The organism is Sulfuricurvum sp. (genome assembly GCF_028681615.1).
Classification (GTDB): Bacteria; Campylobacterota; Campylobacteria; order Campylobacterales; family Sulfurimonadaceae; genus Sulfuricurvum.
Genome location: NZ_JAQUHV010000006.1, coordinates 1 through 57,671 on the forward strand (window position 1 = coordinate 1; position 57,671 = coordinate 57,671).

58 protein-coding genes (1 of these 58 running past the window's edge) are annotated in these 57,671 nt (G+C 41.8%); 31 read left to right on the forward strand and 27 right to left on the reverse strand.

Annotation, left to right across the window (positions count from 1 at the left end; all coding sequences use genetic code 11):
- Nucleotides 1-71: 71 nt before the first annotated feature.
- From nifH to PHE37_RS07745, 5 genes are all read left to right on the forward strand, one after another.
- A complete protein-coding gene (gene nifH / locus PHE37_RS07725; protein ID WP_299996931.1) occupies nt 72-989 on the forward strand; it encodes a nitrogenase iron protein in 918 nt (305 codons plus the stop codon).
- A 111-nt stretch (nt 990-1,100) separates the two neighbouring features.
- On the forward strand, nt 1,101-1,460 hold the full coding sequence (locus PHE37_RS07730; protein WP_300008377.1) for a hypothetical protein: 360 nt from the start codon (nt 1,101-1,103) through the stop codon (nt 1,458-1,460).
- Between the two features lie 14 nt (nt 1,461-1,474).
- Nucleotides 1,475-2,941 carry a nitrogenase molybdenum-iron protein alpha chain gene (nifD, locus tag PHE37_RS07735; protein ID WP_300008379.1) on the forward strand — a complete coding sequence of 489 codons (1,467 nt, stop codon included), beginning with the start codon at nt 1,475-1,477 and terminating at the stop codon, nt 2,939-2,941.
- A gap of 155 nt (nt 2,942-3,096) precedes the next feature.
- Complete coding sequence (gene nifK / locus PHE37_RS07740; protein WP_299997644.1) at nt 3,097-4,641, forward strand: nitrogenase molybdenum-iron protein subunit beta; 1,545 nt, start codon at nt 3,097-3,099, stop codon at nt 4,639-4,641.
- Between the two features lie 113 nt (nt 4,642-4,754).
- The gene (locus PHE37_RS07745; protein ID WP_299926288.1) at nt 4,755-4,943 is read left to right on the forward strand and encodes a hypothetical protein; all 189 of its coding nucleotides are present in this window, start codon (nt 4,755-4,757) and stop codon (nt 4,941-4,943) included.
- 42 nt (nt 4,944-4,985) lie between these two features.
- Here PHE37_RS07745 and PHE37_RS07750 read toward each other — a convergent pair whose 3' ends face one another.
- From PHE37_RS07750 to PHE37_RS07770, 5 genes are all read right to left on the reverse strand, one after another.
- Entirely contained in the window at nt 4,986-5,795 is an 810-nt protein-coding gene (locus PHE37_RS07750; protein WP_299997641.1) for a DUF3187 family protein, read from the reverse strand.
- Entirely contained in the window at nt 5,795-6,115 is a 321-nt protein-coding gene (locus tag PHE37_RS07755) for a hypothetical protein (RefSeq protein ID WP_299997638.1), read from the reverse strand. The genes PHE37_RS07750 and PHE37_RS07755 overlap by 1 nt, the downstream gene beginning before the upstream one ends.
- Nucleotides 6,116-6,152: 37 nt before the next feature.
- On the reverse strand, nt 6,153-7,208 hold the full coding sequence (locus tag PHE37_RS07760) for a HAMP domain-containing sensor histidine kinase (RefSeq protein WP_299997636.1): 1,056 nt from the start codon (nt 7,206-7,208) through the stop codon (nt 6,153-6,155).
- The gene (locus PHE37_RS07765) at nt 7,195-7,827 is read right to left on the reverse strand and encodes a response regulator transcription factor (RefSeq protein ID WP_299997633.1); all 633 of its coding nucleotides are present in this window, start codon (nt 7,825-7,827) and stop codon (nt 7,195-7,197) included. The genes PHE37_RS07760 and PHE37_RS07765 overlap by 14 nt, the downstream gene beginning before the upstream one ends.
- A gap of 79 nt (nt 7,828-7,906) precedes the next feature.
- A complete protein-coding gene (locus PHE37_RS07770; protein WP_299997630.1) occupies nt 7,907-8,185 on the reverse strand; it encodes a DUF1104 domain-containing protein in 279 nt (92 codons plus the stop codon).
- 209 nt (nt 8,186-8,394) lie between these two features.
- On the opposite strand from PHE37_RS07770, the gene PHE37_RS07775 reads away from it, so the two are divergent.
- Complete coding sequence (locus PHE37_RS07775; RefSeq protein ID WP_300008381.1) at nt 8,395-9,747, forward strand: diguanylate cyclase; 1,353 nt, start codon at nt 8,395-8,397, stop codon at nt 9,745-9,747.
- Between the two features lie 11 nt (nt 9,748-9,758).
- On the opposite strand, the gene PHE37_RS07780 is transcribed toward PHE37_RS07775, so the two are convergent.
- From PHE37_RS07780 to PHE37_RS07800, 5 genes are all read right to left on the reverse strand, one after another.
- Nucleotides 9,759-12,401: a PAS domain S-box protein gene (locus tag PHE37_RS07780; protein ID WP_300008383.1), complete on the reverse strand. Its 2,643-nt coding sequence runs from the start codon at nt 12,399-12,401 to the stop codon at nt 9,759-9,761.
- A gap of 213 nt (nt 12,402-12,614) precedes the next feature.
- Nucleotides 12,615-14,981 (reverse strand): PAS domain S-box protein, encoded by a 2,367-nt coding sequence (locus PHE37_RS07785; protein ID WP_299995858.1) that lies wholly within the window; start codon nt 14,979-14,981, stop codon nt 12,615-12,617.
- 33 nt (nt 14,982-15,014) lie between these two features.
- Nucleotides 15,015-15,785: a GGDEF domain-containing protein gene (locus PHE37_RS07790; RefSeq protein WP_299995856.1), complete on the reverse strand. Its 771-nt coding sequence runs from the start codon at nt 15,783-15,785 to the stop codon at nt 15,015-15,017.
- Between the two features lie 125 nt (nt 15,786-15,910).
- Complete coding sequence (locus PHE37_RS07795; protein ID WP_300008385.1) at nt 15,911-18,256, reverse strand: bifunctional diguanylate cyclase/phosphodiesterase; 2,346 nt, start codon at nt 18,254-18,256, stop codon at nt 15,911-15,913.
- Between the two features lie 66 nt (nt 18,257-18,322).
- Nucleotides 18,323-21,382, reverse strand: coding sequence for an EAL domain-containing protein (locus PHE37_RS07800; RefSeq protein ID WP_299995852.1), 3,060 nt, complete (start codon nt 21,380-21,382; stop codon nt 18,323-18,325).
- A gap of 150 nt (nt 21,383-21,532) precedes the next feature.
- On the opposite strand from PHE37_RS07800, the gene PHE37_RS07805 reads away from it, so the two are divergent.
- From PHE37_RS07805 to PHE37_RS07890, 18 genes are all read left to right on the forward strand, one after another.
- Entirely contained in the window at nt 21,533-21,757 is a 225-nt protein-coding gene (locus PHE37_RS07805) for a hypothetical protein (RefSeq protein ID WP_299995851.1), read from the forward strand.
- A gap of 58 nt (nt 21,758-21,815) precedes the next feature.
- Complete coding sequence (locus tag PHE37_RS07810; RefSeq protein WP_299995850.1) at nt 21,816-22,028, forward strand: hypothetical protein; 213 nt, start codon at nt 21,816-21,818, stop codon at nt 22,026-22,028.
- 173 nt (nt 22,029-22,201) lie between these two features.
- Nucleotides 22,202-24,490, forward strand: a complete 2,289-nt coding sequence (locus PHE37_RS07815; protein ID WP_299995848.1) for an alkaline phosphatase PhoX — start codon at nt 22,202-22,204, stop codon at nt 24,488-24,490.
- Nucleotides 24,491-24,569: 79 nt separating this feature from the next.
- Entirely contained in the window at nt 24,570-25,739 is a 1,170-nt protein-coding gene (locus PHE37_RS07820; RefSeq protein ID WP_299995846.1) for a cytochrome c peroxidase, read from the forward strand.
- Between the two features lie 96 nt (nt 25,740-25,835).
- Nucleotides 25,836-26,747: a hypothetical protein gene (locus tag PHE37_RS07825; protein WP_299995844.1), complete on the forward strand. Its 912-nt coding sequence runs from the start codon at nt 25,836-25,838 to the stop codon at nt 26,745-26,747.
- On the forward strand, nt 26,744-27,868 hold the full coding sequence (locus PHE37_RS07830; protein ID WP_300008387.1) for a hypothetical protein: 1,125 nt from the start codon (nt 26,744-26,746) through the stop codon (nt 27,866-27,868). The genes PHE37_RS07825 and PHE37_RS07830 overlap by 4 nt, the downstream gene beginning before the upstream one ends.
- Nucleotides 27,865-28,263, forward strand: coding sequence for a hypothetical protein (locus PHE37_RS07835; protein ID WP_300008389.1), 399 nt, complete (start codon nt 27,865-27,867; stop codon nt 28,261-28,263). Before PHE37_RS07830 ends, PHE37_RS07835 begins: the two co-directional genes overlap by 4 nt.
- Entirely contained in the window at nt 28,260-28,775 is a 516-nt protein-coding gene (locus PHE37_RS07840) for a hypothetical protein (protein WP_299995096.1), read from the forward strand. The genes PHE37_RS07835 and PHE37_RS07840 overlap by 4 nt, the downstream gene beginning before the upstream one ends.
- The gene (locus PHE37_RS07845; protein ID WP_299995098.1) at nt 28,759-29,571 is read left to right on the forward strand and encodes a PDZ domain-containing protein; all 813 of its coding nucleotides are present in this window, start codon (nt 28,759-28,761) and stop codon (nt 29,569-29,571) included. Before PHE37_RS07840 ends, PHE37_RS07845 begins: the two co-directional genes overlap by 17 nt.
- Entirely contained in the window at nt 29,555-31,153 is a 1,599-nt protein-coding gene (locus tag PHE37_RS07850; RefSeq protein WP_299995099.1) for a secretin N-terminal domain-containing protein, read from the forward strand. Before PHE37_RS07845 ends, PHE37_RS07850 begins: the two co-directional genes overlap by 17 nt.
- 1 nt (nt 31,154) lies before the next feature.
- Nucleotides 31,155-32,663, forward strand: a complete 1,509-nt coding sequence (locus PHE37_RS07855; protein WP_299995101.1) for a GspE/PulE family protein — start codon at nt 31,155-31,157, stop codon at nt 32,661-32,663.
- Nucleotides 32,663-33,880 carry a type II secretion system F family protein gene (locus PHE37_RS07860; RefSeq protein WP_299995103.1) on the forward strand — a complete coding sequence of 406 codons (1,218 nt, stop codon included), beginning with the start codon at nt 32,663-32,665 and terminating at the stop codon, nt 33,878-33,880. Before PHE37_RS07855 ends, PHE37_RS07860 begins: the two co-directional genes overlap by 1 nt.
- Before the next feature lie 55 nt (nt 33,881-33,935).
- Nucleotides 33,936-34,706: a hypothetical protein gene (locus tag PHE37_RS07865; RefSeq protein ID WP_299995104.1), complete on the forward strand. Its 771-nt coding sequence runs from the start codon at nt 33,936-33,938 to the stop codon at nt 34,704-34,706.
- A 47-nt stretch (nt 34,707-34,753) separates the two neighbouring features.
- Nucleotides 34,754-35,185, forward strand: a complete 432-nt coding sequence (gene gspG / locus PHE37_RS07870; RefSeq protein WP_299995106.1) for a type II secretion system major pseudopilin GspG — start codon at nt 34,754-34,756, stop codon at nt 35,183-35,185.
- Nucleotides 35,176-35,721, forward strand: coding sequence for a prepilin-type N-terminal cleavage/methylation domain-containing protein (locus tag PHE37_RS07875; protein WP_299995108.1), 546 nt, complete (start codon nt 35,176-35,178; stop codon nt 35,719-35,721). The genes gspG and PHE37_RS07875 overlap by 10 nt, the downstream gene beginning before the upstream one ends.
- Nucleotides 35,708-36,148 (forward strand): prepilin-type N-terminal cleavage/methylation domain-containing protein, encoded by a 441-nt coding sequence (locus PHE37_RS07880; RefSeq protein ID WP_299995110.1) that lies wholly within the window; start codon nt 35,708-35,710, stop codon nt 36,146-36,148. The genes PHE37_RS07875 and PHE37_RS07880 overlap by 14 nt, the downstream gene beginning before the upstream one ends.
- A complete protein-coding gene (locus tag PHE37_RS07885; protein WP_299995112.1) occupies nt 36,142-36,642 on the forward strand; it encodes a type II secretion system protein J in 501 nt (166 codons plus the stop codon). The genes PHE37_RS07880 and PHE37_RS07885 overlap by 7 nt, the downstream gene beginning before the upstream one ends.
- A gap of 52 nt (nt 36,643-36,694) precedes the next feature.
- On the forward strand, nt 36,695-37,357 hold the full coding sequence (locus tag PHE37_RS07890; protein ID WP_299995114.1) for a response regulator transcription factor: 663 nt from the start codon (nt 36,695-36,697) through the stop codon (nt 37,355-37,357).
- 2 nt (nt 37,358-37,359) lie between these two features.
- Here the strand turns inward: PHE37_RS07890 and PHE37_RS07895 are convergent, their stop codons facing one another.
- The 12 genes from PHE37_RS07895 to pgaB form a co-directional block, all read right to left on the reverse strand.
- Nucleotides 37,360-39,051: a HAMP domain-containing sensor histidine kinase gene (locus tag PHE37_RS07895; protein ID WP_299995116.1), complete on the reverse strand. Its 1,692-nt coding sequence runs from the start codon at nt 39,049-39,051 to the stop codon at nt 37,360-37,362.
- Nucleotides 39,052-39,054: 3 nt separating this feature from the next.
- Nucleotides 39,055-39,429 (reverse strand): hypothetical protein, encoded by a 375-nt coding sequence (locus PHE37_RS07900; protein ID WP_299995118.1) that lies wholly within the window; start codon nt 39,427-39,429, stop codon nt 39,055-39,057.
- A gap of 48 nt (nt 39,430-39,477) precedes the next feature.
- The gene (locus PHE37_RS07905) at nt 39,478-40,482 is read right to left on the reverse strand and encodes a hypothetical protein (RefSeq protein WP_299995120.1); all 1,005 of its coding nucleotides are present in this window, start codon (nt 40,480-40,482) and stop codon (nt 39,478-39,480) included.
- Complete coding sequence (locus PHE37_RS07910) at nt 40,482-40,910, reverse strand: lytic transglycosylase domain-containing protein (RefSeq protein ID WP_299995121.1); 429 nt, start codon at nt 40,908-40,910, stop codon at nt 40,482-40,484. Before PHE37_RS07910 ends, PHE37_RS07905 begins: the two co-directional genes overlap by 1 nt.
- Before the next feature lie 75 nt (nt 40,911-40,985).
- Complete coding sequence (locus tag PHE37_RS07915; RefSeq protein ID WP_299995122.1) at nt 40,986-41,171, reverse strand: hypothetical protein; 186 nt, start codon at nt 41,169-41,171, stop codon at nt 40,986-40,988.
- 64 nt (nt 41,172-41,235) lie between these two features.
- Nucleotides 41,236-42,501 (reverse strand): DNA polymerase IV, encoded by a 1,266-nt coding sequence (locus PHE37_RS07920; protein ID WP_299995123.1) that lies wholly within the window; start codon nt 42,499-42,501, stop codon nt 41,236-41,238.
- Nucleotides 42,502-42,633: 132 nt separating this feature from the next.
- Nucleotides 42,634-43,125, reverse strand: a complete 492-nt coding sequence (locus tag PHE37_RS07925; RefSeq protein WP_299995125.1) for a histidine phosphatase family protein — start codon at nt 43,123-43,125, stop codon at nt 42,634-42,636.
- Nucleotides 43,126-43,141: 16 nt separating this feature from the next.
- Entirely contained in the window at nt 43,142-43,510 is a 369-nt protein-coding gene (locus PHE37_RS07930; protein ID WP_299995126.1) for a hypothetical protein, read from the reverse strand.
- A 112-nt stretch (nt 43,511-43,622) separates the two neighbouring features.
- A complete protein-coding gene (locus PHE37_RS07935) occupies nt 43,623-43,865 on the reverse strand; it encodes a GIY-YIG nuclease family protein (RefSeq protein WP_299995128.1) in 243 nt (80 codons plus the stop codon).
- The gene (gene pgaD, locus PHE37_RS07940) at nt 43,837-44,301 is read right to left on the reverse strand and encodes a poly-beta-1,6-N-acetyl-D-glucosamine biosynthesis protein PgaD (protein ID WP_299995130.1); all 465 of its coding nucleotides are present in this window, start codon (nt 44,299-44,301) and stop codon (nt 43,837-43,839) included. Before pgaD ends, PHE37_RS07935 begins: the two co-directional genes overlap by 29 nt.
- A 4-nt stretch (nt 44,302-44,305) precedes the next feature.
- A complete protein-coding gene (gene pgaC, locus PHE37_RS07945; protein ID WP_299995132.1) occupies nt 44,306-45,595 on the reverse strand; it encodes a poly-beta-1,6-N-acetyl-D-glucosamine synthase in 1,290 nt (429 codons plus the stop codon).
- Nucleotides 45,596-45,611: 16 nt separating this feature from the next.
- Nucleotides 45,612-47,636, reverse strand: coding sequence for a poly-beta-1,6-N-acetyl-D-glucosamine N-deacetylase PgaB (pgaB, locus tag PHE37_RS07950; RefSeq protein WP_299995134.1), 2,025 nt, complete (start codon nt 47,634-47,636; stop codon nt 45,612-45,614).
- Nucleotides 47,637-47,914: 278 nt separating this feature from the next.
- Here pgaB and PHE37_RS07955 point away from each other — a divergent pair, with 278 nt between their 5' ends.
- Together PHE37_RS07955 and PHE37_RS07960 are read left to right on the forward strand one after the other, a co-directional pair.
- Nucleotides 47,915-49,189, forward strand: coding sequence for a porin (locus PHE37_RS07955; RefSeq protein ID WP_299995135.1), 1,275 nt, complete (start codon nt 47,915-47,917; stop codon nt 49,187-49,189).
- A gap of 268 nt (nt 49,190-49,457) precedes the next feature.
- Nucleotides 49,458-50,645, forward strand: coding sequence for a porin (locus PHE37_RS07960; RefSeq protein ID WP_299995136.1), 1,188 nt, complete (start codon nt 49,458-49,460; stop codon nt 50,643-50,645).
- Nucleotides 50,646-50,690: 45 nt separating this feature from the next.
- Here PHE37_RS07960 and PHE37_RS07965 read toward each other — a convergent pair whose 3' ends face one another.
- The 3 genes from PHE37_RS07965 to pedF are packed head-to-tail and all read right to left on the reverse strand — an operon-like array spanning nt 50,691 to nt 52,739.
- Complete coding sequence (locus tag PHE37_RS07965) at nt 50,691-51,443, reverse strand: thiosulfate oxidation carrier protein SoxY (protein WP_300008391.1); 753 nt, start codon at nt 51,441-51,443, stop codon at nt 50,691-50,693.
- A 10-nt stretch (nt 51,444-51,453) separates the two neighbouring features.
- Complete coding sequence (locus PHE37_RS07970; RefSeq protein WP_299996341.1) at nt 51,454-52,323, reverse strand: transporter substrate-binding domain-containing protein; 870 nt, start codon at nt 52,321-52,323, stop codon at nt 51,454-51,456.
- A gap of 2 nt (nt 52,324-52,325) precedes the next feature.
- Entirely contained in the window at nt 52,326-52,739 is a 414-nt protein-coding gene (gene pedF / locus PHE37_RS07975; RefSeq protein WP_299996343.1) for a cytochrome c-550 PedF, read from the reverse strand.
- A 154-nt stretch (nt 52,740-52,893) separates the two neighbouring features.
- On the opposite strand from pedF, the gene PHE37_RS07980 reads away from it, so the two are divergent.
- Genes PHE37_RS07980 through PHE37_RS07995 form a run of 4 tightly spaced genes read left to right on the forward strand, consistent with a single transcriptional unit; the run spans nt 52,894 to nt 55,709 of the window.
- Complete coding sequence (locus PHE37_RS07980) at nt 52,894-53,865, forward strand: ABC transporter substrate-binding protein (RefSeq protein WP_299996346.1); 972 nt, start codon at nt 52,894-52,896, stop codon at nt 53,863-53,865.
- A gap of 2 nt (nt 53,866-53,867) precedes the next feature.
- Nucleotides 53,868-54,608, forward strand: coding sequence for an ABC transporter permease subunit (locus tag PHE37_RS07985; RefSeq protein WP_299996348.1), 741 nt, complete (start codon nt 53,868-53,870; stop codon nt 54,606-54,608).
- Between the two features lies 1 nt (nt 54,609).
- On the forward strand, nt 54,610-55,314 hold the full coding sequence (locus PHE37_RS07990) for an ABC transporter ATP-binding protein (protein WP_299996352.1): 705 nt from the start codon (nt 54,610-54,612) through the stop codon (nt 55,312-55,314).
- Nucleotides 55,311-55,709 (forward strand): DUF411 domain-containing protein, encoded by a 399-nt coding sequence (locus tag PHE37_RS07995; protein ID WP_299996355.1) that lies wholly within the window; start codon nt 55,311-55,313, stop codon nt 55,707-55,709. Before PHE37_RS07990 ends, PHE37_RS07995 begins: the two co-directional genes overlap by 4 nt.
- On the opposite strand, the gene PHE37_RS08000 is transcribed toward PHE37_RS07995, so the two are convergent.
- A complete protein-coding gene (locus tag PHE37_RS08000; protein WP_299996358.1) occupies nt 55,706-56,173 on the reverse strand; it encodes a DUF302 domain-containing protein in 468 nt (155 codons plus the stop codon). The two genes, PHE37_RS07995 and PHE37_RS08000, sit on opposite strands and share 4 nt — an antisense overlap.
- Entirely contained in the window at nt 56,158-57,321 is a 1,164-nt protein-coding gene (locus tag PHE37_RS08005; protein ID WP_299996361.1) for an ABC transporter substrate-binding protein, read from the reverse strand. Before PHE37_RS08005 ends, PHE37_RS08000 begins: the two co-directional genes overlap by 16 nt.
- A 120-nt stretch (nt 57,322-57,441) precedes the next feature.
- On the opposite strand from PHE37_RS08005, the gene PHE37_RS08010 reads away from it, so the two are divergent.
- On the forward strand, nt 57,442-57,671 hold the 5' end (the start) of the coding sequence (locus PHE37_RS08010; protein ID WP_299996363.1) for a PQQ-dependent catabolism-associated beta-propeller protein. Its footprint extends 733 nt past the window's final position; only the first 230 of its 963 coding nucleotides appear in the window; the start codon lies at nt 57,442-57,444; its stop codon lies beyond the right edge, outside the window.

Sequence of the window (57,671 nt, forward strand, 5' to 3'; positions counted from 1 at the left end):
GAAAATGTCGCAAAAAACCATAGAACGACGGATGCATCAACCTAAGTGAAGTTCAAAAATAAGGGGATAACATGGCTGGAGCAGCTAGCTTGCGACAAATCGCGTTCTACGGAAAAGGTGGGATCGGTAAATCTACCACATCTCAAAATACATTGGCAGCAATGGCACACTATTTCGATAAAAATATTATGATTGTTGGATGTGATCCAAAAGCGGATTCAACTCGTTTGATTCTTCACGAGAAAGCACAAGATACTATTCTTTCTCTTGCAGCAGAATACGGCACCATCGAAGATGTTGAGATGGAACAAGCTCGTCTTTGGGGTAAAGGTCTTTTTGATAAAGAAACTCCGGGCGGTTGGATCAACTGTACTGAGTCTGGCGGACCAGAACCAGGAGTAGGTTGTGCAGGTCGTGGTGTTATTACTGCGATTAACTTCCTCGAAGAAGAGGGTGCTTACGATGAAGAAGGTCTTGACTTCGTTTCTTATGACGTTCTTGGTGACGTTGTTTGCGGCGGATTTGCAATGCCTATTCGTGAAGGTAAAGCACAAGAAATTTATATCGTTATGTCTGGTGAAATGATGGCGATGTATGCAGCTAACAACATCTCTAAAGGGATTTTGAAATATGCAAACACTGGTGGAGTTCGTCTTGCCGGTCTAGTATGTAACGCTCGTATGACAGATAAAGAGTACGATTTGGCACTAGAGCTTGCTCAACGCCTTGGAACTCAATTGATCCACTTCGTACCACGTAACAACATCGTTCAGCATGCTGAACTTCGTCGTATGACTGTTGTTGAGTACAGCCCATATTCTGACCAAGCTCGCGAATACAAAGAGCTTGCTCGTAAAATCGTTTATAACGATATGAAAATCATCCCTACTCCAATCAGTATGGATGAGCTTGAAGACTTGCTTCTTGCATTCGGTCTCGAAGACGAAGTAGATGAGTCTCAAGTTGGTAAAGCTGCGCACGAAGCGTAAGTAACTGAACGGTTCCTCTTTTGAGGAATCTTCAATGGCTGTCATAGAAGTTTCTATGACGTTTAACATCTTGTTAATAATGAAAAGAAAACAACAGAAAAAGGAGATTAGATGTTTGTATTAGGTTTTCACTTCCCAGCTGATATGGGGAATATTATTCCGGACGAAAAAGTTATCGAAAAATTGGCTGATGTTGATATCAGTGACGTTAAAGAGATCAAACTTTTGATGGGTACAAAAGATAAAGATAAAGAATGGATCAGCTACACAAACAAAGATACATTCTTGTTCAAAGCTATGGTTCACTATTTCAAAGAAGAGAACCCAGATAAAACTCAAAAATACATGATCTACATGAACCGTTACCAAATGTCTGCAATCTCTAAACGTGTAGATGCAGCTGATGATGAAACAATGAAATTGTGTCATAACTTAGATTCGATGGAACAATTCCGTATCGAAGTCGCGTAAGGAAGGGGTGTATTATGGGTCCAGAAACACTAGAAGCTAAACAAAAAGCGGCCATTGAAGAGATCTTAAAAGCGTATCCTGAGAAAGCGGCAAAAAACCGTGAAAAACACTTAGGCGTTGGTTCTCCAAATGACGAAAATCAAAAAACGTGCGGAGATGTCCGTTCAAACAAAAAAACCGTTCCGGGTGTAATGAGCCAACGTGGTTGTGCTTATGCAGGTTCTAAAGGGGTTGTATGGGGTCCTGTTAAAGACATGATTCACATCTCTCACGGTCCTATCGGATGCGGTCAATACAGCCGTGCAGGTCGTCGTAACTATTATATCGGTGTAACCGGTGTAGATACATTCGTTACTATGAACTTTAGTACGGATTTCCAAGAAAACAACATCGTTTTCGGTGGAGATAAAAAATTGGGTATCGCTATTGATGAAATCAATAACCTTTTCCCATTGAATAACGGTATCACTGTTCAATCAGAATGTCCGATCGGTTTGATCGGGGATGATATCGGTGCTGTTGCGAAAGTAAAAGCAAAAGAGCTTGACAAAACAATCGTTCCTGTTAACTGTGAAGGTTTCCGTGGGGTTTCTCAATCATTGGGTCACCACATTGCAAATGACACGGTTCGTGACTATGTTTTCGATGCAAAAGTAAATGTTAATACAAGCGATGTTGAAGCTACTGATTATGACGTAGCAATCATCGGTGACTATAATATCGGTGGTGACGCATGGTCAAGCCGTATCCTTTTGGAAGAAATGGGCCTTCGTGTTGTTGCACAATGGTCAGGAGATGCGACTCTTAAAGAGATGGCATTGACTCCAAAAGTTAAATTGAACTTGCTTCACTGCTACCGTTCAATGAACTATATCAGCCGACATATGGAAAAAGAGTACGGGATACCTTGGATTGAATATAACTTCTTCGGACCGTCACAAACCATCAAATCTCTCCGCAAAATCGCGGCGTTCTTTGACGAAAGTGTACAAGCTAAATGTGAAGAAGTTATCGCTAAATATCAACCGATGATCGATGCGGTTATCGCAAAATATAAACCACGTCTTGAAGGCAAACAAGTAATGTTGTTCGTAGGTGGTCTCCGCCCTCGTCACGTTATCGGTGCTTACGAAGATTTGGGTATGGAAGTAATCGGAACCGGTTATGAGTTCGCTCATGATGACGACTACAAACGTACAAAAGAAGAAATTTTCCGCTCAACCGTTATCTATGATGACGTCAACGAGTATGAACTTGAAGCATTTGTTAAAAAACTTCAACCTGACCTAGTAGCTTCTGGGATCAAAGAGAAGTATGTATTCCAAAAAATGGGTCTTCCATACCGTCAAATGCACTCATGGGATTACAGCGGACCTTACCACGGGTACGATGGATTCGCTATTTTCGCCCAGGATATGGATCTTGCGATCAACTCTCCTGTATGGGCACATTCAAAAGCACCATGGGAGAAAGAAGGCTGAAGCCTTCTTCCCTGCACTGAGCGAGCTTAGTCCGGCTCAGCTGCTTTATTAATACACACTGAGTTGGCTCTCGCAGCAGGCCCTTGCGCTTTTGGCGCTTTGAAAATTCCTTGCCTCGTATGAGGCAGAAAATTGTCTATACCAAGGAAAACACAATGCAAGAAGTAGAAAAAATCGTAAACGGGAAAGACCTGTTTAAACGACCTGAGTACCAAGATGTACTTAAAAACAAAAAACAATTTGAGTCGTCCATGCTCGCAATCAACCCTGCGAAAGTTGAAGAGGTTGCTGAGTGGACTAAATCATGGGATTACCGTGAGAAAAACCTTGCTCGTGAAGCAATTACCGTTAACCCTGCGAAAGCATGTCAACCACTTGGTGCGGTTATGGTTGCTCTCGGGTTTGAAGGTACTATGCCTTATGTTCATGGTTCACATGGATGTGTAGCATATTTCCGTTCATACTTTACACGTCACTTCAAAGAGCCAACACCATGTGTTTCTGACTCTATGACAGAAGATGCAGCGGTATTCGGTGGATTGGTGAACATGAAAGAGGGTCTTAAAAACTGTGCTGCAGTTTATAAACCTAAAATGATCGCAGTTTCTACTACTTGTATGGCTGAAGTTATCGGTGACGACTTGATGGCGTTCATCATTGCTGCTAAAGAAGAAGATAAAGGTGAATATTTACCGGCAGAATATCCGATTCCATATGCACACACTCCTTCATTCGTAGGAAGCCACATCACTGGTTACGATAACATGATGCACGGTATCATGTCTCAACTTACTGAAGGTCAAAAAGGCGAAACAAAACAACGTATCAATATCATCCCTGGTTTTGAAACGTATATCGGAAGCCTTCGTTCAGTAAAAAGCATCGTAGAAGCATTCGGTACAGACTATATCATGTTGGGTGACCACTCTGATCAATGGGATATGCCGGCTGGTCAATACGAAATGTTCCAAGGCGGAACAAAAATCGAAGACGCAAAAGATTGTATCAATTCAAGTGCAACCATTTCTCTTCAAAAATATGCAACGTCTAAAACTATGAAAATGGTAGAAAAACGTTGGAAACATGCTGGTGGAACAAGCAACCCAATCGGTCTTAAAGGGACTGATGAGTTTGTTATGAAACTTGCAGAATTGACAGGTACAGAAGTTCCTGCAAAACTTAAAGTAGAGCGCGGCCGTTTGGTTGATGCTATGCAAGACAGCTATCCGTATATGCACGGTAAAAAATTCGCTATCTGGGGTGATCCTGACTTCCTTCTCGGTGTTGTTTCATTCTTGTTAGAGATGGGTGCTGAGCCGACTCATGTTCTTTGCCACAATGCACCGAACGGTTGGGAAGATGAAATGAGAGCATTGCTCGATACATCTCCGGCTAAAGACAGCCTCCATGTATGGGCTGGTAAAGACTTGTGGGCAATGCGTTCACTTCTCTTCACTGAACCTGTTGATTTCATGATCGGTAACAGCTATGGTAAAGAGTTGATGCGTGATACTGGTACTCCGTTGATCTACATCGGATTCCCAATCTTTGACCGTCATCACCTACACCGTTACTCTATCAGCGGATACGACGGAGCGTTGAACCTTCTTACTTGGATCACGAACAAAGTTCTTGACCAATTGGATGAAGATACTAAAGGTATCGCAACAACCGACTACTTCTTCGACCTCATTCGCTAAACCTTTGTCCCCTTGCGGGACAAACTTCATTGTTTCTCGTCATTTTCCCCTTATCGGGGATTTTTTTGGTTGAGTTTTTTACGAAAGACTTAGTCAAACAAATAGGATGATTTATGGCCGGTGTACAGGATAAACTAAAAGCAGAACTTATGGTCGAAATCTATGCCAGTATCGACCGTATCTACGATTCAATCGAACAGCATTTCGATCTCGATGAGACACGACGAAGTAATGTTATAAAAAGCCTCAATACTCTTAAAGACGAACTGTATTTCGTTGTTCAAACGACACCGCTCTCATAGAAAAATGAAACACACTTTCTATCTAGTGTGATTCATTACTTCTCAATAATGGTATTTTAGCCCGATTATAAATGAATGGTCGCTTGCTGAATCGCTCAGACCGTAGCCGTAATCGCCTCCGATTGACCAATGTGTAGTGATGTTTTGCATGTATCCTGCATGAATGCTCTGAATACTTTCAATATCTTGATAGATCGTATCATATTGGTTATATGAGAGGCTAATCGTTGATTTAGGGGTTAACTGATATCCTAATCCTGCCTGAAACATTTGCGTATTTTGATAGGTTGCTTGTATCACATTCGTATCATTGACCCATGTATAGCTGTATCCACCGAACAGATATTTTGTAGAATCGATTGCGTACTGCAAATTTAATAATACGCTATAGTCAACAGCCTCATTACCGTAACCGCTTTTATAGGTTGGTATAACAACGCCGATACCGGGATAGAGTGTGAGTTTTTCAGTCGGTGTGACTCGATAAAAAACATTTATCAGTGTGTCATTCCATCCGTTTGCCGTTGTGTCGGTTGAATTGGAACTGTAGTAGGATGTCAATCCTTGAAGAATCCAGTTTTTTAGATAGATATCCGCCTCAAATGACGTTGTCCATGTATCGCTATTTTGCAGTGAAGCGTAGTTTATTTTTGAATATTCTTCAGCAAGAATGAGATCATAATGGATTGTGTTTTGCGTACTTTGTATCGCACATCCGTCACGATCGACCAAATCACTAAATAATGTTTGCGGACATTTGTCATAAATGTCTTCTACACCGTCCATATCACTGTCTGTGTACCCTAATAGCGAAGTACTCATTAATAGAAAAACAAGATAACTCCGTTTCATTAATGTCCTTGCTGTTTTGGAACGGAATTGATATTTTTATTGTGCAACGGAATCACACCAGTTCCGGCTACACCGTTTCCTTGAGAGAAGCCGTTTTGAAACTTCCCGCTTCCACCCATAGAGTTCTTAAGCGTTTCTAACGCATTAGAACGCTCTTCTTCATTCATTGAAGCAATCTTAATTTTAAGAGCATTCATTAATTCTACTCTCTCCTGCGGATTGGCATGTTTGATCGCTTCGATTTGATCGTTGAGCGATTGCGCGGCGTCGAGTGTTATTACCGCTATGAACACGGATAAAAAAGAGAGTTTTGTGATCATAAGAATCCTTTTTTTATGTAAGTATGGTGTAAAAACATTAGCGAACCGTTAGCGCTGCAAGGTGCAGGGTAAAGAGGCTTCCTGTACCGGGATGGCTTTCTACCTCTATGGAAATTTTGAGCATATCGCAGAACTTTTTTACAATATGCAGACCAATGCCCATACCACGATCATTTTCTTTGTAAAAACGTTCAAAAATCTTTTCAGGATGGTCAATCCCTTTTCCTGTATCTTGTATCAAAAGTGACGCATTACTCCTATTCACGCCAATAGTAACTGTGCCGTAATGAATGTTGTATTTAGCGGCATTGCTAAACAGATTATCGATTATCCGCATAAAAGCGTCTCGATTCGTATCGAGTAGGAGCGTTTCTTGATTCAGCGAGAACGTGATATCGGGATAAAGCTTTTGAAAGGTCATTAGTCTCTCTTCCAACAGAGTATGAAGGTCGAAATGTTCACGCTTCTCATCATGTTCTTCAAGATATCCGCGTAAATTATCCCCTAATGATACGATTGTATCGATGCTCTGTGTGATTCGCGCTATCTTTTTTTCATCCTTTTGTGCGATGCTTAACCGGCTGACATTTAAACGAAGCGCCGCTAGAGGGGTATTTAGATCATGCAAAATATCACGACTGAACTCTTCGGTCAAACGCAGTGCCCGGCGCAGGGGATGAAGAGCAAAAAGGGAGAAGAAGGCTGAAATAAGTGAGATGATGGCAAGAGCCCATAGATAATGACCTATTACAAGGTTTTGTGATTGTCGCAGCAGTTTTTGATAATGACTCTGTGACAAACTGAGTTTTAGGGCGTAGGTATCGTTTTTTGGTAAGGAGAAGAGGGCATACAGCTCTTGGTTTGATTCACTGAGTTGGTAGAGTTTCTTTGACTCCAGTGGGACAAAATCAAATTCGTATTGGGTACATTTGAGATCGTAACTGCACAAACGCATTTCGTTGTAGACTTTTTCATGAATGTCGTGTTTCAGTTTGAAATATTCAAAATACTCCAGTACTCCGCTCAATAAGGCGAGAGAGAGAAAAAATACTCCGAAACTTTTTAGAAACGATTCGCGTTCAGCTTTTCTCAATACGGTATCCTATTCCCCGGACATTCTCGATGTTCCATCCGGTAGTATGTTTGAGTTTATTGATTGCAACACGTAATGCACTCTGACTCGGATGTTCCATTAGATCCAATAGACTTTCTTTGGTGATAGTACGGCCGATATTGGTTATAAAAAGGCGTAAGAAGGGTAACTGAACATCACCGAGCGATAAAAGTTTACCGTTTCGTTTGACATCATGATTGATTGGATTATAGGTGATCTCTCCATATTCCACATCGTGCTTCATCTGTCCGAATCGGGCTTCAATCCGAACTAAAAGTTCTTCCGGATAAAAGGGTTTTTTTAGATAATCGTTTGCACCCACACTAAAGCCTTTTGTGATGGCTGCAATATCGCTCATTGCGCTGATAAATATTGTAGGTGTTTGATCGTCTGCACTACGGAGGCTTTCTACAAGATCGAAACCGTTGATTTGTGGGACATTGATATCGAAGATGTAGAGATCATATCGGGTATTGAAGGCAGCTTCCGCTGCCTCTTCACCATCGGAAACCCAGTCTGTCGCATATCCTGCTTCACTCAGCATTTCATGTAGAGTTTCACCTAAAACTGTATCGTCTTCCAATAAGAGGATAGTCAATGAAACTCCTTTTAACGGTATGAATAATTATATCAGAGTTGTTTATGCAAGATACTCAACAGACCCTTAGCTTTTCAACTTATCGCATTCTTTGGCGCTGCATAGCTCCGCTTTGACCTATTGATGATCTGCTTCCATTTTGGTAATTAAATCTATTTTGAGTCATATCTCTTTGCATTATTTGACGCTCTTCCTGGTTCATTAATTGCATACGGTTTTGCATCTCAGCTTGATATGCTGCACGTTCTTCGATCGGTACTGATCCACGCATTGCTTTCATCTCTTCCATATTCATGGTTTTGTAATCTGTTGCAAATGCTGCAACGCTTAACAGTGCAATTAGACCTAATGTTTTCATGGGATACTCCTGTGTTTTAGATGCTGAAAGTATTACGTAGAACCGTTAGCGAAGTGTTAGTACGAAGAACGAGAAATACAAAGTACTCTTAATAATATGTAAGAGTTTTTTTGTGATATATTTGTTTCATTTATACACAGTGTCGAAATATTTTGTAAGTTTTAGTCAAAAAAAATCATGATTCGTGTCATAAAGTTTTATGATGGAACGTGAAATCAATTAAAGGTTTGGTTGTGTTTCAGATGAAAAAAATGACTCTATTGCAGCGAACAGTAGTATGGCTGATCGCAATAGCTATGTTTTTTTTTCTTCTTCTGCTCTCTATCATATGGGAATTAAAACAGTCCGTACTTCAAGGATATGACCCCTCTCTTACGTTAATAGTGATGTATTTCATCGGTGTTTCTATTGTTATCGGATTGATTATAAAAGTATTTCGATCCTTTTCAAAACCAATCACCGAATTGACAGAAAATGCTTTGAAAATAGCGGATGGCGATTACAATGTCCATTTTAATATTGAAAACTACGACGTTGAATGGCAGTTTTTAATGGGTATATTCAACCAAATGTCTGCAGAAACACAGCGTAAAATTGAACAGCTCAATAATCAAAATGAAATCTTGTTTACCTATAAAGAGCAGATTGAAGAACTCAATCAACGTCTCGCCAAAAAGATTAAAATCAAATCAAAACAACTTCAAGGCTATCTCGACATTATCGATAATTATGTTATTACCTCTCAAACCGATATATACGGCACTATTACGTATGCTTCTGAGGCATTTTGTCAGATCAGCGGCTATACGAAAGAAGAACTTATCGGAGAAAATCACCGTATTATCCGTCATCCTGATATGCCCTCTGAGCTGTTTAGAGAGTTATGGGCAACAATCAGTTCAGGGAAAATTTGGCATGGCGAGATTAAAAATCGTAAATCCGATGGCGGTGATTATTGGGTTGATACGACGATTACACCTAATATAGAAGAGGGTGAAATTACAGGTTATACAGCTGTCAGACATGATATTACGGATCAAAAGCTGATTGAAGAGATGGCGATTACCGATTCGATGACCGGTCTGTATAATCGTCGTTTTTATACAAAAATCATTGATGATGAGCTGGACCGTGTTAAACGGCATCACTCCAGTTTGGCATTAATGATGCTGGATGTGGATAATTTTAAACTTTACAACGACAGCTATGGACACCATGCGGGAGATATCGTACTCAGTAAAATTGCCAACGTACTCAAATTTTATACATCGAGAGGCGGCGAATATGCATTTCGACTTGGAGGAGAAGAGTTCGGAGTTATTGTCAGCGACATGAATGAAGAAAAATACAGAACTTTGGCTGAACAGATTCGTACTTCGGTTGAAAAGTTGGCAATTTTACATGAAAAAAATGATGCCGTTTCGTGTGTGAGCGTGTCGATAGGAATTGCACTGTACAATCCTGAGAGTTTAATGACGAGTGATGAACTCTATAAAGAGGCGGATACGCAACTTTATCGTGCTAAAGAGAATGGGCGAAACCAAGTAATTTTAGGTGAGTAGTTGTTAACACATTACTCGGAATAGGAACTAAAGACAAATCTCTTTTCTTCGAAGAGTTTTAGACAGGTATCAACGATTAAAGGATCATACCATGTTCCCCGTCCACGTCGGATCTCTTCCAATGACGGTTCGATTCCTAATGACGCTCGATACGGACGATGGGAGGACATGGCTTCGACGACGTCAGCAACGCAGATAATCTTTGCTCCTATTAGAATATCTTCCCCTTTTAATCCTTGCGGATAACCGGATCCATCGATTTTTTCATGGTGTTGTAAAATGGTATCGGCAATAGGCCAAGGAAATGTAACGTTTTTGAGAATATTGTATCCTTCCTGCGGATGGGTCTTGATAAGCATAAATTCGATTTCGCTGAGTCTGCCGGGTTTGACTAGAATTTCTGCCGGAATATGTATTTTACCAAGATCATGGATGAGAGCGGCAAAATGGATACCTTGGATTTCTTCTGTATTTAAACCGATTTCATGAGCGATGGCGGATGCAAGTTCTGCAACACGACGTTGATGACCGGCCGTGTAAGGATCTCTTGCTTCAACCGTTGCAGCAATAATCTGAATCGATTGTTCCAGACTTTGGCGTAAAACTTTTGCTTGTTGGTCGTGTGCAATGCGGGTACGTAGAGTGATTACCCCAAAGGCAAGATCGTTGGCCAGCTCTTCAAGCAGATGAATTTCATGTTCATCGAAAGCGTTCTCTTCGGAAGAATAGATACACAATGCACCGAATACTTTTTTCCCATCGGAAAGAGGAAGCGCAATATTTGACGTATAGCCTTCTAATAGCGTTGATTCTTTCCATGGTTTAAATCCGATAGCACACTGAATATCTCTGCAAACCTGTGTTACTCCGCTGCGTATCGCATGGGAAACAGGTAATTGACCGTATTCTGTATCACCCCATGTTATCTGTTTCGCCCACTCGTAATGATTCTCTTCCATACCTGAACTTGCCATCAGTGTAAGGCTTTTTTCAATATTATTATCGGCATAGACGACGATAGCGAGATTGTATCCGGCTTGTATTTTAATAATATCGGTAACCTGTTGGAGAAGCTCCTGCTCATTTTGTGCACGAACAAGTGCCATATTCCCGGCAGAGAGTGTTCTTAGGGCACGGTTTGCATGGCTCAAGGCAGCCTGTGCTTTTTTGCGTTCGGTAATGTCCCGTGTAATGGTAAAGGTCATCGGTTCAGCATTGATCATTACTCCGCTAATACTGACTTCAGCATCGTAGAGGCTGCCATCTTTTCGGCGATGACGGGTTTCGATCGTGATATTGACACTGCCCATATCGGGAAATTTGTTTCGGACTTCTTCTTCATTCATTGTGGCTTCGAAATCCCATATATGCAAATCAAGTATCTCTTCGGGTGTATAGCCGATCATAGTGGCAAAACAGCGGTTGGCTTCAACTATTTTGAAATCTTGGTTAATGACAGCGATACCGTCATGGGAGCTTTCCATCAGAATACGACGGCGAGTTACTTCGTCCCTCAAGGCTTGTTCGGCACGTTTTCGTTCAGTTATAACATCGAAGACGGCGACAAAATACCCCATTCTTGGGCTGTAGACAGAGAGAAAAAACCACATCTTAAGCGATTCGACATAAATTTCAAATTGCTCTGGGATGCCGCTTACAGCAACCCGTGCATATCGTTCGAAAAGTTCGGGATCAGATTGACGTATTCCGGGGATCACTTCGCTGACACGTTTTCCGACTACATTTTTGAGCCCGGTCTGCTGCTCGAATGCTTTGTTCACATTGAGATACAAAAAATCTACGGGGAGACCTTCTTCATAAATCATTTGGCAATAGGCAAAACCGTTGAGCATTGCTTCAAACAGCGTACGATAACGCGCTTCACTTTCACGAAGATATTCTTCTGCATGTATCCGTGCGGTAATATCCCGGTCTATTCCGCGATACCCTAAAAATGCACCTTGTTCATTAAAATAGGGAAGCCCGCTGGTTTCGAGAATTTTAAATGTGCCGTCTTTACAGCGATTAGTATTTTGAAGTGCATTCAACGGGGCGTGGTCAGCAATGATTTTTAGAAATTCACCGCTGATTCGTTCTATTTCTTCGCGAGGCATGAATTCAAAAGGGGATTTACCCAGTACTTCTTCAGGAGAGTATCCCAGTAGATCTTTTACACGTGGGCTGACATAGGTATAAAACCCGTCTGCATTAATTTCCCATATCCAATCGCTGGTTGACTCCACGAGCGAACGAAATTTCTCCTCACTTTCACGGAGCGCCTGTTCGATTTTCCGTTGTTCGGTGATGTCTTTGAGAATATGCAATGAATAAAGGTAGTTGCCATTATCATCTTTTATTATAACGCCGCGAGAAAAGAAAAGACGCTCATTAACTTGGACCTCTTCTTCGCTTCCATCCTCAGAAGTACATTCCAACGCTTCCAAACAATGATGCATTGGGCCATCATTTTTAGGAAAGAGTTCATAATAGGGACGACCTATAATCTCTTGAAACGGTAGTCCTGCATGTTCTCGGTATGCACGGTTACAGCGCAAAACGCGAAATGTTCTATCGTGCATAAATATCGGATACTCTATGGCATCCAATGCATCGACCCATTCAGTCAGTGCTTTTTCGATTTGTCCATCATCCATTATCACTATCCTGCTCTAGAAATCTATACTCATTCTTTAACTTATTGTACAACTATTATGACAATATCATCACATTTTAACTCATTAAGTTATGAATAGTTTTTCTGAAATATTTTTATATTAAAAAATATTTTAATATAGCTTTATTTTATAATTAAGTGGATATCAAATTTTATTGATATTGAAGGGGGAATCCAAGAGTCATGAAGTCTGTTAACGGTCTAAACTGAAGAAAAATTTTTTTTCTTCAAAGAGTTTTAGACAGGCATCGACAACGGTTGTATCATACCATATTCCCCGTCCGCGTCTGATCTCATCCAGAGCCGGTTCAATCCCTAAGGATGCACGATACGGACGGTGTGATGACATGGCTTCGACGACGTCGGCAACGCAGATGATCTTTGCCTCTATGAGTATCTCTTCGTCTTTTAATCCTTGCGGGTAACCGGACCCGTCGATTTTTTCATGATGCTGTAAAATGATATCGGCGATGGGCCATGGAAATTTGACATCCTTGAGGATATTGTATCCTTCCTGAGGATGAGTCTGGATCAGCATGAATTCGATATTGTTGAGTCTGCCCGGTTTGGAGAGAATTTCTGCAGGGATATGGATTTTTCCTAAATCATGAATGATAGCGGCGAGTTGTATTCCGTGAATCTGTTCTTCGCTCAGATTCATCTCCTGTGCAATGGCGATTGCCAACTCACTGACACGATTCTGATGTCCGGCAGTGTAGGGGTCTCGTGCCTCTACTGTAGCGGCAATCGTTTGGATGGACTGTTCCAGACTTTCTCGAAGCAGAGTCACATGCTGTTCATGAAGGACACGGGCTCGTAAATTGATGATTCCGTAAGCGAGATCGCTGGCAAGTTCTTCGAGGAGCTTGATCTCTTCTTCATCAAATGCATTTTCTTCACTGGAATAAATACAAAGGGCTCCGAAGGTTTTTTTTCCATTTGTGAGAGGAAGTGCGATATTGGAAACATAACCTTGAGAAAGGGCCGTGTCCTTCCAAAATTGCAATCCGATCGAACACGCAATATTTCGACAGACTTGTGTCACTCCGCTTCGAATTGCGAGGGATACCGGTAATTGACCGTTTGGCGTGTCATCCCATGTTACATCGTTTGCCCAATTATGATTATCTGCTTTCATGCCTGCGGCAGCGACAGGAGTAAGGCTTTTTTGGGTATTTTCATCGGCATAGACAACCACGGCAAGGTTATACCCCGCTTGTTTAACGATAATATCGGTAACGTTTTGGAGTAATTCGCTTTCGTTTTTTGCCCGTACTAATGCCATATTTCCTGCAGAAAGTGTTTTGAGGGCTCGGTTGGCACGTTTTATGGATATCTCAGATTGCTTGCGTTCGGTGATATCCCTGTCAATCCCGCGATAACCTGCGAACGCACCGTTCTGATCATAAAAAGGGACTCCGCTTGTTTCCAATATTTTAATCGTTCCGTCTTTACAGACATTGGTATTTTCCAAGGTCCGAATCGGCGCTTGTTGGATGAGCATTTTTGTAAACCCTTCGCTTAGGCGCTGTGATTCATCCGGAAGCATAAAATCAAAAGGGGATTTCCCCAATACTTCTTCAGGTGTATATTGGAGTAATGTCTCAACTCTCGGACTGGCATACGTATAGCGTCCGTTTTGATCGACTTCCCATATCCAGTCGATGGAAGATTCGACGAGGGAACGGAATTTTTCTTCGCTTTGTCGTAAGAGTTCCTGACTTTTTTTCCGTTCCGAGATATCACGGATGATGCCTATCGCATTTAAACGACCTGAGATCTTAACGGCTGAGAGGGAAAGTTCGATCGGAAATTCCGTTCCGTCCTTTTTTAAAGCTGCTAGTTCAAGGGTCTTTCCGACTGCAGGGCCTTCTCCCGTTTTTTGGAAATGACTGAAACCGATATAATGAGCAGCGAGAAAACGTTCGGGTGTGAGCAGGTCATGAAGTGATTGTCCGATTGCTTCTTGCATCGTATAACCAAACATTTTTTCGGCGGCTTCATTCCAATACGATATTTTCCCTTCATCATCCATCATGAGAATAGCGTCTTGAGCGGAAGTCGTTATGCTGCGAAATTTTTCTTCACTGTCATTGAGGACCTGTTTCGTTTGCATGTGTTCCGTAATATCTTCGAGAAGGTGTACGGAATGGAGGTATTGGCCATTTTTGTCTTTTAATGGGTAAAACCGAGAACGGAAAAAAGTTTCGCCAACTTGAATCTCTTTTTCATCTCCATCAGTATAGGATTGCTCTAAAACCTGCAATGGTGCAAGGTTTTTTGGAAATATTTCAAAATAGGGACGTCCGATGATCTGGTTGAATGGGAGTCCGGCTAGTTTTTGATAGGCTCGATTGCAGCGGAGAATTCGAAAGTTTTTATCGTACATGAATATAGGATCGCCTACCACATCCAAAGCGGCTAACCACTCTTTATGGGCTTCTTCGATTTGTCTGCATGTCTCCGTCTCCTGAAGGATACGGCGTTCTTCAGATTCAGCCAATGCCCGTTGCGTTGCCGCAAGTTCTTTCTGTAGCTTTTCAATGGTATCGTTCATCATTTAGCTCCAGTCAAGGTCGTAAGAGTTGAAGGGTTATTTATTATTCTTATGTTTATACATGGATTTATCTGCACTTCCGATAACACTCGAAATATCTGCACCCCGGGTAAATGGGGCCAACCCGTAAGCGAAACTGATTTTAAACGATTGATCTTCCACTTTGAAATGGATTTTTTCATAATAACGGAGGAGCTTTTCCATTTTTTCTTCGATTTCAGGTGTATTGATATGGGTATCAAAGATAACGATAAATTCATCTCCTCCATAACGGACGACCCGACCTCCGGTCTCTTTGAGTTTAACTGTAAGATGAATGAGAACCTTATCTCCGATGACATGTCCGTAGGTATCGTTAATCTCTTTGAATTTATTTAAATCGATAAGTACGATCGTACCGCTTTCTCTCAAAGATAAGTGGTTATGATCAAGAACGGTGTCTTCAAACCATTTTCGATTATAACTTTTAGTAAGACCGTCCTCGTATACGATTTTTTGCAGCTCTTGAATCTCTTTTTGAAGTTTTTTTGTTTCGGATAAAACGGTAGCTAAAATAGCTTTGTTCTCGGTTTCTATGGCTTTAATTGCCTGGTCGGCACAATCGGCGAGGGTGATAACATGACGTACGATTTTTTCATCCAACATTTCACGTGTCAATAGTTCATCGGGTTTGAGTTCAACATCACGCGAATGTGCCGATTCTTGATAGAGTTTTCCATACAGGGCTGGAAATACAATTTTTAGATCTTTAATTGCTTCTTTGACTTCATTGGTTATTTCTATATGTTCTTGGTGCAAATTTTTCATCTTTTCTCATCGACATGTATCTAGTCAAGTTACTTCAAAACATTATACTGTGTTTCAGAGGGTTTAAATCTTTTCAATACCGAATAATTACAGATTAAGCATTAAATATAATAATGAATTTTATATTAGAGATCTTTGTAATGCAAAAGCAATGGTTTGATTTCAGAGGAAGGGATGGGTTTGTAATAATAGTACCCTTGTATCGAATCAATATCATTTTCGCGTAGAAACGTGAGTTCTTCAGCGGTTTCAACCCCCTCGGCAAGTACTTCCATTTTTAGCCCTTTGGCAAGTGCAATTATGGTTTTGACAATGGTTTGGTTTTTCGCTTCCGTGAGTATATTACGGATAAAGGAGATATCGATTTTGAGTTTGTCAATCGGAAGGTTTTTTAAGTATGAGAGGGAGGAATACCCTGTACCGAAATCATCAATCGAGATATTAAACCCTTTTGCTTTGATGACATCCAAAAGGGCTATCATTTTTTCAGGGTTTTCGAGAATAGAGGTTTCGGTAATTTCAAGTTCTATTAATGAAGGGTCGCACTCTGTTTCTTGAAGGATGCGATCAAGCGTTGCAAGAAAGTCGATATGGGTAAGCTGACGTGCCGAGACATTGATAGCTACTCGTCCAAACGACAGCCCTTCTTTTGCCCATTGTGAAGCAATCTGACATCCTTGTATCAAAACATATTCACCCAGTTGCAGGATTAATCCGCTCTCCTCGGCAATCGGAATAAAGACGGCAGGTGATATTGTTTCTTCCGGTGTCTTCCAGCGTAACAGTGCTTCAACACCGATGATATTTTCCGTATGAACATCAATCTGGGGTTGAAAATAGAGTTCCAGCTCATTGCTTTGCAACGCTTTTTTGAGTTGTGTTGCGAGCGTGGTACGGTAAAGCGCATTTTCGGTAAAGACAATATCGTAGAAGCTATAGGTATTTCTTCCCATATTTTTTGCGTTGTACATTGCCGCATCAGCTTTTTGAAGGAGCTCTTCGGCACAACATCCATCAGTCGGATACATCGCGATACCGATACTGGCAGTTATATACATATCTATCTCTTCGATATGAAACGGATTATTGAGTATATCGATGAGGTTGAACATGGTATTATGTATGATATTTTTATCTTGATGACATGATAAAAGGATAACAAACTCATCTCCACCGGTACGGGAAATAAAGGTGTCAGGTGGAAAAAGTTCCTGCAATAAATGTGTAATACGGATTAAAAGTTCATCTCCGAATCGATGGCCATAGGAGTCATTGACCTCCTTAAACCCATCCAAATCGAGGAAGAGAAGCGCAAACGGATGACTCTCTGTCCCTGATGTTTGAAGTTGAAGTGTTTCGATCAAACTCGTGCGGTTAGGGAGATCGGTGAGTGGATCATGGTGTGCCATATAGTCGAAATGTTCTTTGGCGTCGATAATTGCCTGTTCATATTGCTTGGCTGCCGTGATATTGCGATAGATTCCGAAAATACCGAATAACTCACCGTTTTCGGTACTAAGCAGCCCTGTTGTGACCCAATAAACGGGTCTGGTTCCGTTGGGCATAAGCATCATTTTTTCATGTTCACTCACAGATTTGTTTTCCAAGAGTTCGTTGTCTATTTTGTTAATGATGTCTGCTATTTCAGATGGGAAAATTTCATCGGCAGTTTTGCCTAATGCGTTAGCAACCGCAACACCTGAAAGGTGGGCAGCGGCTTCATTAAATACGATGTATCGTCTGTCTAGCCCTTTGATTACAATCGCATCGGGAGAACTGTTGATCAGTGAATTCAAGAGGGCGTTTTGCTGTTCCAGGCGGGCTTGAACCATCTTTTGTTCAGTGATGTCACGGGAAATACCAAAAAGACCGAATGTCTTTCTACCTTCAGTAAACAGAGGCCCTTTCGTAACCCAAAAGCTTTTTTGTATTCCGCCGGAGGTTATCAAATCTTCTTCATGATTATGGATTGCGCCTCCTAAGAGCGTTAAACGATCCATTTCCCGTATTTTTTCTGCTGCTTCAGTAGAAAAAAGGAGTTCATCCGTTTTACCGATAACTTTCTCCGGTGCAATATTTACAAGTTCGCCTGCGCCGGTATTAAACAATATGTATTTGCCTTCCATGTCTTTTGCAAAGATCGCATCCTGAGAACTGTTGAGAATCGTACTCAGAAGGATATCTTGCTGTGCAAGTTTCTCATGAGCCGCTGTTTGCTCGTTGATTCGTCGCGTAAATTGGATAAATCCCTTGTGTAGCAATCGATAGATTAAAATGAAGAGAAGTGAGGCGGTTAATACGATGAAAAACCAACCTTTATAATTTTGAAGAAGCGTGAGTTTATGGGGATTTTCCGCCGATAGTAATTCTACCACACTATCCGAAAAATAGATCCATATGAATCCGAAAAGGAGATAATAAACAGAGATTTTCAAAGCACTCTTTACGCTTTGTGAATCTTTTGACTCCATTCTATCCCTTTTATTCAAAGATCAATCATTATACCATAGAGAAAAGGATGTTTTTGATTGTACACTTTAGTGTTGTAATATCGACTCTACCTCTTTTTGTGGAATCGGTTTATAATAATAATACCCTTGTATCGAACCAATACCGTGTAACTGTAAAAATGCAAGTTCATCAGCCGTTTCCACCCCTTCTGCCAGAGGTGTCATTCCCAACCCTTTTGCCAAAGCAATAATGGTTTTAACGATAGTTTGATTTTTAGGCTCATGTGTGATATTCCGGATAAAGGATATATCGATTTTCAGTTTATCAATCGGAAGATTTTTTAAATATGAGAGAGAAGAATATCCCGTGCCAAAATCATCGAGTGAAATTGTAAAGCCTTTACTTTTAATAACAGTAAGAAGTGCAATCATTTTTTCGGGATTTTCTAGAATAGAGCTTTCCGTAATCTCGAGTTCTATCCATGATGGATCACATTGTGTTTCATGAATAATGTGTTCGAGTGTCGAAAGAAAATCAAGATGAACGAGTTGACGTGCTGAAACATTAATGGCGATGCGTCCGTTCAACAATTTGCTTTGTGCCCATTTTGAGGCAATGAGACATCCTTGGCGAAGGACGAATTCTCCTATCTCTTGAATAAGCCCCATCTCTTCGGCGATAGGGATAAAGATTGCAGGTGAAATCGGTCCATCCGGGGAAAACCAGCGCAATAATGTCTCAACACCGATGATTTCACTCGTATAGGCATCCACTTGCGGCTGAAAATATAGTTCTAAGCCTCCTGCTGCAAGAGCTTTTTTGAGATTGGTAGCAATCGTCGTCCGATACAATGCATTTTCGGTCAGAACGGTATTGTATAGGCTAAAGGTGTTTTTCCCCATTTTTTTAGCGTTGTACATTGCTGCATCGGCATGTTGGAGTAAATCTTCCGGAGTCAGAGCATCATTCGGATACATCGCGATCCCGACGCTGGCAGTAATGTAAACATCTGTTTCGTTAATATGAAAAGGGTAGTTTAAAATATTGACCAATTTAGTCATGATGGATTGTATAAGTTTCTGATCTTTTTGACAATGTAAAAGAATAACGAATTCGTCTCCTCCTGTACGGACGATAAAGGTTTCCGAGGGGAATATTTCTTGGAGTAATGATTTAAAATGGATTAAAAGAGTATCCCCGAAACGATGTCCGTAGGAATCATTGATTTCCTTAAATCCGTCCAGATCGAGGAAAAAGAGGGCGAACGGGTGATCTTCCATTCCTGATGTCTTCAATTGAAGTTTTTCAATAAGGCTGAGGCGGTTTGGAAGGCCGGTCAAAGGGTCATGATGCGCGATATGATCGTATCGTTCTTTTTCTTCGATGAGGCGGTCATTGTACATTTTTTGCTCGGTAATATCGACAAACGTAACGACGGATCCAATGACAGTCTCGTCTTGAATGATTGGAGAAACTGTGACGAAAACCGGAAAGACTGTTCCATCACTACGAATAAATGTCTCCTCTACATGCGCGGCATGTCCTTCGCTGACAGCTTCCGATATCGGACATTGGTTCTGATCGTACGTTACTCCGTTTTGATGGCGAAAATGGAAAAGGCTATGCGGTAGATTTCCCACAATGTCGTCACTTTTAAGGCCGAGCATATTGAGCCCTGCGGCATTAATATAGGTGCAGATACCCTGTGTATCAACCGCGTAAACCCCTTCGGCAATATTTTCAAAAATCGTATTGTGCTGAAGGAGGGTTAAATCGGCTTCTTTACGTTTGGTGATATCACGAGCAGATGCAAAGATATAGTAGTGATCGTTGATCATAATCCCTTGTGAATGGATCTCAACATCAATTTCAGAACCGTCTTTACGCGTATGTTTTGTCTCAAATTTAGCTTTTTGCATTTTGAGATGCTGCATCATCTCTTTGATTTTATCAGGATTAAAATGGTGATCCCAGTCGAATACGCTCAGTTGAGCGGCTTCATCATGTGTGTATCCTAACATTTCTGCAAAAGAATCACTGAAGAGTAAAAGCTTTCCATCCAGATCGTGGACATGAATACCGTCTGAAGCTGTGGAGAGAATTGTTTCGATTTGATCTTTCTGTTTTTTGATTTGATGTATTTGTCGTCGAAATACCCATGACATTGTTACTGCACCCAAAACGATTATCATCAGGATACCCATAATAATAAAGACATTTTGATGAATCAAGTCCGTAAGGGTAAGCGGTTTTGATTCAAAGGGATACGCGTGCAGTTTCTGCATAAGCTCACGGACACTTTTATAAGAAAGAGGGATTCCGAATTCATGGAAATCTTTCGATGCATCGGTATGGATACTGTAAAGTGCAACCGTAAAAGCTTTGACATCCTCATTTGAAGGATGCGTGGTTGAAGCAACCGCCCATTCGGGATAGAGCGGGGTTGAGTGCAGGTATGGGAAACCGTTGTTAATTTGAGGTGCTATGACACGAAACTCATTGAGTTTGATTTTCCCTTTATCCGCCATTTCTTCCAGATATCCGGTACGGACAAAGGCAACATCGGCTTGGCCGGATCGAAGTGTCTCTATGACTTTGTCGGTCGGCTGACCGGTATAGAGCATATGGCAATCGTGGAGGATATCAACTCCGGCTTTGGCAAGGACTTCTTGCTGCATAAGCATTGCCGCAGTCCCTTCTTTATGCGTTGTAACGATTGTTTTTCCTCGAACATCGGACAAGGTTTGAATATCATTTCTCTTTGACAGGGTAATGATTACTCCGCCGTAGCGGATCAAATGCTGACCATCCGCGGTTGTTTGCCGAATAATTGAGGCTATGTTGGTTATACCGAACTTGTACTCCATCTCAATGAAAGCCGCAGGATGGACAATAACGAAATCAAGTGTATTGTTTTGGACGAGCTTTTCGATCTCTTCTAATGAACCTGAGGTTAGGTTCACATCGAGTTGTGGATTAAATGCATGAATTTCATCCACTAATGGATGCCAAATCTGTTGATTTTCATCGATAGGGCGAAATGAGACGATACCTACATTTAAAATGTGATGGGAAGAAGGTGAAGATGCACTTGACGCTGACCCGTTCATTAATATCAGGGCAATTATAAAAAGGATGCGTCTCATTAAGATCCAAATTGTAAATATCGTTCATTTTAACATTGATTTGATTAAATGGCAGTTTAAAATTTATTTTTCTTATATCGGTTTCACTATTGTCCCGTTCTGGAACACTCTATGCAGAGACTTTTTTAATCAACTAAAAAGGATTGTTATATGGAACACCACGTCGTTATCGAAAAATTGTGCAGCTGCGCAAAAAAAGAGGGATTATCCCAAATCGCTACCTTTGAAGGGAAAGATGCTGCATTTGAAGCGGCTGAAATACAAATGGCGCACATGAACGGGAGCTTTTGTGGTAAACATACATTTCAGTTAGTCGAAGTGAACGACAATTTTGTCATCGGAATGGTTGGCGGCGGTTGCGGCTGTAAACATTAGTTGTTGCTATGGCACTAAAGCTTGCCTCATTCGAGACAGAATTATAGAAGGAATAATTATGGATCATCATGTTGTTGTAGAAAAATTGTGCAAATGTGCAATTCGAAAAAATATGCCTCAAATAAAAACGTTAGATGATAAAGAAAATGCGATGCGAATCGCACGTGCATGGGCGCAGGAGATGAATGAAAGCTTTTGCGGGCAGCATGCATTCGGTGTCGTGGAGGTGGATGATAACTATGTTATCACCGTCGGTGAGGGGAGTTATTAAGTCTCTTCAAATGTTATGTCTAGAAGAAGCAGTTCTATTGAGATTGCTTTTTTAACTAAAAAAAACTCTCATTAGTTTAAAATGATTACAGAAAGATAACATTACAGTAATAGATTCGTAATGCGTATTCTCTACTATTTTGGTGTAATGAAACACCAAATAAAGGGACTCCCATGCATTTACGGACTTATTCTCTTGCTGCAGCAACGGCTGTTTTAGGCGCATCGATTTTTGTTGGATGCGGCGGCTCATCTTCTTCTACCACTGCAAGTGTTCAAACCGGAACATTTATCGATAGTGCTGTCAAAGGGCTCTATTATGTCAGCGGTTCTACGACCGGTACTACAGATGAGAACGGTACGTTCAAATACGAATCAGGCAAAACTGTCAAATTCTATCTTGGACAAAACGGTGCTCTTTTAGGTGAGACAAACGGGTCGACTCTCGTAACTCCACTTGACCTTAGTGATGATGGAATCGATGGTACAAAAACAACCAATATGCTTCTCCTTCTTCAATCTTTGGATAATGACGGCAATGCCACAAATGGTATTGTAATCGATACTATAAAAGCTTCAAAAATCAAATCGCTCGATTTATCGGATGATGCGAATGTATCAAACTCTTTGACTGCTGCCGGAGCAACAGTTAAGACGTCTAATGAAGTTAAATCTCATTTCCGTGAATCTTTAGCGGAACTTTCAACTAAAGGTACCGTCCCTGCTACTGCTACGGTAGAGAGTACGGAGTTTATCGGAATGGAAGCTCCGACAACAGCGGATAAAATGGATCATATCTATTCAGAAGCGTATGTGGCTGTCAAATACAGCGACGGAACACGCATCATCCGTCCTATCGAGTATAAAACGCTTATGAACACGGGTGATGTGATCGGCGGAACAACGGTTGGTGCGATTTTGGATGTAAACGGTAACCCAATTATGGATACGAGTACGGCAACGGCAACTCCGTTTGTTTCAGATACTCCGGACGGTCAAAGTGTCATGCAAATCGGAAACACGATTCAAATGGTTTCACAATTTGAATACGTAACTTCGGATGCCGGCGGTGCAAGCCGATACGGCGTTTTACCGGCTATGATGAATCTTAGCCAGCTCGCGCAAGACACGAACGGTAATTTGAGTGTAACGTCAATCAAAAACATCGATACCAGCAGCGTCGGCGGATTATGGATTACGTGTGCGGCTAGTATGACTCCATGGACGACTCACCTCGGAAGTGAAGAGTATGAGCCGAATGCCTATAAAGTTGAATTAGGAACAGGATCCGGTACGGATGCACTGGATGGACCAAATGCCTACTTCGGCAACACTACGACAGCAAATGTGTATAACTATGGATTTATCCATGAGACTTCAGTAACAGCCGCAGGGGCAACAACCACTGCAAAACATTACAGCATGGGACGTTTCTCTCATGAGCTGGCGGAAGTTATGCCGGATAACAAAACGGTTTATTTCGGAGATGACGGCGATTACACTATGCTCTTTATGTACGTCGCCGATACTGCGGGTAATTTGAGTGCAGGAACGCTGTATGCGGCAAAATGGAATCAAATCAGTGATTCAACCGATCGTGCTGTTAAAGCAAATCTAACATGGATCAAACTCGGTCATGCTACCGATGCGGCGGTAAAAGCACTTATCGATAATAAAACAAAATTCAGCGATATTTTTGATACAGCAGGCGCTGCAACCGCCGGATACACAAAAATCAAAACCTATAAAGGGACGGAATACCTCAAGGTTAAATCCGGAATGGAATTCGCAGCAGCTTTCCTTGAATCCCGTCGTTATGGAGCACTTTTGGGGGCAACCAGCGAGTTTAACAAAATGGAAGGTGTAACCGTCAATGCCAAAGACAAAAAAGTCTATATGGCAATTTCATACATGGAAAAAGGGATGGCGACAAGCGCATCTGATCCTGTAGATGATATCCATGTTCCTGTTGAAAAAGCGGGTGCGGTGTTTGAACTTTCATTAACCAGCGGACAAAAAGATACACAAAATGCAGCCATCTCCAGTGATTATGTTGCTGCTAGCATGAATGCAATGCCTGTGTTGACTGGATTGACGATTGCTAAAGACGCATTCGGTAATACCGGTGATGTGAATAAAATCGCAAATCCGGATAATCTCAAATACTCAGAAAAAATGAGAACGCTCTTTGTCGGTGAAGACAGCGGTTTACATGTTAACAACTATGTTTGGGCATACAACGTCGATACGAAAAAACTTTCTCGTATCCTTTCTACGACTGTCGGAGCTGAAGCTACAGGTCTACAAGCTATCGATAATCTCAATGGACACGGGTATGTGATGTCGAGTATTCAACATCCTGGTGATTGGACAACTACCAATGCAACGGTACAACAAGCACTTGATGCCGTCGATAAGAAAAAAGCGGCTATCGGATACATGAAACTGCCTGTTATCCGCTAAAGGATAATGTCCCTTTCGGGGGACTCTTTTTTGACCAATAATCCTTCGTCGATTTTTGGTCAAAGAAGAGGAATCAAAAATGAAACAGATGAAACAACGGTATATAATAGGAACATTGAGTGCCATCGCATTTTGTATTATCGTAGGGTGCAAAAGCGATGCAACATCGGATACAAACACCACAACGACGACGCAAGAGGTAAAAATTACCGAAGCCGAAAAAATTGCTTTGGGCAAGGCAATCTTTTTTGATACGAATCTCTCCGATCCTGTAGGTCAATCGTGTGCGTCATGCCATTCGCCTGAGGCGGGATTTGCGAATCCAAATCACTCATTTCCGACATCGGAGGGTGCGGTTGCCGGATTATTCGCGGATCGCAATGCCCCTACTATCGCTTATTCACAGTATTCGCCCGAATTTTATTATGACGGGACCGGGTATGTCGGAGGGCAATTTTTAGACGGGCGTGCAGCGACATTGGAACTGCAAGCAGGCGGACCGCCTCTCAATCCTGTCGAAATGCACAATGCTTCAAAAGAGAGCTATATCAGCAAAATTGCACAAGCTCCTTATGCCGATGAATTTAAACGGATATACGGACAGAGCATTTTTGCTGATGAAAACAAAACGTATGCGGCTATCGGCGACGCGCTTGCAACGTATGAACGGACATCCCAACTCTCAAAATTTACCTCAAAATTCGATGCTTTCCAAAAAGGAGACGCGAATCTAACGGCTCAAGAGAAATTGGGGTTGGACCTTTTTATCGGCAAAGCCAAATGTTTTGTATGTCATCCTGTGGCTAATGAAGATTTGACGACGGTGCCGGCACTCTTTACCGAGTATGATTATGAAAATATCGGTGTTCCGAAAAATCCGAATAATAAATTTTATACCCTTTCAAGCGAGTACAATCCGGACGGAGCAAACTATGTTGATATAGGGTTGGCACGCAATCCGCAGGTAATTGCAGATGGGCGCGTAGCGCAAAGCAGAGGAAAATTCAAAACTCCGACGCTTCGTAATGTGGAGCTAACCGGACCGTACATGCATAACGGTGTATTTACGACACTGAAACAAGTGGTCTCTTTTTACAATACCCGTGATTCGGACCCTGCAAGGTGGGGAACTCCTGAAGTAGCTGAAAACGTCAATAAAGATTTTATCGGTGATCTCAAATTGACAAATGAGGAAGAAGATGCCATTGTTGCTTTTTTAATGACATTGACGGATGGATATACACATTGATTTGATGAATTTTGATTAATTTATATAGAAGGGCTGAATCGGTAAAATGAGTTTTTATAATTAATAAAAATAATAAATAGTGAAGGGTTTATGGGGATGAAACGTCGCGGTGCCGTATTACTGATGACACTGCTTCTGATTGCGATTATGAGTGGGGGTATCGCACTTTTACTTTCTCAAAGTGATCAATTGCTGCGTCTGTCCGAACGGAGTCGAATTGATGCGGAAATCAGTAAAATTTCGAGTGATCTCAAACGGCTTCTACCCGGAATGCTTTCTAAAATCGGCTCTGCGCATGACTTGGAATACGCGATGATTTTACCGCTGTCAAGCCGTTCGACGGACGGACGATTTACTTTGGATGCTTCGTTGCATTCGTCTTTAGGACGCTTCAATATTAACAAAGTATGCGATGCGAGCGGCAAGCAGATAGAACCGTATTCCACTCTTTTATCGGCCATTTTCACGCACTATCCCATAGCAGCACCGGATACATTTATTAACATTCTTTACGATACAATTGATACTGATTTGGCGGAGCGCCAAGCGGGAAGTGAAGTCGCGGCAGTTTTTTCGGATTTCCATAACGGGTCGATTGAAAACTTTGCCCAGTTTAGACAGATTATCGCGCGTTATCTTGCATTGACAAAAGATCGTCAGATTCTTGCAATCCCGTGGGAACGGATTATCGGTTTTGAAGGAGAGAAAATAGACATTAACTACGCTTCGCCGGAACTTGTTGCTCTTATCGTTCCGGAAATGGATACTGAAACGCTTCATCGTATAACGGACCTTAGAACGGTTCCGTTTGAGAGCAAAGAACAAGTTGTTGCCGCTGCGGCACAGCTCTCACCTGTGTATGATACGTGGTTTATGACGTATAGTGCAGGGAACTCTTATCCTCTGATCGGAAAGGTAGCCATGGAAATGGACGGTACACGAAGCGAGTTTGAATTTCATATCGATACGCTCAACCGCATGTTGAATCGTTTGGAGATTATTCAATGAACGTAGTACAGTCGATAGCCGATCGTTTGATCCGTACTGTACGCTGTTTCGGAAAACGGCGTTACGGTTATCTGGACCATTCTATCTGCCATATACCCTCTGGCAACGATCCACTGGTCCTGATCCTCTCTCCCGACCTTTATCGTATCTGCATTGCTTCACTCCCTGTTGCTACTCCTAAAGAAGCCGTCCGGTATGCTCCCTCTTATTTCGATGTAAGCGATGAACGGACCCGTTACGAAGCCTTTCAACTAGAGCAAGGGCGATACCTCCTAAGCGCTTTTGACCCGGAACTGATTCGTATACGACTGGAACAAGCAGGAGTTAATCCCGCATCGGTTGAACGTTTTATGCTCGCGCAGGAAGCTTTCGGTCTTGATCTTCTTCCCGTCTCTTTGAAAAACGGTTCTGTTTTGGCATTAAATGACGGAGTCGTCGTACGATTGGCATCAAAATATATAAGCGAACCGACAAAGTACGATTTAGAGGGATCCCTTAAAAACCTTGCACCGTGTTTGTCCGGTTTTAAAGCTGAAATGTACAAAGGGGGAGATGTCACACAAAAAACGCTCACCTTTACAGCCTCCCTTTCACTCATTATCCTAATCAACCTTCTGATACAAGGGGGATATTCGTACCGTGAAGCGGCAAAGATTATAGATGAGCAAGAAGAGATGAAAATCGAAAAACATCTTCCGGCAACGCAAATGGAGTTGGATGCACTTGCTTCGTCTTGGGAGAAAAAAGAAGCGGAACAGATGAAATTGCGTAAAATAGCTGCCGCTTTTTCGACGTTGACCTTGGAAAACAACAATACCGATTTGCCGAGTGCAGTACCTGTAGGGACACCTGCACCGGTCACAAACGGGATTGTTCTCGTACCCGGTTCAAAACCGGGAGATCGTAATCTTCTGCTGGTTCCCGGTAGTTCCAATACGGTGTCGGGAACAGCAGTGGGTGAGTATGTAACGTCATTCTCGTATGAAAACGGAACCGTGCATTTTAAAATTGCCACACCTTCACCTCAAAATGCGGAAAAAGTACGCGACAGTGTGGCAAAAACTCTAAAAACCAATGCCGTGACGATCAAAGAGAACTCCTTAGAAGGGAGCATTCAATGAAAACCCAATTTGATCCTGCCACCCTCGTAGTCGGAGTATCGTTTGTTGCGATCACCATTGCAGCAGGATGGATGATGCACGAGCACTCGGTTTTGAATGAAGCGGCTGCTCAGCGTGATGCAAGTGTCCAGACATTTGAGCGGTTGTCATCGCTTAAAACACGTTGGGAAAATTCACCGGAAATCAAACAAAAGACCGATTTTTTGCTAACGCATCCTGCATTGATCCGTCAGGAAAAGAGACAAAAGAGTCTGTTCTTGGAATACGGCGATCTCTCCGGCAATGAGTTTGACCGAATCGCTTCTACTCTTTTAAATGCTCCATTTGTGATCAAAAAACTCGTGCTGTCTCGGAATGGAAATAGCGGAACTATCAGTGTGGAGATTGAACAATGAAGAAAATTCTTTCATTTTGTGCTCTTTTACTGCTGGGAATTATTATCTTCTTGCCGAAATCAAATATCTATTATTCAGCGGAAGAGGCTTTTTCAACTGAGCATTTGTATTTGAGCGGGGAGAAGATACATGACCGCTTCCTTTATCTGGATGTACGGGATGCGTCGCTGTTATTGGACTCAATGCCGATCGGAACAATCGATCACATCCGTATTATTCCGCTGATCTTTTTTAATCGTGCAACGATTACGTCCTTGAATTTCAGCGGAGAATTCGCCTCGTTGTTTCCCGAAGGGATCGAGTATTTGACGTTTACCTACAGTCTGTTACATCCATTGACTGTCGTTATAGAAGGGGAGGGGGGATTCGGTCCCGTTCACGGAGAGATTGATTTGAAAAACGAGCGGCTGGAAGTGATCTTTGAACCTTCTCAAGTTATGCGCGCTTATCCGCTTTTACTGGCGAAATTACATAAATCGGACAAAGGGCTGGTCTATGAAACCTCTTTTTAATGATCATACTCTAAGTCGTCTAAACCGTACGGCCTTACCGATAGTGATTGCTTTAAGTATATCAACCGCTCTCCTGCCGTTTTTAAAACCGACTTCGATTGAACATCCTCGGAGCGAAATCATCCCCTTTTTCGAGCCATACCATCTCGGGCAGCTTTTTGCCCTCCGTTTTGACGGTAACGCTGCAGTGATGAAAAAAGTGATTCAAGATGTTCTTACACCTGTTCTACACCGTTTAAATGCTATTTATATGGATGGTTCGCACTCCTTTGTCGCAGTAAATGATCATACGGCAACGACGTTTGTCGATAAGGGTGCAATGTATAAAAATCTTTATCGTCTTGTCAGTGTGACACCGCAACAGGCCGTATTTAGTGCATACGGCCAACGTATGGTATTGCGATTGGGAGAAGAAGGGCATCTCAATCTTAAAGAGTCGGTTACATCATACGTTCCGGATGAAACCGCTATCGCCTCAAATTTTGCAATTCCTCGTTCTACGATCGATCGTTATACGGAAAATATGGGTGAAACCTGGAAAAATATTACGATCAACGAAGTGGTTCAGCAAGGTAAAATTATAGGTTTCAGAGTTGATGAAATCGCATTGGGTACACCGTTCGCACTATTGGGCCTTCAAAAAGGGGATATTATCACCGGTGTGGATAACAAACCGCTTGACTCCTATGCAGCCGTATTTGCGGCATATCAGGTAGGATTACGCCACTCTGCCATTAAAATTACTGTTTTACGTAACAATCAGCTAAAGGATCTTGAATATGAAATCAGCCGTTAATCTTTTAATCGTTTTTCTTTTTGCCCTCAGCCCTGTGTATGCTGATAATACGCCGAAGAGTGAGAAAGCCAGTATTGCCATTGACGGTATGGAACTTGGAGACTTTATCAAATTGGTAGCGAGACTCAGTCATAAAAATATTTTCGTTACCGAAGATATTGGGGGAAAAATCAGTTATGCCGGAAATCATCCGATTCACCGCGAAGATCTTTTCACTCTCCTTCAAACGACACTGGAAGCGCGCGGAATGACGATGATCGATTCCGGTGCCGGATATTATTCGATCGTAAAAAGTGCTGATGCCGCTTCGATGAACGTCCCGTTTTTAGCTAAAAGCGATATCCCGCAGCTGCAAACGGAAATACTCCATCTAAAATACGCTATGGCGGAACCTATGGCGGTAAAAGTAAAAAATTATTCCAGTAAGAACGGGAAAGTCGTCCCTTCAAAAGAGTCTAACTCTCTAATCGTCACCGATCTTCCTGCGAATATTAAGACGATGCGAAAGCTGATAGATGCCATGGATATACGAGATGAAACAACGGCAAACTATACCCATCTCATCCAGCTAAAAAATGCCGATGCAAAAAATCTCGTGACCACTCTGAACACCGTTATCGCTAAAATGACCCTGTCTCCAGGGCAGCAGCCGCCGAGTATTGCCAGTGATGATTCGACGAATTCATTGATTATTATCAGCAGTGACGATCTCTTCAAAACACTGTTGCCAACCATTCAGGGGCTTGACGGTGATCGTCAGCAAGTTTATGTCAAAGCAAGAATTATCGAAATCAGTGAAAGCAAAGCACAAGAAGTCGGATTCAAATACGGACTCTCCGGTGGATCGTTCGGTTCAGGGGGAATATTCTCATTCAACTCGTCTCTTGGGGATGGGAAAACGGGCGCCATCAATCTCGATTCATTGCTGCTAAAATCCATCACTATTCCAACCCTAAGCTCAGGGATTGCATTGGGTGCCAGCATCTCATTGCTCAACAGCAACGGTGCGGCAGATATACTCTCAGAACCCTCTATTTTATGTATCGACAACCAAGAATCGTCAATCTATGTAGGTAAAACCGAATCAATCAGCACGGGAACGACTTTAACGGGAACAGGGCTGACACAATCGAGTTATACGCGTCAGGATATCGGGTTGACGCTCAAAATAAAACCTCGACTTTCGAATGACAATAAAGTGCTTTTGGCCGTTGAAACCAAGCTCGAAGATATTGATGCTACCAATACCAATCTGCAATTGCCGAGTACCACTAAACGAGAAGTGAAAACATCCGCCATCGTTAACAACGGAGAGAGTGTCATAATCGGTGGATTGATCAAAGATAAATATGACAGCAGCAATTCGAAAGTCCCTTTCTTCGGCGACTTGCCGATTCTTGGGAATCTTTTCAAAGACAAAGCCACATCGCATGACAAAATTAATTTGGTCATCATCTTAACTCCTTATATTCTGGATAAAAGTACCGATTTGGCGACCCTTCGAACGCAGCTGGATGAGTTGGATAAAATCCAACAGCAGTATATTGACGATGTCGTAAAAAATGTTAAGGAACAGCATTAAAATGGTTCAAATTCCTCTTTTTTCCGAGGTCAATGCCATCGCGTTTACTCCAGAGGGTATTGACCCATTTGAGACAATACGTGAAGGTTTGCTTTTTGCCCAGATCAACGAGCAGCACTATGCCATCCTCTCCTCACGTGATACGGCTACGGCTCTCTCGTCGTATAACAGGCTTTCATTGGATCTTCCGCTTGCCCATTTGGACGAGCAAACGTATGAGACGTTATACCTAAAATTTTTAGAGCTTAAAACTGATAGTGAACTGACTCAGAGTGTTTCTCAGGAAGAGCCGTACGAGGATGAACTTTCCCTGATCGATTTCCTGAAAAACTCGTCTGATCTGCTTACCAGCGAAGAATCTGCACCGATCATAAAATTTGTCAATACCATTTTTTATCAGGCTCTGAAACGGCGGGCCAGCGATATCCATATCGAAACACATGAGAAAAAAGGGGAAGTACGTTTTCGTATCGACGGCGTCCTTTCAAAGCATATCGATCTGGATAAAGCGATAATCAGTTTGGTCATCAGCCGGATTAAAGTCATCTCCAACCTTGATATCGCAGAAAAACGTCTTCCCCAAGACGGCCGTACACAGATTAAAATTGCCGGAAAATCGTTAGATGTGCGTGTATCGGTTTTGCCCACCTATCACGGCGAACGGGTTGTTATGCGTTTGCTCATGCATGCCGCATCCATTCCCGGATTGGAAGAGCTCGGATTTAATCATTCTACGACGGAACGTTTTTATGAACTGCTCAAATTCTCACACGGCATCATTCTAGTGACCGGACCGACCGGAAGCGGAAAATCGACAACGCTTCACTCTTTTCTTCAGCGTCTTTCAGGCCCTGAGAAAAATGTAATGTCGATCGAGGATCCGGTCGAATATGATGCCGCTCACGTTAGTCAGATAGCGGTGAATTCGAAGATCGGCTTGACGTTTGCCGAAGGGCTGCGCTCCATCTTGCGTCAAGACCCTGATATTATCCTTGTCGGTGAGATAAGAGACGGAGAAACGGCTCAAATCGCGATTCAGGCGGCAATGACAGGTCATCTCGTTTTCTCGACGCTTCATACGAATAATGCGACATCGGCGGTTACCCGTCTTGTGGACATGGGTGTGGATAAGTTTATGGTGACCTCCACACTTTTAGGGGTATTGGCACAGCGGCTGGTGCGTAAGGTCTGTACGGAGTGTCATGAGCTTCACACGATCGATCCGGTTGATGCAAGTGATCTTGATTTACCGACTGAAACAATCATAGCAAAAAGTGTCGGTTGTCCTACATGCGGTGGGACAGGATATCGGGGCCGTATCGCCGTAGGTGAATTGCTGATGATGGATGAAAATGTTCAAACTTTGATGAAACAGTGTGAAAATGACGTAGAACTTCGTACGGCGATGAAAGGATCTATGGCATTTTTAGCCGATCAGCTAAAAGACCTTTTGATTTCACATGAGACGACGTTGGAAGAGATACTCCGCGTCGGTGTTAAAGAGATTTAATGGAATTCGTCTACAAAGGGCTCAATCCTGATGGTGCCCAGATCAGCGGAACTTTGGAATCGGCTTCGTTGGATGAAGCCAAGCGCCAGCTCAGAGCACAGGGGATCATCTACTCCTCTTTAGATGCTCAGAGCGGATCACTGGTCGATTTGTTCGGGATACTCGGTACTAGAGCGATCCCCTCATCGCTTTTGACCCGTATCAGTCGTGATCTGGCCGTTTATCTACGTGCAGGTGTACCGTTGATACGGGCACTTTCATTGCAGGAGCGCCAATATCGAAATGAACCTAAAACGGAACGATTTTTTGCCTCTTTGATCACCTTGCTGGATGAGGGTAAAAGCTTATCAGCCGCTCTTGAGTCCCAAAATATCTATACGATTCCCTCTTTTTATCTGGGGACGCTCCGTGCCAGTGAAGATCGCGGTGTTTTGGCAGCAGTACTCAGTGAACTTGCCTCGTATATCCAAGTCGGCGAGCAAATCCGTGCCCAGCTCACCAAGGCATTTATTTATCCCGGTTTTATCGTCGCCGTTTCGATCCTCACTGTTTCGTTTATGCTCAGTTCGGTCGTTCCGAAACTCTCAGCAATTTTTGAAACGATGGGACAAGAATTACCTGCCTTGACGCGCGGTGTATTGTCCCTCTCATCGTTTTTTTCCGCCTCATGGCCATGGATACTTCTTCTCATTGGAATGATCACGCTCATGGTCACTTCTGCATTGAAAAATCGTCCTGCATTCCGTTATCAGGTTGACCGTATTTTATTGTCGATACCGGTTGTCGGGAACATTATCCAAACGAGTGATTTGGCACGCTTCAGTGCCGTTGCATCGCTTTTGATTCGCTCCGGCATTCCCATCGTAAAGGCCATATCTCTTGCCGGAGGGACACTTTCATCTTCGGTGTTAAAAGCGCAGTTTGCGTATGGAGCCGAGCGGATCGTTGAGGGGGGGCGGCTTTCTACGTCACTTGCTGCTGCGGAACATGTTGAATTGGATGAAGCATTTATCGGTGCATTGGCTGTCGGTGAAGAGACGAGCGAATTGCCGAGTATGCTGGAGAGTCTTTCCGAACTGTATATGGAACGTAACCGTGAGATGATCGGATTGTTTCTCTCACTGCTGGAACCGACATTGATCTTAGTGGTGGGAGGGATCATCGGTGTCATCGTCACGGCGATGCTATTGCCGATTTTTTCTTTGAGTTTGGGGTAGTCTAATGTTATTTGTTTCAGTATAATTAAGTTAACAAAAAAGGAGAATGTTCATAATGCTAAAATACGCTTTGCTCATGTCTATTTTTGTTATAAGTGCATGTGCAGATAATACAGAGTTAAGTCTAAGTATTAATATGATGAAGATGGATTATCGAGAATATGATTGGGGTAAACTCATCGATTCTGAAAAAACAAGTGCACTTCCTGGATTTGGGATTCAATATAAAAAACAGTTAAATAAACGAGGATTGAGTAATCGCAGTTATTTCGATATTGATTATTCACAATACTATGGAAATACAGATTATGTAGGATTTAATCTTGGGAGCGGTGGTGGACACTATGGTGATGTTGTCACCATCACAAAAAATACAATTTCTGATGGGAGTTTCGGTTATTCCGAAGAGAAATTATTTAATAATTATCTCGTATTTATGCGTCTTGGCATTGGGTATCGGTATTGGGAAAGAGCTTTGTCAGATGGGCATACGGAAGAGTATACCTGGCCTTATGGAACTGTTAAAATGGGTATGTCCGGCGAATTAACATCGGTAGATACTCTCGGTATCGCAGCGGAATATCATTATGCCATTTCTCCAAAGATGAAATCAAATAGTTATGGAGTATTTGATTTAGGGCGAACCGACGGCTTTTCGGTTGTTGTTCCGTGGGAGCATACATTGACCTCCTCGTGGGCAATTAAATTTACCTATATGTATCAAACATGGAACATTTCTCAATCGAATACAAATTTCGGCTATTACGAGCCTGCTTCAGAGTCGAAATTTCATTCGATAAATGCTGCATTGGTGTATTGTTATTAGTATGTAGCATTGTATTGTTTAGCAAATTTTAACACAAGGTATTTAGGATGAAAAATAGTCGAAAACGAAATGCATTTACTTTGATAGAGATCATGGTTGTTATAATTATTCTTGGATTGTTAGCGGCTTTTGTCATTCCGAATATTACGGGTAAAAGCGAAGAGGCAAAACAAAAATTGGTGTGTGTCCAAATGAAGAGCCTCTCCGAAGGGCTAAAAATGTTTAAAATCGATAACGGTTCGTATCCGACTACAGAAGAGGGGATCGCGGCATTGATTACCAACCCTTCGAGCGATACGTATCCTTCCTACAGTAAAAACGGTTATTTGGAAGGGAAAAATCTTCCGAAAGATCCTTGGAATCACCCTTATATCTATTTGAACGACGGGACAACGTTCGATCTCGTCTCTTTAGGTGCGGACGGAAAAGAAGGGGGAAGTGATGACGGGAAGGATCAAAAGCTTTCTGAATGTCGCTAATAGCAGTTCGCAAAGGATTTACACTTATTGAACTTATTATCGTTATTGCTATCATGGGAATGGTAGCGGCGTTAGTAAGTTCGCGTTTAACACACATTGCCGATCACTGCTCGGCACTCACTCCGCCCAGTATAAAAAATTATCTCAGTGCCTTTAATTCAAACAAACGGCTTGAACTGTTTTGTTATGACAATTGCACGCAATGCGATTTGTGGGAAGGGGATAAAAAAGTTCGCTCTTCTCTCAATATGGAAAGCAACGGATCTCTCAGAGTCCGACAATTTGATCGTTTCGGACATTTGGTGTATGCCGATCCCGTCATTCACGCAGAAGGTACTGCAATGAGAGACGGGTGCTTTGAATTTTTCCTTTATCCGGATGGTGTTTCCAGTTCTCTTATTCTCGAATCACAAACGACGTTTATTGCCTATAGCCCTTTGTCTGATTCGGTGATACAAGGAGATGAGGATCAGGTACGTACTTCTTTGTATGACTCTTCACTTATGAATAAGGACAGCTATTATGGGAACCGCTAGAAAGGGATTTTCCATAATCGAAGTATTGGTGGCGGTTGTTATCACTTCTATTGCAGGGATGGCGTTAATGGAATCGGCTGCTCAGGGAAGACGTGCTTATGATACGGCTGTGAAACATCAAAAAGATTCTGAATTAGCGGCATTGATAGCCCTCTCTTCGAATACGATGGGTGGAGCAGGGGAAAGCGATTTGGCAACGCTTATGTCAACACGCTATCTTATTGATAACGTGCGTATCACTGAAAAGTTAAAACCGTATCATTTTGTGTTAAAAACAGAGCGTTCCCATATCTGGGATGTTCAGGGGGAAGGGAATGAAACGCAAAGAGCAGTTGCACTGATCTCAGCCAATGCAATCGAGCAGACAATGATCGAAACGGATGGAGTCCGGACCACTTTGTACGGATTAAGCGGAGAGGGATGGTAATGCGGCGCGGATTTACGTTGATTGAATTATTGGTTGCCATCATACTCTTTAGTCTGATTGCTGCTTTTTTGTACGGAGGAATCGATCAAGTCCGTCTCATGCGTCTTTTTTATTCGGAAAAAGGGAAAGAATTCAAACATCATGAGAGAGTCCGATCTCTTTTGTATCGCGATTTGGCGCAAGCGGAAAAAATGACAATTATTGAAGGTGACAGTGATCACAGTATTGTTGTGTTACAGCCTGAACGACATTCGCTTTATGGAATCGTCCTTCCGAATGTAGTATGGCTGGTGATACGGAAAAACAATACCTTGACCCGTATTGAATCGGCGGAGAGTATTCAAATTCCATTAGACCCGACAAAGTTTTATGGGATGCATAGCAATAGTGTTGCATCCGGATGTACGACATTCCGGGTCTATGAATCATCAGCAGGACGATTTGCCTCTCTAATGTGCGAAAATGATGAAATAATGGTTGAATCCCCCCGTTAACAGTTTATATAAAACTTTTGATATAATTTTTTTTGATGTTAGAAGGGATTAGATGTACATACTGATTATTGATGACAATGAAGAATTACTATATGCACTTGAGCATCTTTTAAAAGGTACTAATTACCATGTAGATGTTGCCAAAACACTTCAGGAAGGTGAACTCAGTATCTCTCAAAAAAAATATGATCTGATTCTTTTAGACTGGATGCTACCTGACGGCAGCGGAATCGATCTGTTGTCACGAATGCGTCGTGAAAATGTACGGACTCCTATCTTGTTTTTTTCTTCAAAAAAAGAGGTGGAGGATAAGGTTGAAGCACTGGATTGCGGAGCCGATGATTATCTGGAAAAACCATTTTCCAACATAGAATTGTTGGCTAGAATCAGAGCCTTATTACGGCGAGAGAGTGTCCAAAAACAAACACAACTCCAGATCGGTGAACTAACCATCGATTTTTCGTCCCGAAGTGTACTGGCTCTCAACGAACCGGTAAAGCTCTCAAGCAAGGAATTTGAGCTGTTGGAGTTGCTCGTTTTGAATGCAAATACGGTTTTGACACGGTATCAGATCTCGGAACATTTGAGTCGTGATTTTGATCATCTCACCGCAAGTAATATCGTAGATGCCCATATTAAAAATCTTCGTAAAAAACTCAATGCCGATGATCTAATTCAGACAGTACGGGGTGTCGGATATATGATTGCAAAGTAACTTTAAAAGCTGCGAAAATGGAATATGGCATTAGTCCCTTTTCCTTCCCCTAAGCTGTTAATAAACAAATCTCCTTTGAGTAATAAAGCAATCCGTTTACTGATAGCGAGTCCTAAACCACTTCCCTCTAATCCGCTTTGACGTTGTGAACGGACTTGATAAAATTCATCAAATAAGTTATCCAGTGCTTCATGGGCGATACCGCATCCGGTGTCTTTTACCTCTAAAACATACAAATCTTTTATATATTGAATTTGTACCTGAATATACCCCTTTTCCGTGTATTTGATTGCGTTTGAAAGTAGGTTTATTACAACTTGTCCAAGCAGACGCGCGTCACTCATTAGTACCGTCTCTATCGGTTCAAATATAGTAGTGATATAGAGCCCTTTGTCTTCTGCTAATGGAGTTACCAATTCCAATGCATCTTCAATGAGAGTAATTGGATTGCATGGTGCAATATGCGGCTCCATTTTCCCCGATTCTACTTTGGCTAAATCTAAAATGTTATTGATTACCCCTAAGAGATAATGGGAAGAATTTTCGATTTTCCCTAAGGTCTCCCGCATCGATTCCGGTGTCTCGGGCTGTATCATCATATATTGCGTCAAACTAAGTATAGAACCAAGAGGAGTACGAAGTTCGTGTGACATTGAGGATAGAAATGAAGACTTGGCTTGCAATGCGGCTTGTGTCTTGCCCAGTAATTCGATACGTTCCATACTGAGGCGTGTGGTGGACATCAATGTATTAAAGGAATGAGCCATCATTCCGATTTCATCACCTCCCGTCTCTGTGACGGTTTGGGAATAGTCACCGGTCATTGCAATGCTTTTAGCGGTATTGGAAAGTTCACGCAGGGGTTTTACAATACGCAATACTATGATCCAGACCAAGAAACCGATAAGGGCAAGACCGATTCCGAATGCACTTAAAAAAAGTGTCTGAAAATGGTAAAGCAGTGAAAGGGTCTCATTTTTTGGCATGGCATAATGAAACTCCCATCCTTCCAAAACTCCATCCAAAGTGATGGTGTCATGTAGATAGGAATTCATAGCCAGGATTGGTGAATTATTTTTGTACAGAAAGGATAATGAAGAAGGCGGGGTAATCCATCGATAGAAATTTTGATCACTTTTTAATCGTAAAGCAAAATTTTTCATAGGATAGGACATGACTAAATAGCCTAAAAACTCTTTCGTATTAAAAGAACCGTATGCCGGTGTAAATAAATAGAGATTGTCTCCAAGAAAAAAATAGGATTTATGGTGTTTTAGGGCATATTTGATCGAGTGTACCCCTTTAAATGTGGTATTAATCAGACTTGATTTTGAGGAAGCATGTATCGTAAAATCGGGACTAACCATAAATAATGAGATGGATTCTCCCAAGTCGTCGGCCTTTTGTTCCAATAAGCTTGTGATACGCCGGTCCATATCCTGAACAACCATATCATCCATTACTTCGAGATGGGATAAGAAAAGAATCTCTTTTTGTAAGCGTTCAATATGGCTTTTTAAATCATTTGCGACCGACACGGACTGCGTATGGAGGATATCCTGTTCTTTGTTTAGCATTAACTCCGACTCGTATCCCCATAAATAGGAGAGTAACGCAATAATAATAATGGCGATACCCCCGAAAAGGGTGATAAAAAGCTTATAGACGATCGGTAAATTATTCCATCGGCGCATGGGTTACTCTTTTGCTCGAAAGAGTATTTTTAGATGATATTTTTGGGCAATTTCCTCATCTACGTAACCTATACTGTTGTCAACTTTTGACAAAAATTCTGCAACACTCTCCTGACTTTTAAATACTTTTGGAGTACGGTGACCGAGATAATGGGCTTGGAGCCAATATTGGGCCAAAGTCTCTTTGTTTTCATTAAGAATATTTTGCTCGAATTTACTGCGCAAGGGATTGTCAATTCCCAAATTAAGGGGGATTACTTTATTGTTGTTTAACCGAAATTGTTTTCCTATATAAATGCCCCGAATTTCATCGATATTGATTGCATTGACACCGAAATTTTCTCCCGATGCAATCACGAGGGGGTCTGCACTCAACAAGGTTAACCCATTGCAAATGATTAAAATAAAAAGTATCTGTTTCATGGCTTAAAAAAGAACCGAAAGAGAAAATAGCCAACGGTTCAAGTCACTTTCTTGGTGTGCTTCATATTCCCCTTTGAGGGCAATATTGCTCAGCGGTCTGTAGGTATATCCTACAACCATGTTCCCATCATGTTTTTGTGTAAGAGGGGCTTTTTCAATCTCTGCACGGAGAATGGCATCGTGTTTAGTGATGATATGCCAGACTCCCTGTGCATAGATATCGTACGATAACTCTTCCCTTTGGACATCCTGTCTCAGGATAGATTCGAGGAGAAAGTCCCCTTCTTTTTTTTCGACTTTAAGAGCCCCGAGAAGATACATTGCCTCTTGCATCGGCTCAAACCGAAAATAGCCCCCGCCGAAACGCCATGTAGACTCATGATCGACGATATCGCATGCAAGTGCGTAATGGCGATCTACATTGATATTGTTATAGTCGATATCGAGATCATGGTTATTTTGAAGGGTTAGTGAAACACGATCGATCGTATTAGATACTTGACGAACTTCATAATTTATACCTGTCGATAGTTTTGGAAAAAAATCATTGACAAGATGGGGACTTGAAGTGGTATCACGGAGTACATTGATCGGCATTTGATTCCAAAATCCGATATCGGAATTAAATTTCCCTAACCGTATCCTCTTATCATCGCTAAAGTAATAATCACCGAAAAGCCGTTCTATATAGAATGTTGCATTACTGCTTTCATCCCGACGGTCTCCGACCTCTTTTTTGTAGATGTCCGAAGCTTCAAATTCAGCTAAAAAATCAAAATGGTCGTATTCACCATACGCTAAAACTGCCATATCATCAATATCTACATAGCGTGTATGTCGATTTGCCTCATACATAGATGAGATATAGCCCCCTATAATTATAGGGGAATTTCCCAATTGTAATCCGTCACCGAATGTATAATCATCAGCTTGCAAAAATGTACAGCTTAAAACAGACAGCAAGAATATTTTTGCACTTTTTTTCATGACACTATTATACACTTTCATTATAATTCTTTAAAAGATGCTGCGAGCCGGTTAAGCCATTTCTCTTTGTAGACCGGGGTTGCAGAATGGTAGCGCCCAACCGCTTGAAGATTAAATCCGTGTTCTTTGATATGTTCTGAAAGCAACCAGCTTCCGGCATAAATATTTACCTTCGGATCAAGGATATTTTGTTCGTTGATTCCCCATTGCGAAAGTCTGCGCAGATGGGAGGAATTGATTTGCATTAATCCGTAATCCACCGTTCCGTTGGCATTTTTGTTGATGGCTTTTGGGTTAATGCCGCTTTCGATGGTTGCAATTTTTTTGAGCAGCAAAGGAGGGATGTTGTAATGTTGTCCTGCTTCATCGAAATAACAATCATACACTGTCGTTTCTGCATAACTGTCGGTAAAAATGAAAAGAAGCAAACTTAAAAAATATTTTTTCATAATATTAAGTGTAGCGCAGAGGAAGTAAGTGATACCTGAAAAGAGGGATGACCCCAGCCTCTACAGGGCTGCAAGTCATGCTTTGATGTCGAGATTCTGTCCCAGACCCGTCAGATCGGCACCGGAAACATTATTTGGTTGAGAAGAGGAAGGTGAAATGCTTTCCAGCGCTTTCATCACCTGCTGCCCTTGTACTTCCATCGCTTTTTTCATTGCATAAATCTGAGGCAATGTTCCGATTCCCGAATTAATTGAATCCATATTTTCCCTCCTTTTTGGAGTAATAACTATATCGACAAATAGGGAACTGTTCTAAAGTGAATTATTACAACTCACTGCCGCCTCTTACGATATCCATACCGTATTTTTCCCTCATTTGCGTTAGAGCATCGGTGAGGCTTCTCATCTTGGTGTCATTATCATATTCTAGAATATTAAATGTTTTCGGATCATGATGGATAAATTTTGTGGCACTCATAGATATATAGCGTATGGGAATATGCGGGTACAAGTCAAGCTCTTTAAATTTTTCGTGAGCAAAATGTTGAATGAAGGGTTCGTTGAACAGCCTGTACGTCGTGTATTGTTTCTTGGAACTTCCCCAGTTTTCATATCCGAGAGAGAACGCATACGTTGTTGGATTGACCCCAAGTTTCATAATGGTATGACTCCAATGTCGCACCATTACACAGATACGTCTAAAGAGCTCTTTGCGTTCTTTTACCGGATGATCCATAGATCGGGACATTCCGATCCCTTTGCGGCTTCTACTGGGAGATACGGATTCGTTATCCCTACCCGTTAATCTGGCATAGAGATCTTGTCCCGCTCTTCCCCATGAAGTGATCAGGGTTTCTGATTTCCATGCATCTCCAACGGTTTTAATACCGTAGTGGTTCATCTTGGCTGAAAATGCTTTTCCGACACCGGGGAATTCATCGATAGGAATCGGTTTGACAAATGCTTCGATCTCTTTTTTGGGAACTACGCGTACCCCATAGGGCTTAGCGGTAGAGGTCGCGAGTTTGGCAATCCATTTGGACGTACTTGCTCCTATTGATACAGGAAGCTTGAACTCTTTGGAAATTTGTTCTTGAAGATACTTAATGAAATTTTCGGTTTCATTTTCTTCTATCCAACCTCGTAAATCCCCAAACATCTCATCAATACTGTATTGCTCCATAACCGGAACGACGGTAGCCAAATACTCCATTAGCTCATGACTGAGCGTATGATATAACAGATGATTCGGAGGAACAAGTATAAGGTCAGGGCAGAGCCGTAACGCTTCATAAATGCTCATTCCCGTTTTTACCCCGAAGGCTCTGGCTTCATAGCTTGCGGTCGTTACGATACCGCGTATTTTATCCCCATCATTGAAATAATGGCTGGAATCATGCGGTGCATGAAAGAGTGAGGGGACAAAAGCACCGGAGTTGAGGGTAACGAGTTTTTTTGCCTGAGCGGGCTTCTTATCAAAAATAAAAGGATCGCCCCTTCCGCCGACAACGAGCCGTTTACCGATGAGTGAAGGGTTGCGGAGCCGTTCACAAGAAGCAAAAAAGCAGTCTAAATCTAAATGAATTATCATAATGACGAGATGATATGACAATTTTTAGAATAATTTTGAATTTATGACAGTATGAAAGACGACTCTAATGATTCGAGTAAAAATAAATGGAGATTAGATTTTTTAATTTTTATCTAGCTGATATTTATCTTATCAATGGTGTTTTGGTGCGTCAAAAAAGAGCAAATTCGCTGAGTGGAATTCGATGCTCTTCCAACTATTTCCTCTTAATCGCATCGCTACAACGCCGCAAGTCGGAACGTTGTCTATTTCTGCATCGCACAGGGCATTGACACATTCGGTCATCTCAGGATTATGTCCAAAGAGTATGAGTGTTTCGCATGTGTCCGGAACGCTTCGAATCACTTTGAAGACGGTTTCTATATCACTCTCATAAAGAGAAGAATCATATGTGATTGCAGCTTCCGGAAAAGAGAGTTTTCGGGCAATTTCGATAGCGGTGGCTTGGGCTCGTAGTGCAGGGCTGGAGAGGATTAAATCGGGATGAATATTTTTTTGAGCCAAGATTGTCCCCATCAGGGGAGCATCTTTTAACCCGCGTGCATTTAATTCTCTATCAAAATCATGTAGAAAAGGATTGCTCCAGTCAGATTTGGCATGGCGGATCAGAATGAGTGTTTTCATTATAAGTTCCTAGAATTTAAAAGCTCAATCCGAGCTCATGTAAAAGAGCTTGCTTCTCTTTTTCCGGGTTGTAGAAAAAGCGGTCTTTGATATCATCTTCCAAAATGGCGATATCGTCGAAAAGTTCCGCATCATCTTTCTCGGGGAAATAAAGGTTTACTTCGTTTGCCACTGAATCAAGTATCTCTTCTGAGACCTCTTCATCATCTAACAATCCGATGCGATTGGTATGGTCGATGGTAGCGATAGCTCGGAGGAGATAGAGTTTTTCGCATCGATCATCATCCGGTTCATTATAGATCCATGTGTTGATTTGATTAATCTCAGCACGGTAGAGGATACTTGAATCTTTGATAATTTGTTTTCGTTGTGCGGATAGTGCCACTTTGTATCCTCCTAAAGATAGTTCAATCATGTTTATCGAAGTTTAAAAAGGATTGTACACTGTTTTTGGCACAAAATGGAAATAGTAAATGTTTTGTGACAAAATAAATTATTTAGAATAGAGCAAGTTTTTGCTGACGGGTCATTTTTTTAATAGCGTGTTCACGTTTTAATGCCGTGCTTTTGTCACGGCAAGATTCTTGATAGACAACGACAACGGGACGGCGGTATCGGGTATATTTTGCCCCTTTGTCTGATGTATTGTGTTCTATGAGACGTTTTTCCAGATCGCTAGTGATACCGGTATATAAAGTATCATCGTTGCATTTAAGAATGTATAGGATGTAAGGAATCATGGGTGCTCGCAATGTGATTATCAAGACGGATAATATGACCATGATCATCATGGAAAACCGTAACCAGTTGGTTGTTCGTACATTGCTGTAATTCTTCACTGTTTACATTAAAATAACCTGCATAATCATCCGAATGATAAATTAAATGTTCACTCGGGGCTTGGTGTCTGTTTAGTCGTGAGAGGATAAACAGTACTATCGGTGTTCCGATAAGCATATAGAGTGCATGCCAAACAGTGACACTGTGGATCTCACCGAAAATCCAGTCGGATAGTTCATCAGCAGGGGCACCTAATGTAATGATTCGATAAAATACGTGAAATACCGGCTTCCATAAATAGATAAATCCTATCCAAAGTAAAACGGTTATGATGTCCCATATGATTCGTTTGGTTTTGGGTAGCTCTCGGCGTTTATTAATAATTAATGTTTCCATTTCATCACCCCTTTTTGATCTGTTGATGCGCACCGCGGTCAGGGCTAACCCATCTGGCTCGGCCTTTTGTACCGAATAGCACTTTCGGAAGAGCGGTGACCGCCGTAAACAGATTCAGCAGCCAAAAGGCAAACGGATACCAAACCATCCAAAAATAATTTTTTCCCAAACCTTGATCATAATGGCCGTCCAGCCATTTACTTACACCGAACTGTACCAAACAAGCACCGATTAAAATAGCACTACTGTCGTCTGGTAAAATAGGTGATTGTTGAGGCATTAAATAGGTGATAGGAACCAATAGGCTAATAAACCAGACCAAAAACACCAATACCATACTATACGCCCACAACGTGCTTAGTATTAGCTCTACCATGAGTCCCCAGAGATGCGTTTGTTTAGGCATAAATAAAACTTTGAAGTTTTTAAGCATAACTTGTACACCGCCCATAGCCCAACGTAGACGCTGTTTCCATAATCCTTTCAAGGTTTCTGGCATCAAAATCCAAACTAAAGCACGAGGTTCAAACCGTACATCCCACCCGTTACGTTGTAGTTTCCAGGTTATATCGATATCTTCGGTTAGCATATCCGGACTCCAATAGCCTACCTCATGAACGGCAGCTTTTCTAAAGCCTGTAATAACCCCTGATACGGTAAAAATACGTCCGAAACTGCGTTGTGCACGCTTGATCATCCCGACGATGGAAGAAAATTCACCCACCTGGATTTTTCCCAATAACGTCGTGCGATTGCGAATTCTCGGATTACCCGTTACGGCGGCAACTTCCGGATATCTGATAAAGTGCTTAATCATCCAATAGGCACAATGTTTATCAATCAAGGCATCGCCGTCAATCCCTATCAAATATTCATATTTTGCCAACAGTGCACCGGCTTGCAGTCCTAATGCTTTCCCTTGATTTTCGGCCAAATTAACGACTTTTAATTTTGGATTTGTTTTCGCCAAATCGAGTAGGATCTCTAGAGTATTGTCTTTACTGCCATCATTGATCGCGATAACTTCAAACTCCGGATAGTCGATATTCAGAGCGTACGAAATCGTTTCGACAGCATTTTCCCCTTCATTGTAACATGGGATCAATATGCTGACTCCAGGCCAACTTTCATTGGCTCTAAGTGGAGGAATACTGTATTTGGAATAGGGTCGTTCATTTTTAAAATAAAAAAAGATAGCCCCTACTATCCATAAACTGGACATAAAAAGTGGATAATAAAAGACATACCCCAGCACTGTGTGCCATAGTAAATGTAAGAATATTGTTAGTGTCATCAAAAATAAATCCTTCTTAGTTGTTTGGTGCCATTTCAAATGAAGTTAACGAATGCATACGTATCGGTTTTTGTGCAAAATCTGCTCTTATCTTATCGGCATCCGGATTGTTAGTGAACACATTGTCTGGATAATAGGCAATATGATGAACACCCAAGCCGTATAAATATCCTATAGTATCGTGCAATTCTCGAGGTGAAATTGGCTCATTATCTTTTCGCCAATTGACCGTTTGCAATTCCATTACGGTACGTTCCATTCCACACTGCACTTGTTTGACATTTTTAACGATACTGTCATAAAACTCTTTTTCATTATCGGCTTGCTCCATATATGGCATCGCCATAATAGCGGTATAGTCGTATTTTTTGATGGATTGAGCCAAACTTTGTGCGTACCATTCCTGTGCGTCTTTGTGCAATGCAACTTGGGCATAGAGATTACGCGCCGCTTTGAGCCCCGGTTGTTCATTTCTGACTATTTGTGCCAATTCCATGGCAAAATCATCTAAATAGTCGGTTTTGAGTTGAGTCCATTTTTCAAATTGTTTTCTATCCGCTCGGATTGCGCTGACACTGTCTGACAATCCCCATTTTTTATATTGCTTATGAGCAAACTGACTGTCGTCTTCAAAATCTGACAAAGTGACGTCATCATGAAATAAGATACCGTCAATATAGGTTGATTTTGCCAAATCTTCATAAATCTCTTTGATGACCTTTCGAGCTTTAGGAGAAAAAGGGGACAATCTCGGATACCCCATGTTGAGATGGGTCGGATCCACCTGCAATGTTACTACCGTATCGTTGACCGCCGGATTGTTTTTCGGCAATTCCCATGCAATCATCGGCATCCAGGCGTAAATACGTTTGACCTGTGTTCGTGTAGCAATTTGCCAAGCAACCCGATTGAATAGATCGGCACGCATCGGAATATTACGATTTGGAAAATAGACATAGTCTGCAGCACCGTTGGCGTCAGGATCGGCAAAAGCCTGCAAATAAACTGTATTAATACCCAAATTTTTGATCCGGTCGAGCAAGGCTCCCAAATTCTTTTCCCGTTGGGCAGGATCCGGATCATAGATGTAATCCAGATCGATATGGGCAGCTTTTGTCGTACGGTCATCATCCGCCAAATTCGCATTTCGCGATAGCATATTGTGCTCTAAATCTTTAAGGGTCATCTTCCCCTCAACCAAGATACGTCGAAGTCCCCACAATGGTGTAATACGTGTATTACTGCCATCATCCAATGTTAATCCGATAGGCATTCCTAATTTTTCGGCAATTTTGCGCGCCTCAATATTGTAATGCCCATACGGCCAAACCATGACTCGCGGCTTTTGCCCCGTATATTGTTCTAAATAAATGTTGTTTTCCAACAAGTCATTATAGACACGCTTTTGATAGCTTTTTTCGTCTTCGTAGGTTTTTGTATCCTTAAACCATAGGCGAGTCGTAATCGCCGGTTCCATATTTCCCTGCGGATTTCCTTGCAGCCCTTCGTGAAACTGATAACTATGGCTGGCTACCTCTGCCAGGCCGCTGTGTATCATTGCTCTAATCTCTTTTTGGCTTAAAAATTTGTCACGTGCAATTGTTTTACCGCTGAAATCTACTGTTTTTTTGCCGTTGAGCCAACTGCCGACCAATGCGATTACGAAAGGGATTTTGTGCTTTTTCAAAATAGGGTAGGCATTATCATAAACGGATTGATAACCGTCATCAAAGGTAATTAAAACCGCTTTGTTAGGGAGCGCTTTTCCATATTTGCGATAATTGATAATATCGTCGATGTTGACAAAATGATAACCGTTTTCGATCAACCAATTCATTTGCTGATCAAAATTGGATGGAGGTACTGCATATGTCGAATCTAATGTTTCACTTTTGTCCGCAATTTCATGATAACTGAGGATTGTAAACTCGTTGACATTTTGATCTCTACTGCATATATTAGGCAGTTCGTTTGCTATAACAAAACTGTGCGCAATACCTATTAAAAGCAAAAGTATTTTTACTATTGTTGATTTAACCATGATTTGGATGCTTTCTTTCATTGTATTCTAATACTCAACTGTAGAATCATATTACGAATCTACATTTCTGTATACTAATAGTATAACCACTCAAGTGTGAAGTTAGTGTGATTTTTCGCTTGGATCTTTATCAGATAGGGCTGTTGTTTTTAAAAGTACGGCTATTTCACCGCTATTTACATTCTATATACTTTCCGGAAGATTCGAATTGTATTAATAATAACTATACACATAGATATTGTTTTTATAATAAAAATCAATAGTTATAAGGAGTTGATATGAAAAAAGCAGTAGGAATCAGCCTAGTTGCAGCAGTATTGCTGGGAGTAAACGCATTTGCGATCGAAAATGTAAAAGTAAACGGTGACGCAAAACTGTACTACTATACGGATGATAAGAATTCGGGTGATCTTTTTAGTAAAACGAATAGTGCGGCAGATACCGCTCTTCGTCTTGGTGTGACCGGAGACCTTGCGAAATCTATTTCTTTCGGTGTGACAGGGTATGCGATAAGCACCCTTGGACTTGAAAACAATCTTGTAAGCAAAGCATGGTCAAGCGGCCACACCGTTACCAATCCTGCCCGTCCGAATGTTGCTGACGAAGCATGGTTAGGTGAAGCGTGGATTGCCGGAACATATGGTAAAACCACTCTTAAAGCCGGGCGAATGCTGCTCGATTCCCCGCTTTCATTTAGTGAAACGTGGTCTATTGCTCCGAATACCTATGAGGCTGTTGTTCTTATCAATCAAGACATTCCGGATACAACCGTAGTCGGTGTATATGCAGGACATAGTAATGGTGTAAATTCGGTAGGGTATACAGACGGTTCTCTTCCTACGCCAAATAATACATCAGGTAATGGACTGGATGGTGTTTTGGGTGACGGCGCTAAATTCGGTGTTCATGGAGCGAATGGAGCGAATGTAGCCGGTATTATCAATAACTCGTTCAAACCGCTCACTGCACAAGCATGGTACTGGAATGCTGTTAGCGCTGCGGATGCTTTCTGGCTCCAAGCAGATGTTGATTTCGAAGGTTTAAAATTGGGTGCAGAATATGCAGAAATTAGCCCAAAAGGCGAATATGCGGGTGTCCATGATTCTCAAGCCTATGCATTGAAAGTAGGGTATGAAGGGATCGAAAATCTAAAACTCTCTGCTGCCTATTCCGACGTAGATAAAAACAGTGTCTTTAAAGTTGCCAACCTTGCGACCAATAATACCGTTGCCGCACAATCGAAATTGTATACGGAAGCATTTTGGAACTATGGATATGTTGGGGCTCCTAATGCGAAAACCGTGAATGTAACGGCTGAATATACTGCATCTATTGCGAAATTCGGTGCATATTACACCAATGTCAATAATGCTTATTTCGCTACTCTCGCTACACCGCGTGTCGGAGTTGATATGCAGGAGATTGCATTGAGTGCTACAAAATCTTTCGGGGCATTGGACACTACTGTGGCATACGTCTCTACGGATGCGGATGATCAGAATAACGGTTCACAATCCAATTCTCTTCAAGTCTATTTGACTTTTAACTTCTAATTATCGTTAGATAGCTTTCATCCTTACGGGGATGAATCCTCCTTTTTATGAAAAGTTTTGAACCTGTAGTGGAGTTTCGTCGACGTCAATAAGGTGATGATAATAAAAAGGGGAGAAAGTCCGGATGCCTTCGGGTATCCCGTCTTTCTTCAGTATCAATGCATGGTAATAAAAAATATACAGCGAGTTCCACCATTAGACGGCTATTTCAGAGCTATTTTCATTCTATATACTATCTTAAAATATACACCCTGTTGGGAAAATTTACATGAAAAAAACAGTTGTATTGAGTTTTGCTGCACTAGCGGTATTACATGCTTCAAGTACAGATGATGTATTGGAAGATGGAACAATTAGCGGAGAGATCCGAAGCGCATACATTAGTCAAAATAATAAAGTGGATACCGATACCTACGGAACCTCAATCGGAGGTATTTTGAAATATGAAACGGCTCCTAGGAATGACATAAAACTCGGTGCAGGAGTATATATGTCCCAAAAACTTCCTTTCGCAACCGGAGATTTTGATGAGGGAAAAGCAAATCCTGATTTATTCGGTAATCATACCCATTCCTATGCCTATATCGGTGAAGCTTATATGGATTACGCTGTCGATGGTGTGTCCGTACGTATCGGTCGTCAATTAATCGATACTCCGTTTGCAGAGGAGGAAGATATTAGAATGCATCCCAATACGTTTGAAGCGGCGATTGCAACTTATAAAGGGATTGAGGACATGACGTTTGTCGGTGGGTATATTTCACGGTGGGCTGGTTATGACTCCGGAGACGATATCTCAAAATTCAAGAAACTGGCTCCAGGAAGTAACGGAGCGATCATGATTGGAATGAGCAACGAAAGCTTGGATGATCTGGAACTGAGCGGATGGTATTATGGAATTGATAAACTGAGTGATATTTTCTATGGGGATGCGACGTATACTTTAGAATTCGCTGAAGCGGGCAGTCTGGAACTGATTGGGCAATTGGGACGGTTTAATGCCCAAAACAACAGCAACGCCGAGGGAAATATTTATGGGATTGGAGCCAATTTGAATATCGGTATTCTGACCCTCGGTGCAGAGTATAACAAAGCTTCAAACCCTTCAGGCAAACACATCATCAGCGGTTTCGGAAACGGTCCATATGTTGTAGATACCGAAGAAGTGAATCTGGATGATTTCGAGGATGTAAACGTCTATCAGTTCAATGCAGAGTTGGAAATGGAAGGGTTGGGAACGCTTACCGCCAGCTACTCAAACTTTAAAAGTGCTCCACAACATCTGGAAGTAGACGAAATCAATCTAATTGCACTGTATAAGATTACCGACGCGGTTGGAGCGGAAATAAATTACGTTATCGTAAACGATAAAAATAAAAACACTGCCAATAACGGCATAGAGAATTATGACGGCGGCTATGACCGCCTTATGATTCGTTTGAAATATACATTTTAAGTATCTGCCGGAGAAGAACGGACAGGCTGTTTTGGCAGTTGTCGGTTACTCTGCGAATTTTGTCTGAATGTGATACTCGTTTGCGTCCGTATCTTCCATATCGATCGTGTAATTGCCGTTTCCGAAGGATGTATACAGAGTTAAGACCGGATTTTGGCTGATGGCCGAGGTCATATCCATACTGCCGATCAGCTCTTTGTTGCTATAGAGATTAAGATGTTTGATGTAGAAAGGGGCGGTGCCGAACATCAGACCGGTTTCCATCGGGTGATAAATAGAGAAGTTGATCGCATAGGAATCGTCTTGGCGTACCGTATGGCTTTTTGATTTCCCCTGAAGAAGGGCAAATTTTTTATTGTCTTCGGGAGAAGCCGACGCACATCCGCCTCCCGGGCTTTTGATGTTTTTGCTTCCGATATGCCAGAGCCCTTTATCGTCTTGGACAAGGACTCGGATCGGTGTCTCCTGTGCGACACGGATGTTAAATGAAAAGATCGGTTTGAGTCGTAATACGTCGACATCCATGATTTCGGGAATATAATTAAGATCGGCAAATACAACCATTCGCTTCGGATTTTTGATTTTGGAAGCATCGATAGAGACCGGGACTTGGGAAGGGTTATCGGCAAACTTCGGGACAGTGATCGTGATGTTTTCATCATCAAAAAAATAGGTTTGGGTATGAAGCGTATCATGGACAAGGTCGTCAAAGGTGGGCGAATAAATCGGATTCTGTGCTAGTGTGCTTGCGCTCAGCAGAAGAAAAAGCAGGGCATATTTACGGAAGAGAGTAGCCATTTTGTTTCCTTTAAGGGCTGATCGAGATGGGTATATTGTATGTCACATGATACTGATCGAATATACTCTTCAACGTGTTGTCTTGATAGAGTTGTGAAATTACACCGTCAATGTGGTTGCTTAATTCGTGAGCATCCATCCGAACAGCGATACCGAGATCCCATTTGGATTTTATCCCTAATATTTCCTTGGTCATAAAATATTTGTCTTGATTTTTTTCATAGTCAAGCAAAAATTCAAGTTGTGATTGTAATCCGGCAATAGCATCGATTTTTCCGTCTTGAAAATCTTTGACGGCATCTTGGAATCTGGCATAGCGTTTGACATTTTTGCGCAATAATCCTCCGTTATGCATCGAGAGGTATTTGTCAGGAAGTGTGTCTAATTCTACACCGACGGTGTTGTAGGCAAATATTCCCATCGTATTGATCGACGGTATTGTCTCTTTATGAGTTACGATAACCCATCTTTCCGAATGATAAGGTGATTTGATGACCACCATATCGGTTCTGAGCGCACCCGTACTGACATCGGTTTCACGCATGTAATTGTAGTCATAGGGAATTCTCATCATGACATCTGCGCGGGTTTTATGGACAGGATTTCCTTTCCATACGACATTTCTAAGATCACCGTCCATATCCTCGCCCGCATCGGTGAAGTACCATTTGGGTTTGACATTGAGAGATTCGGCGATACGTTTGCCGATCTCAATATCGATTCCCTTGGCTTCACCGTTGCTGTCTATATACGAATACGGGGGAAAATCATTGTATACGGCAATGACGATCTCTCCAGCGGCTTGTATATCCTCAATACTCCGTGCATGAGAGCAAAGAGAGAGGAAAAAGATACTGATGATGATCGTTAGAAACTTCATTGTTAATGGTCGATTTTAACAGAAAATAAATATGAGCGGATTGCCCACATACCCTCTTGGCTGATGACTCCTTCAAATGGAGGCATATACACATTACCGTTACGTACCGCACCTCCGCGGATACGCTCCATAAACCATGCGTCTCCTTCTACTCCCGGATCAAGATAACGAAGATCCGGGGCAACACCGCCTGATACTACTTCCAATCCGTGACAACGGGCACAGTTTTCAGCATACGCATGTTTTCCGATCTCAATAGCTGTCTCATTTCCGACATACGGATTGGACTCCAACCAAGCTTTTCCCAGCGGTGCCAGCCCTTTGGTATCTACCGGCTGAGGTGTGACGTTTCCGTGACTAAATACTAGTGTTGCCGATAGCAATGCTACCGCTCCAAGTGTATGCAATTTCTTCATACTCAACTCCTTTTTTCGTTTGTGATTTGGAAATTATAGAGTATGAAAATAGCCTGATAATAGCGGTTAAAAGGAAATTTTTAACGCTATTTTCAAGCTATATATGTGTATTAGAATACATCGGAATATGAGTTTAAATCAGGAGAATTTATCGATGAAAATCTTTGTAGCATTATTCGTTTTTCTTACATTATTATACGGAAGCAGCAATCAGCTGAATGTTGGAGTTTTGGCATACGGAACGGTCAATTGGGAATTGATGACGATAAAATCACTGGAACTGGATAAAAAATACGGATTTGACCTTCAAATTAAAGAATTGGCATCCAAAGATGGTGTTGCAGTCGCTTTTCAAGCCGAAAGCGTTGATGTCATCGTCAACGATTGGGTCTGGGTCAACCGACAAAATTATCCTCATTTTTTGCTCTATTTCTATCCGTATTCTACAGGAACCGGAGGAATTTATACCAATAATTCCCGTTATCGTACTCTTGGTGATTTAAAAGGGAAAAAATTGGGTGTCGCCGGAGGACCGATGGATAAAAGCTGGTTACTCTACAGAGCGTATGCGCAACAGAAACTGGGGATTGATCTCTCAAGCTATGCAGAGATTGTATTTGCCGCACCGCCGATTCTGAATGCTAAATTATCGGATGGTAGTTTGGATGCGGTACTCAATTTCTGGCACTATAACGTATTGCTGGATGAAAAAGGGATGACCCCCATTTCGTCTGTCCGGGGAGTTTTAGGAAGTTTTGGTATTAACAATCAAGATATACCTTTTACAGGATGGGTATTCAAACGATCGTTTGCGGCAGAAAACAAAAAGACGATCAACGCTTTTTTACAAGCATCACTGGAAGCGAATGCGATACTCAAACAAAATGATGCGGCATGGAATGCGTTACGGCCTTTCATGCACGTCAAAGACGATGCGGCTTTTGAAGCGTTAAAAAAAGGGTATCGCGAGGGAATCCCGGAAAAGTTTACCTCTGAAGAGATCAAAGGGATTGAACAGGTATATGCACTCTTGGAAAAAACCGGCGGGAAAAGTCTCGTAGGAGAATCCAAAAAATTTGATAAAACGATGTTTTGGCCCTATAAACCTAACTCGGCAGGGCGATAACGATGAACACTCTTTTGTATCTGCGTATAGGGTCTGTTTTTTTCCTGATTGCTCTTTGGCAGATAACGGCATTGCTGGCTGATTCTTCTATGTTTCCGGCGCCATTAGCCGTCTTAAACAGCCTGATCGGGCATATTTCAAACGGGGAACTTCTGCACCATTTGGGTATTACTTTATATCGTGTCACAATGATCTTTCTTATCGCCATGCCTGTCGGAATAGCCTTCGGTCTGCTGATGGGAAATTTCAAAAAAATCGATGCGGCTTTGGATACGCTCCTCGTGCTCGGACTGAATATGCCGGCATTGGTTGTGATTATGCTCTGCTATATCTGGTTTGGGTTAAGCGATGTTGCAGCGATTTTGGCCGTTGTGATTAATAAAGTTCCGATGGTGATCGTCACTATACGAGAAGGGGTGAAAGCGATTGATAAAAAATTGCTGGAGGTCGCCTACGTCTATAAAGTATCACGTTACCGATTGCTGTTCACCTTTTATATCCCGCAACTTTACCCGTATATCATAGCAAGTGCCCGAAACGGTCTCTCACTGATCTGGAAAATTGTGTTGGTTGTGGAACTGTTGGGCAGAAGTGACGGAATCGGATTTCAGCTCTCCATGTTTTTTCAGTTTTTTGATATCACATCGATTCTGGCATATTCATTTTCCTTCATCGTTATCATCATCGGTATCGAAAATTTTATTTTCCGACCGATTGAAGTCCGAATAGCGAAATGGAGATAAGATGCTGAGTATTGATATTCAAAGCAAAGAATACAGTGGGAAAAAGATCCTTCAGAATCTACGCTTCAGACTTGAAGAGGGGACTTTTCTCTCCATAATCGGCCCTTCAGGATGCGGTAAAACGACACTCCTCAAACTTATTTCATCATTGGATAGTGATTTTGAAGGTTCGATCGAGACGGGTGCAGACTCAATCGGAATGATGTTTCAAGAACCCAGACTTTTACCGTGGCTTACCGTCAGAGAAAACATTGCCGTCGTAGACAAAATCGGTGTCCCTGATGAGATCCAAAAACTTTTGACGATGGTGGGATTGGAGTATACGATGGATATGTATCCTAAAAATCTCTCAGGTGGGATGGCGCGAAGAGTATCACTCGTGCGAGCTTTTATCAACAGACCCAAGCTTATTTTGCTGGATGAACCGTTTGTCTCCTTAGATAAACCGACGTCACTGGCACTTCAAAATGATTTGATGCTCTTTTGCAAGAGTTTCAATCCTGCCGTGATATTGGTCACACATGATCTGGACGAAGCCATTTCCCTTTCGCAAAAAATCCTCTTTTTGGGGGGTGAAGTCACCGAAGAAGTGATGACTCACGTGAATGATCATTACGGTTTTGAGATACTTGATCCATCGCAGGTCCAAATGATAAAAGAGAATATTCTATCTATGTATCCCACAATATTAGAAGGTAAATCATGAAAAAAACACTCCTATTCCTATCGATGCTTTCGCTCATTCATGCGGAAGAGCTTAAAATGCAGATTTATAAACCGGTAACAAGTTTATGTCCTGCTTCATGGGTATCCGATGTGGAACTGACAATCGCAAAACCGGAGGTGACGTCTTTGACGGATGTGAAAAGTCTCAAAAGCAGTCTGGGCATTCCACGAGAACTGTATTCTTGTAATACCTCTATTCTCGGGGAGTATATTTTTGAGGGGAATGTCCCGACTGAGGCTATTAAAAAGTTTATGAATGAGAAACCTGCGGGTGCGGTCGGGCTGAGTCTTCCGGCAAGCCAAAATGATGAAGCGGTAAAAAAAGTCTTTATCATGTATGGTGACAAAACGTATAAACTATACGGAACGTATTAATCCAAAGCGGATGTGATGATCTTTTCGATTATCGCATCCATACTTTTTGGATCCACCTGATCATTCAGTTTCGGTGCTTTTAGAAAAGACACCGTCACCTCAGAGTTCTCTTTCACCTGAAAAACAACTAACTTCAATGGACAATACAGAAGCGTATCGATGCTTTTATTCATTAGTTGATAGCTGACTGACGGTTTGCAAAAGCCAATGCTGATTCCATTATGTAGTTTTGATTGTTGATCTAAATTTTTCGATACCGCTTCTAAGGCTTTTGCGATATTGATTTCGTATACGATGTTAAATCCATTGACTTGAAGCTCATTGCCAATACGTAATTGCAGCTCTTCAAACGATATATCGCTGACTCGATAGGAAATAAATTCAGGCGTCTCGATGCGAATAGTTTCTGCATTGAGCACTCCTGCGAAGACGAGACAGAAGAGAACGATTATTTTCGTTTGCATTTCATCTCAGATGCTGCGATACCCAGTGTATCTAAATCGGTTACCGGATCCAGGAACCCTACCTGTGGCGAGGTTGAGATCAGAGCATTAGGCTGAACCAGAGAAATCGGCATTCTGAGTTGCCCGTTGTAGCTTCGGTAAGAGAGTTTTCGTCCCATATACGCGGCCAGTTCAAATTCGTTGGAACGGATATAGGCAAGATTCGTTTTGAGGTCACTCGTATTCGTATGCATTATGGAGGTTACAATCGTCCGTACGGCTACCCAAGCGGCAAAATCTTCAGACTCCATACCGCGCGATGCATATTTTTTAAAGCGATCTTGCATCTGTGCCGCACCCCACTGCTCGATACTCTTGTGCCATTCTACGGGAGTGAGACCTTGGGTTCCGGCTACAGGACGCGGGAGCCATGAATTGAAATAGACAACTTCGCCAAAATCCCCGTAATAATCGGCAGTGAGAATCACATCATAATCTTCACCTTGCGTAAATACCGGCAGTTCATCTTCTGCTTTTCTGCGAATATCGCTGTTGTTGTCCCACACTTTCTCTTGTACGATTTTGGCACCGAATTTTTTGGCAGCTCTTTTAATTGCATAGACGATATTTTTGTCTTTAGCTGTTTTTCCTTCGATTAAAAATATTTTTTTGAAATTTCGTTTCACCAAAAATTGCATTAGCCCGTCATACAGCATCGTATCATCGGCAATGGTATGTAAAAGGTTCGGATTGCAGTAGAACATTCGCAGGCGAGGATTGCTCAACCCGGCGTTGATCATCAAAACCTTTTGGCTTTTCGGGTTAGCGAGAAGTTTCACGAAAAGGGGATACTGAACGTTTAAAATAACATACGCTCCCCCTTGGTCCACATACTGTTCAAAAGCTTTTAGCAGAACTGTTTCATCTCCCGAAACTTCCGTTTGCAATGCATAGTGCTGATTCATGAATCGGGCTGTTTTTTCGCTGTCTTCTACGGCTATCTTGGCCCCTTCCAAGCCCAAATTATCCGGTTTTTCCATAACGTTTGAGAGAACCGGAGGGTGTTTTACCTTTTGGTCTAAATAAAGTATTTTTACTGATAGATCTGAAGCACTGAGCGAAATGGTACAGAGGAGTGTTGTTATCAGTATTCGACATAGAGTTTGCATCGTATCCCTCGTATAAATGGTGTCCTGACAATTATAGGAAAAGTAAATAGCGTGTATATAGCTATTTTCGAGCTATTTACTTTTTGTATAATTTTTTCAGCTCACCCATAAGGGATTTTTATGAAACGAACAGCACTTTCTGTGATGTTATTGCTTGGCACTTTGGTCCAAGCCGATACGGTTTTTATATCGAATGAAAAAGACAATACTATTTCTGTTATTGACTCAAAAACCCAAAAAATCATTGATACGATACGTGTAGGGCAGAGACCTCGAGGTATCGTCCTGGATAAGTCCAACACACAACTGTATGTATGTGCCAGTGATGACGATACGGTACAAATTCTGGA

Bases quoted from the DNA above. Each gene is read 5' to 3' on its own strand.
- PHE37_RS07755 (WP_299997638.1), bottom strand. From the start codon at position 6,115: ATGATCACAAAACTCTCTTTTTTATCCGTGTTCATAGCGGTAATAACA.
- PHE37_RS07910 (WP_299995121.1), bottom strand. From the start codon at position 40,910: ATGAAAAAATATTTTTTAAGTTTGCTTCTTTTCATTTTTACCGACAGT.
- PHE37_RS07750 (WP_299997641.1), bottom strand. From the start codon at position 5,795: ATGAAACGGAGTTATCTTGTTTTTCTATTAATGAGTACTTCGCTATTA.
- pgaB (WP_299995134.1), bottom strand. From the start codon at position 47,636: ATGGTTAAATCAACAATAGTAAAAATACTTTTGCTTTTAATAGGTATT.
- PHE37_RS07980 (WP_299996346.1), top strand. From the start codon at position 52,894: ATGAAAATCTTTGTAGCATTATTCGTTTTTCTTACATTATTATACGGA.
- nifD (WP_300008379.1), top strand. From the start codon at position 1,475: ATGGGTCCAGAAACACTAGAAGCTAAACAAAAAGCGGCCATTGAAGAG.
- PHE37_RS07985 (WP_299996348.1), top strand. From the start codon at position 53,868: ATGAACACTCTTTTGTATCTGCGTATAGGGTCTGTTTTTTTCCTGATT.
- PHE37_RS07850 (WP_299995099.1), top strand. From the start codon at position 29,555: ATGAAATCAGCCGTTAATCTTTTAATCGTTTTTCTTTTTGCCCTCAGC.
- PHE37_RS07745 (WP_299926288.1), top strand. From the start codon at position 4,755: ATGGCCGGTGTACAGGATAAACTAAAAGCAGAACTTATGGTCGAAATC.
- PHE37_RS07935 (WP_299995128.1), bottom strand. From the start codon at position 43,865: ATGATTCCTTACATCCTATACATTCTTAAATGCAACGATGATACTTTA.
- PHE37_RS07960 (WP_299995136.1), top strand. From the start codon at position 49,458: ATGAAAAAAACAGTTGTATTGAGTTTTGCTGCACTAGCGGTATTACAT.
- PHE37_RS07730 (WP_300008377.1), top strand. From the start codon at position 1,101: ATGTTTGTATTAGGTTTTCACTTCCCAGCTGATATGGGGAATATTATT.
- PHE37_RS07815 (WP_299995848.1), top strand. From the start codon at position 22,202: ATGCATTTACGGACTTATTCTCTTGCTGCAGCAACGGCTGTTTTAGGC.
- PHE37_RS07875 (WP_299995108.1), top strand. From the start codon at position 35,176: ATGTCGCTAATAGCAGTTCGCAAAGGATTTACACTTATTGAACTTATT.
- PHE37_RS07925 (WP_299995125.1), bottom strand. From the start codon at position 43,125: ATGAAAACACTCATTCTGATCCGCCATGCCAAATCTGACTGGAGCAAT.
- PHE37_RS07915 (WP_299995122.1), bottom strand. From the start codon at position 41,171: ATGGATTCAATTAATTCGGGAATCGGAACATTGCCTCAGATTTATGCA.
- PHE37_RS07970 (WP_299996341.1), bottom strand. From the start codon at position 52,323: ATGAAGTTTCTAACGATCATCATCAGTATCTTTTTCCTCTCTCTTTGC.
- gspG (WP_299995106.1), top strand. From the start codon at position 34,754: ATGAAAAATAGTCGAAAACGAAATGCATTTACTTTGATAGAGATCATG.
- PHE37_RS07995 (WP_299996355.1), top strand. From the start codon at position 55,311: ATGAAAAAAACACTCCTATTCCTATCGATGCTTTCGCTCATTCATGCG.
- PHE37_RS08005 (WP_299996361.1), bottom strand. From the start codon at position 57,321: ATGCAAACTCTATGTCGAATACTGATAACAACACTCCTCTGTACCATT.
- PHE37_RS07780 (WP_300008383.1), bottom strand. From the start codon at position 12,401: ATGGATGATGGACAAATCGAAAAAGCACTGACTGAATGGGTCGATGCA.
- PHE37_RS07795 (WP_300008385.1), bottom strand. From the start codon at position 18,256: ATGGAGTCAAAAGATTCACAAAGCGTAAAGAGTGCTTTGAAAATCTCT.
- PHE37_RS07920 (WP_299995123.1), bottom strand. From the start codon at position 42,501: ATGATAATTCATTTAGATTTAGACTGCTTTTTTGCTTCTTGTGAACGG.
- PHE37_RS07955 (WP_299995135.1), top strand. From the start codon at position 47,915: ATGAAAAAAGCAGTAGGAATCAGCCTAGTTGCAGCAGTATTGCTGGGA.
- PHE37_RS07965 (WP_300008391.1), bottom strand. From the start codon at position 51,443: ATGGCTACTCTCTTCCGTAAATATGCCCTGCTTTTTCTTCTGCTGAGC.
- pgaD (WP_299995130.1), bottom strand. From the start codon at position 44,301: ATGGAAACATTAATTATTAATAAACGCCGAGAGCTACCCAAAACCAAA.
- PHE37_RS07840 (WP_299995096.1), top strand. From the start codon at position 28,260: ATGAAGAAAATTCTTTCATTTTGTGCTCTTTTACTGCTGGGAATTATT.
- pedF (WP_299996343.1), bottom strand. From the start codon at position 52,739: ATGAAGAAATTGCATACACTTGGAGCGGTAGCATTGCTATCGGCAACA.
- PHE37_RS07830 (WP_300008387.1), top strand. From the start codon at position 26,744: ATGAACGTAGTACAGTCGATAGCCGATCGTTTGATCCGTACTGTACGC.
- PHE37_RS07865 (WP_299995104.1), top strand. From the start codon at position 33,936: ATGCTAAAATACGCTTTGCTCATGTCTATTTTTGTTATAAGTGCATGT.
- PHE37_RS07790 (WP_299995856.1), bottom strand. From the start codon at position 15,785: ATGAAAAATTTGCACCAAGAACATATAGAAATAACCAATGAAGTCAAA.
- PHE37_RS07810 (WP_299995850.1), top strand. From the start codon at position 21,816: ATGGATCATCATGTTGTTGTAGAAAAATTGTGCAAATGTGCAATTCGA.
- PHE37_RS07805 (WP_299995851.1), top strand. From the start codon at position 21,533: ATGGAACACCACGTCGTTATCGAAAAATTGTGCAGCTGCGCAAAAAAA.
- PHE37_RS07855 (WP_299995101.1), top strand. From the start codon at position 31,155: ATGGTTCAAATTCCTCTTTTTTCCGAGGTCAATGCCATCGCGTTTACT.
- PHE37_RS07990 (WP_299996352.1), top strand. From the start codon at position 54,610: ATGCTGAGTATTGATATTCAAAGCAAAGAATACAGTGGGAAAAAGATC.
- PHE37_RS07845 (WP_299995098.1), top strand. From the start codon at position 28,759: ATGAAACCTCTTTTTAATGATCATACTCTAAGTCGTCTAAACCGTACG.
- PHE37_RS07785 (WP_299995858.1), bottom strand. From the start codon at position 14,981: ATGATGAACGATACCATTGAAAAGCTACAGAAAGAACTTGCGGCAACG.
- nifK (WP_299997644.1), top strand. From the start codon at position 3,097: ATGCAAGAAGTAGAAAAAATCGTAAACGGGAAAGACCTGTTTAAACGA.
- PHE37_RS07835 (WP_300008389.1), top strand. From the start codon at position 27,865: ATGAAAACCCAATTTGATCCTGCCACCCTCGTAGTCGGAGTATCGTTT.
- PHE37_RS07890 (WP_299995114.1), top strand. From the start codon at position 36,695: ATGTACATACTGATTATTGATGACAATGAAGAATTACTATATGCACTT.
- PHE37_RS07820 (WP_299995846.1), top strand. From the start codon at position 24,570: ATGAAACAGATGAAACAACGGTATATAATAGGAACATTGAGTGCCATC.
- PHE37_RS07825 (WP_299995844.1), top strand. From the start codon at position 25,836: ATGAAACGTCGCGGTGCCGTATTACTGATGACACTGCTTCTGATTGCG.
- PHE37_RS07905 (WP_299995120.1), bottom strand. From the start codon at position 40,482: ATGAAAGTGTATAATAGTGTCATGAAAAAAAGTGCAAAAATATTCTTG.
- PHE37_RS07860 (WP_299995103.1), top strand. From the start codon at position 32,663: ATGGAATTCGTCTACAAAGGGCTCAATCCTGATGGTGCCCAGATCAGC.
- PHE37_RS07880 (WP_299995110.1), top strand. From the start codon at position 35,708: ATGGGAACCGCTAGAAAGGGATTTTCCATAATCGAAGTATTGGTGGCG.
- PHE37_RS07770 (WP_299997630.1), bottom strand. From the start codon at position 8,185: ATGAAAACATTAGGTCTAATTGCACTGTTAAGCGTTGCAGCATTTGCA.
- nifH (WP_299996931.1), top strand. From the start codon at position 72: ATGGCTGGAGCAGCTAGCTTGCGACAAATCGCGTTCTACGGAAAAGGT.
- PHE37_RS07885 (WP_299995112.1), top strand. From the start codon at position 36,142: ATGGTAATGCGGCGCGGATTTACGTTGATTGAATTATTGGTTGCCATC.
- PHE37_RS07800 (WP_299995852.1), bottom strand. From the start codon at position 21,382: ATGAGACGCATCCTTTTTATAATTGCCCTGATATTAATGAACGGGTCA.
- PHE37_RS08000 (WP_299996358.1), bottom strand. From the start codon at position 56,173: ATGCAAACGAAAATAATCGTTCTCTTCTGTCTCGTCTTCGCAGGAGTG.
- pgaC (WP_299995132.1), bottom strand. From the start codon at position 45,595: ATGACACTAACAATATTCTTACATTTACTATGGCACACAGTGCTGGGG.
- PHE37_RS07895 (WP_299995116.1), bottom strand. From the start codon at position 39,051: ATGCGCCGATGGAATAATTTACCGATCGTCTATAAGCTTTTTATCACC.